At 56.8% G+C, this 56,709-nt stretch carries 56 protein-coding genes (1 of these 56 only partly in view); 26 read left to right on the top strand and 30 right to left on the bottom strand.

Features of this window, described 5'->3' with window-relative positions; genetic code table 11:
• Positions 1–290, top strand: partial view of a disulfide bond formation protein DsbB gene (gene dsbB / locus FJW00_RS01665; RefSeq protein WP_009089859.1) — the 3' portion only. Its footprint begins 241 nt before the window's first position; 290 of the gene's 531 nt are visible here — the last part of the coding sequence; its start codon lies beyond the left edge, outside the window; it ends in the stop codon at positions 288–290.
• Between the two features lie 57 nt (positions 291–347).
• Here dsbB and ycgN read toward each other — a convergent pair whose 3' ends face one another.
• The 3 genes from ycgN to FJW00_RS01650 form a co-directional block, all read right to left on the bottom strand.
• Positions 348–794, bottom strand: a complete 447-nt coding sequence (gene ycgN / locus FJW00_RS01660) for a cysteine cluster protein YcgN (RefSeq protein WP_009089856.1) — start codon at positions 792–794, stop codon at positions 348–350.
• Positions 795–858: 64 nt separating this feature from the next.
• Positions 859–1,518 (bottom strand): fumarylacetoacetate hydrolase family protein, encoded by a 660-nt coding sequence (locus FJW00_RS01655; protein ID WP_140922925.1) that lies wholly within the window; start codon positions 1,516–1,518, stop codon positions 859–861.
• A gap of 316 nt (positions 1,519–1,834) precedes the next feature.
• A complete protein-coding gene (locus tag FJW00_RS01650; protein WP_009089851.1) occupies positions 1,835–2,110 on the bottom strand; it encodes a YcgL domain-containing protein in 276 nt (91 codons plus the stop codon).
• A 155-nt stretch (positions 2,111–2,265) separates the two neighbouring features.
• Between FJW00_RS01650 and minC the strand changes: the two genes are divergently transcribed.
• Genes minC through minE form a run of 3 tightly spaced genes read left to right on the top strand, consistent with a single transcriptional unit; the run spans position 2,266 to position 4,099 of the window.
• Complete coding sequence (gene minC / locus FJW00_RS01645) at positions 2,266–2,979, top strand: septum site-determining protein MinC (RefSeq protein WP_009089848.1); 714 nt, start codon at positions 2,266–2,268, stop codon at positions 2,977–2,979.
• Between the two features lie 33 nt (positions 2,980–3,012).
• A complete protein-coding gene (gene minD, locus FJW00_RS01640; RefSeq protein WP_046101942.1) occupies positions 3,013–3,825 on the top strand; it encodes a septum site-determining protein MinD in 813 nt (270 codons plus the stop codon).
• A gap of 4 nt (positions 3,826–3,829) precedes the next feature.
• Positions 3,830–4,099 carry a cell division topological specificity factor MinE gene (minE, locus tag FJW00_RS01635; RefSeq protein WP_009089844.1) on the top strand — a complete coding sequence of 90 codons (270 nt, stop codon included), beginning with the start codon at positions 3,830–3,832 and terminating at the stop codon, positions 4,097–4,099.
• Positions 4,100–4,152: 53 nt separating this feature from the next.
• Here the strand turns inward: minE and rnd are convergent, their stop codons facing one another.
• From rnd to FJW00_RS22265, 6 genes are all read right to left on the bottom strand, one after another.
• Positions 4,153–5,274, bottom strand: coding sequence for a ribonuclease D (gene rnd, locus FJW00_RS01630; RefSeq protein ID WP_058957296.1), 1,122 nt, complete (start codon positions 5,272–5,274; stop codon positions 4,153–4,155).
• Between the two features lie 98 nt (positions 5,275–5,372).
• Positions 5,373–7,049, bottom strand: a complete 1,677-nt coding sequence (gene fadD, locus FJW00_RS01625) for a long-chain-fatty-acid--CoA ligase FadD (protein ID WP_140922924.1) — start codon at positions 7,047–7,049, stop codon at positions 5,373–5,375.
• 205 nt (positions 7,050–7,254) lie between these two features.
• Positions 7,255–7,851, bottom strand: a complete 597-nt coding sequence (locus tag FJW00_RS01620) for a Slp family lipoprotein (RefSeq protein ID WP_033736224.1) — start codon at positions 7,849–7,851, stop codon at positions 7,255–7,257.
• A 60-nt stretch (positions 7,852–7,911) separates the two neighbouring features.
• Positions 7,912–8,610 carry a tRNA (adenosine(37)-N6)-threonylcarbamoyltransferase complex dimerization subunit type 1 TsaB gene (gene tsaB, locus FJW00_RS01615; protein WP_140028621.1) on the bottom strand — a complete coding sequence of 233 codons (699 nt, stop codon included), beginning with the start codon at positions 8,608–8,610 and terminating at the stop codon, positions 7,912–7,914.
• 44 nt (positions 8,611–8,654) lie between these two features.
• Positions 8,655–10,571, bottom strand: coding sequence for a DNA repair helicase YoaA (gene yoaA, locus FJW00_RS01610; RefSeq protein ID WP_140922923.1), 1,917 nt, complete (start codon positions 10,569–10,571; stop codon positions 8,655–8,657).
• 651 nt (positions 10,572–11,222) lie between these two features.
• A complete protein-coding gene (locus FJW00_RS22265) occupies positions 11,223–11,390 on the bottom strand; it encodes a hypothetical protein (protein ID WP_009089835.1) in 168 nt (55 codons plus the stop codon).
• 737 nt (positions 11,391–12,127) lie between these two features.
• On the opposite strand from FJW00_RS22265, the gene FJW00_RS01600 reads away from it, so the two are divergent.
• The gene (locus tag FJW00_RS01600; protein ID WP_009089831.1) at positions 12,128–12,472 is read left to right on the top strand and encodes a RidA family protein; all 345 of its coding nucleotides are present in this window, start codon (positions 12,128–12,130) and stop codon (positions 12,470–12,472) included.
• A 12-nt stretch (positions 12,473–12,484) separates the two neighbouring features.
• Here the strand turns inward: FJW00_RS01600 and FJW00_RS01595 are convergent, their stop codons facing one another.
• Positions 12,485–12,679: a YoaH family protein gene (locus FJW00_RS01595; RefSeq protein WP_009089830.1), complete on the bottom strand. Its 195-nt coding sequence runs from the start codon at positions 12,677–12,679 to the stop codon at positions 12,485–12,487.
• A gap of 110 nt (positions 12,680–12,789) precedes the next feature.
• Here FJW00_RS01595 and pabB point away from each other — a divergent pair, with 110 nt between their 5' ends.
• The 4 genes from pabB to pdeD all read left to right on the top strand — a co-directional run bounded on the left by pabB (position 12,790) and on the right by pdeD (position 18,059).
• On the top strand, positions 12,790–14,169 hold the full coding sequence (pabB, locus tag FJW00_RS01590) for an aminodeoxychorismate synthase component 1 (RefSeq protein WP_140922922.1): 1,380 nt from the start codon (positions 12,790–12,792) through the stop codon (positions 14,167–14,169).
• Complete coding sequence (locus tag FJW00_RS01585) at positions 14,153–14,716, top strand: CoA pyrophosphatase (protein ID WP_140028624.1); 564 nt, start codon at positions 14,153–14,155, stop codon at positions 14,714–14,716. The genes pabB and FJW00_RS01585 overlap by 17 nt, the downstream gene beginning before the upstream one ends.
• A 185-nt stretch (positions 14,717–14,901) precedes the next feature.
• Positions 14,902–16,266, top strand: coding sequence for an L-serine ammonia-lyase (locus FJW00_RS01580; RefSeq protein ID WP_140922921.1), 1,365 nt, complete (start codon positions 14,902–14,904; stop codon positions 16,264–16,266).
• Positions 16,267–16,490: 224 nt separating this feature from the next.
• The gene (gene pdeD, locus FJW00_RS01575) at positions 16,491–18,059 is read left to right on the top strand and encodes a cyclic di-3',5'-guanosine monophosphate phosphodiesterase PdeD (RefSeq protein ID WP_140922920.1); all 1,569 of its coding nucleotides are present in this window, start codon (positions 16,491–16,493) and stop codon (positions 18,057–18,059) included.
• A 130-nt stretch (positions 18,060–18,189) separates the two neighbouring features.
• On the opposite strand, the gene FJW00_RS01570 is transcribed toward pdeD, so the two are convergent.
• On the bottom strand, positions 18,190–19,770 hold the full coding sequence (locus tag FJW00_RS01570) for a TerC family protein (protein ID WP_046101951.1): 1,581 nt from the start codon (positions 19,768–19,770) through the stop codon (positions 18,190–18,192).
• 504 nt (positions 19,771–20,274) lie between these two features.
• Between FJW00_RS01570 and manX the strand changes: the two genes are divergently transcribed.
• The 4 genes from manX to FJW00_RS01545 all read left to right on the top strand — a co-directional run bounded on the left by manX (position 20,275) and on the right by FJW00_RS01545 (position 23,516).
• The gene (gene manX / locus FJW00_RS01560) at positions 20,275–21,237 is read left to right on the top strand and encodes a PTS mannose transporter subunit IIAB (protein WP_140922919.1); all 963 of its coding nucleotides are present in this window, start codon (positions 20,275–20,277) and stop codon (positions 21,235–21,237) included.
• Positions 21,238–21,303: 66 nt separating this feature from the next.
• Positions 21,304–22,104, top strand: coding sequence for a PTS mannose/fructose/sorbose transporter subunit IIC (locus tag FJW00_RS01555; RefSeq protein ID WP_009089820.1), 801 nt, complete (start codon positions 21,304–21,306; stop codon positions 22,102–22,104).
• Positions 22,105–22,119: 15 nt separating this feature from the next.
• Positions 22,120–22,965 carry a PTS mannose transporter subunit IID gene (locus FJW00_RS01550; RefSeq protein WP_009089819.1) on the top strand — a complete coding sequence of 282 codons (846 nt, stop codon included), beginning with the start codon at positions 22,120–22,122 and terminating at the stop codon, positions 22,963–22,965.
• A gap of 92 nt (positions 22,966–23,057) precedes the next feature.
• Positions 23,058–23,516, top strand: a complete 459-nt coding sequence (locus tag FJW00_RS01545; protein WP_009089817.1) for a DUF986 family protein — start codon at positions 23,058–23,060, stop codon at positions 23,514–23,516.
• Here the strand turns inward: FJW00_RS01545 and rlmA are convergent.
• The 4 genes from rlmA to FJW00_RS01520 all read right to left on the bottom strand — a co-directional run bounded on the left by rlmA (position 23,513) and on the right by FJW00_RS01520 (position 26,612).
• Complete coding sequence (gene rlmA / locus FJW00_RS01540) at positions 23,513–24,322, bottom strand: 23S rRNA (guanine(745)-N(1))-methyltransferase (protein ID WP_140922918.1); 810 nt, start codon at positions 24,320–24,322, stop codon at positions 23,513–23,515. The two genes, FJW00_RS01545 and rlmA, sit on opposite strands and share 4 nt — an antisense overlap.
• A 137-nt stretch (positions 24,323–24,459) precedes the next feature.
• The gene (gene cspE / locus FJW00_RS01535; RefSeq protein ID WP_003852684.1) at positions 24,460–24,669 is read right to left on the bottom strand and encodes a transcription antiterminator/RNA stability regulator CspE; all 210 of its coding nucleotides are present in this window, start codon (positions 24,667–24,669) and stop codon (positions 24,460–24,462) included.
• Between the two features lie 647 nt (positions 24,670–25,316).
• Complete coding sequence (locus FJW00_RS01525) at positions 25,317–26,321, bottom strand: MBL fold metallo-hydrolase (RefSeq protein WP_140922917.1); 1,005 nt, start codon at positions 26,319–26,321, stop codon at positions 25,317–25,319.
• A gap of 18 nt (positions 26,322–26,339) precedes the next feature.
• Positions 26,340–26,612: a YebO family protein gene (locus tag FJW00_RS01520; RefSeq protein ID WP_009089811.1), complete on the bottom strand. Its 273-nt coding sequence runs from the start codon at positions 26,610–26,612 to the stop codon at positions 26,340–26,342.
• 212 nt (positions 26,613–26,824) lie between these two features.
• Here FJW00_RS01520 and FJW00_RS01515 point away from each other — a divergent pair, with 212 nt between their 5' ends.
• Complete coding sequence (locus FJW00_RS01515; RefSeq protein WP_009089809.1) at positions 26,825–27,061, top strand: YobH family protein; 237 nt, start codon at positions 26,825–26,827, stop codon at positions 27,059–27,061.
• 30 nt (positions 27,062–27,091) lie between these two features.
• On the opposite strand, the gene kdgR is transcribed toward FJW00_RS01515, so the two are convergent.
• Positions 27,092–27,883, bottom strand: a complete 792-nt coding sequence (gene kdgR / locus FJW00_RS01510) for a DNA-binding transcriptional regulator KdgR (protein WP_046101956.1) — start codon at positions 27,881–27,883, stop codon at positions 27,092–27,094.
• Between the two features lie 183 nt (positions 27,884–28,066).
• Here kdgR and FJW00_RS01505 point away from each other — a divergent pair, with 183 nt between their 5' ends.
• A complete protein-coding gene (locus FJW00_RS01505) occupies positions 28,067–29,437 on the top strand; it encodes an MFS transporter (RefSeq protein ID WP_140922916.1) in 1,371 nt (456 codons plus the stop codon).
• Positions 29,438–29,490: 53 nt separating this feature from the next.
• On the opposite strand, the gene htpX is transcribed toward FJW00_RS01505, so the two are convergent.
• The 4 genes from htpX to msrC form a co-directional block, all read right to left on the bottom strand.
• Positions 29,491–30,375, bottom strand: a complete 885-nt coding sequence (gene htpX / locus FJW00_RS01500) for a protease HtpX (RefSeq protein ID WP_009089804.1) — start codon at positions 30,373–30,375, stop codon at positions 29,491–29,493.
• 244 nt (positions 30,376–30,619) lie between these two features.
• Positions 30,620–32,659: a carboxy terminal-processing peptidase gene (gene prc, locus FJW00_RS01495; protein WP_140028631.1), complete on the bottom strand. Its 2,040-nt coding sequence runs from the start codon at positions 32,657–32,659 to the stop codon at positions 30,620–30,622.
• Positions 32,660–32,678: 19 nt separating this feature from the next.
• Positions 32,679–33,380, bottom strand: coding sequence for an RNA chaperone ProQ (gene proQ / locus FJW00_RS01490; RefSeq protein ID WP_009089801.1), 702 nt, complete (start codon positions 33,378–33,380; stop codon positions 32,679–32,681).
• Positions 33,381–33,476: 96 nt separating this feature from the next.
• Positions 33,477–33,977, bottom strand: coding sequence for a free L-methionine (R)-S-oxide reductase MsrC (gene msrC / locus FJW00_RS01485; protein ID WP_009089799.1), 501 nt, complete (start codon positions 33,975–33,977; stop codon positions 33,477–33,479).
• 214 nt (positions 33,978–34,191) lie between these two features.
• On the opposite strand from msrC, the gene yebS reads away from it, so the two are divergent.
• From yebS to rsmF, 3 genes are all read left to right on the top strand, one after another.
• The gene (yebS, locus tag FJW00_RS01480; RefSeq protein ID WP_140922915.1) at positions 34,192–35,436 is read left to right on the top strand and encodes a membrane integrity lipid transport subunit YebS; all 1,245 of its coding nucleotides are present in this window, start codon (positions 34,192–34,194) and stop codon (positions 35,434–35,436) included.
• Positions 35,405–38,038 (top strand): PqiB family protein, encoded by a 2,634-nt coding sequence (locus FJW00_RS01475; RefSeq protein WP_009089795.1) that lies wholly within the window; start codon positions 35,405–35,407, stop codon positions 38,036–38,038. Before yebS ends, FJW00_RS01475 begins: the two co-directional genes overlap by 32 nt.
• Positions 38,039–38,340: 302 nt before the next feature.
• Positions 38,341–39,774: a 16S rRNA (cytosine(1407)-C(5))-methyltransferase RsmF gene (rsmF, locus tag FJW00_RS01470; protein ID WP_140922914.1), complete on the top strand. Its 1,434-nt coding sequence runs from the start codon at positions 38,341–38,343 to the stop codon at positions 39,772–39,774.
• Positions 39,775–39,776: 2 nt separating this feature from the next.
• Here the strand turns inward: rsmF and FJW00_RS01465 are convergent, their stop codons facing one another.
• The 4 genes from FJW00_RS01465 to FJW00_RS01450 all read right to left on the bottom strand — a co-directional run bounded on the left by FJW00_RS01465 (position 39,777) and on the right by FJW00_RS01450 (position 44,388).
• Positions 39,777–40,424, bottom strand: a complete 648-nt coding sequence (locus FJW00_RS01465; protein ID WP_046101959.1) for a metallophosphoesterase — start codon at positions 40,422–40,424, stop codon at positions 39,777–39,779.
• Between the two features lie 109 nt (positions 40,425–40,533).
• A complete protein-coding gene (locus tag FJW00_RS01460; RefSeq protein ID WP_140922913.1) occupies positions 40,534–40,746 on the bottom strand; it encodes a DUF1272 domain-containing protein in 213 nt (70 codons plus the stop codon).
• Positions 40,747–40,872: 126 nt separating this feature from the next.
• Positions 40,873–42,222 (bottom strand): MFS transporter, encoded by a 1,350-nt coding sequence (locus FJW00_RS01455; RefSeq protein ID WP_046101961.1) that lies wholly within the window; start codon positions 42,220–42,222, stop codon positions 40,873–40,875.
• A gap of 135 nt (positions 42,223–42,357) precedes the next feature.
• The gene (locus tag FJW00_RS01450) at positions 42,358–44,388 is read right to left on the bottom strand and encodes a choline transporter (RefSeq protein ID WP_009089785.1); all 2,031 of its coding nucleotides are present in this window, start codon (positions 44,386–44,388) and stop codon (positions 42,358–42,360) included.
• A 261-nt stretch (positions 44,389–44,649) separates the two neighbouring features.
• On the opposite strand from FJW00_RS01450, the gene betI reads away from it, so the two are divergent.
• The 8 genes from betI (at position 44,650) to FJW00_RS01410 (ending at position 51,577) form a co-directional block, all read left to right on the top strand.
• On the top strand, positions 44,650–45,243 hold the full coding sequence (gene betI / locus FJW00_RS01445; protein WP_009089782.1) for a transcriptional regulator BetI: 594 nt from the start codon (positions 44,650–44,652) through the stop codon (positions 45,241–45,243).
• A 14-nt stretch (positions 45,244–45,257) separates the two neighbouring features.
• Entirely contained in the window at positions 45,258–46,730 is a 1,473-nt protein-coding gene (betB, locus tag FJW00_RS01440) for a betaine-aldehyde dehydrogenase (RefSeq protein ID WP_140922912.1), read from the top strand.
• Between the two features lie 25 nt (positions 46,731–46,755).
• Positions 46,756–48,438, top strand: coding sequence for a choline dehydrogenase (gene betA, locus FJW00_RS01435; RefSeq protein ID WP_009089779.1), 1,683 nt, complete (start codon positions 46,756–46,758; stop codon positions 48,436–48,438).
• A 427-nt stretch (positions 48,439–48,865) separates the two neighbouring features.
• Positions 48,866–49,216: a multidrug/spermidine efflux SMR transporter subunit MdtJ gene (mdtJ, locus tag FJW00_RS01430; protein WP_009089777.1), complete on the top strand. Its 351-nt coding sequence runs from the start codon at positions 48,866–48,868 to the stop codon at positions 49,214–49,216.
• On the top strand, positions 49,203–49,532 hold the full coding sequence (gene mdtI, locus FJW00_RS01425; RefSeq protein ID WP_140922911.1) for a multidrug/spermidine efflux SMR transporter subunit MdtI: 330 nt from the start codon (positions 49,203–49,205) through the stop codon (positions 49,530–49,532). The genes mdtJ and mdtI overlap by 14 nt, the downstream gene beginning before the upstream one ends.
• Before the next feature lie 199 nt (positions 49,533–49,731).
• Positions 49,732–50,874, top strand: coding sequence for an acyltransferase family protein (locus FJW00_RS01420; protein WP_140922910.1), 1,143 nt, complete (start codon positions 49,732–49,734; stop codon positions 50,872–50,874).
• 147 nt (positions 50,875–51,021) lie between these two features.
• Positions 51,022–51,282: a hypothetical protein gene (locus FJW00_RS01415; RefSeq protein ID WP_009089772.1), complete on the top strand. Its 261-nt coding sequence runs from the start codon at positions 51,022–51,024 to the stop codon at positions 51,280–51,282.
• Between the two features lie 109 nt (positions 51,283–51,391).
• On the top strand, positions 51,392–51,577 hold the full coding sequence (locus tag FJW00_RS01410) for a hypothetical protein (RefSeq protein ID WP_009089771.1): 186 nt from the start codon (positions 51,392–51,394) through the stop codon (positions 51,575–51,577).
• 79 nt (positions 51,578–51,656) lie between these two features.
• On the opposite strand, the gene FJW00_RS22260 is transcribed toward FJW00_RS01410, so the two are convergent.
• From FJW00_RS22260 to FJW00_RS01390, 6 genes are all read right to left on the bottom strand, one after another.
• Positions 51,657–51,794, bottom strand: a complete 138-nt coding sequence (locus FJW00_RS22260; RefSeq protein ID WP_009089769.1) for a hypothetical protein — start codon at positions 51,792–51,794, stop codon at positions 51,657–51,659.
• Between the two features lie 214 nt (positions 51,795–52,008).
• A complete protein-coding gene (gene adhP, locus FJW00_RS01405) occupies positions 52,009–53,028 on the bottom strand; it encodes an alcohol dehydrogenase AdhP (RefSeq protein WP_140922908.1) in 1,020 nt (339 codons plus the stop codon).
• 649 nt (positions 53,029–53,677) lie between these two features.
• Positions 53,678–53,851, bottom strand: a complete 174-nt coding sequence (locus FJW00_RS22255) for a hypothetical protein (protein WP_181405333.1) — start codon at positions 53,849–53,851, stop codon at positions 53,678–53,680.
• Between the two features lie 202 nt (positions 53,852–54,053).
• Complete coding sequence (gene iraP, locus FJW00_RS01400; RefSeq protein ID WP_033736214.1) at positions 54,054–54,416, bottom strand: anti-adapter protein IraP; 363 nt, start codon at positions 54,414–54,416, stop codon at positions 54,054–54,056.
• A 293-nt stretch (positions 54,417–54,709) separates the two neighbouring features.
• A complete protein-coding gene (locus FJW00_RS01395; RefSeq protein ID WP_140922906.1) occupies positions 54,710–55,150 on the bottom strand; it encodes a WapI family immunity protein in 441 nt (146 codons plus the stop codon).
• A gap of 17 nt (positions 55,151–55,167) precedes the next feature.
• The gene (locus FJW00_RS01390) at positions 55,168–55,938 is read right to left on the bottom strand and encodes a hypothetical protein (RefSeq protein WP_237712310.1); all 771 of its coding nucleotides are present in this window, start codon (positions 55,936–55,938) and stop codon (positions 55,168–55,170) included.
• Between the last annotated feature and the right edge of the window lie 771 nt (positions 55,939–56,709).

The raw sequence follows: 56,709 nt of genomic DNA, 5'->3' as shown, positions 1-56,709 counted from the left end.
CCTGGGAAGGTCTGCGTCTCTCCTGGGAACACACCATGATTCAGCTGCACCCTAACCCCTTTACCACCTGTGATTTTGCCGCCCGCTTCCCCAGCGGTCTGCCGCTGGATAAGTGGCTGCCGTCGGTGTTTCTCGCCAGCGGTGACTGCGCCGAGCGCAGCTGGACCTTTCTGACGCTCAGTATGCCGCAATGGATGATTGGGGTATTTGCCGCTTATCTGCTGGTGGCGGTGCTGGTGCTGATTGCCCAGCCTTTTAAAGCAAAACGGCGCGACCTGTTTGGTCGCTGAACAGAAAAAAGGCTGCCCGTGGCAGCCTTTTTTTCATCCTGTCCCGGACAGCGGCACTCAGCCGTTGCGATCGGGCCGATCGATGATGTGATCTTCCCAGTCCCGCACTTCACTCTCGCGAACCGCAATGTAGCGCACCGAAATACGCTGTGCGTGCATCTGCGCTTTCGAACCGGCGCGCAGCGGATGCCAGGCCGGTAAGCCCTTGCCCTCGCCCAGCAACCGGTAGGCGCAGGTACGCGGCAGCCAGTTGAAGGTGGTCAGGTTTTCACGGGTCAGCTTGATGCAATCCTCTTCTAACTCAAAGCGGCGCTCATAGTTGCGGCACTGGCAGGTTTTGATATTGAGCTGGTTGCAGGCGACGTTAGTGAAATAGATCTCATCCGTGTCGGCGTCCTGCAACTTGTTCAGGCAGCACTGGCCGCATCCATCACATAAGGATTCCCATTCCTCATCGCTCATTTGTGCCAGGCGTTTATGTTGCCAGAAAGGGGTGTCAGTCATGATGATTGTCCGCAGTGTGCCTAAACCGCACCTTATAAAGCCTATGCGGTGGTGATGCAAGTCTTTAGAGCACGCGCGTGCTGATCCCATGCCCCGCCAGAGAGACTTCGATCTGGTCGCCGGCGCGCATCGGACCCACCCCTTCCGGCGTACCGGTCAGAATCACATCGCCGGCGCGCAGCGTGAAGTAGCGACTCATGTGGGCAATCAGCGGCAGAATTTTATGAATCATATCTGCCGTGCTGCCCTGCTGACGCACTTCACCATTCACCAGCAGCTTAAGCTCCACATTCTGCGGATCGTCGCTGAACTCCGCGACCGGGATAAAACCGGAGATGGGGCAGGCATTGTCGAAGCCTTTCGATTTTTCCCACGGCTGGCCCGCTTTTTTCAGCCCGGCCTGCAGGTCACGCAGCGTCAGATCCAGCGCCACACCATAGCCTGCAATGGCCTTCGCCACATGCTCTTCGGTTGCTTGTTTCAGGGTTGCGCCAATCAGCACGGCCAGTTCAACTTCATGATGCACTTCGCCAAACGCATCCGGGATAGAGAGCGGCTGACGCAGATCACAGAGCGCCGTTTCCGGCTTGATGAAGATCACCGGTTCTGTTGGGGTGGCGCTCCCCATCTCTTTGATGTGTTTTGCGTAGTTACTGCCGACGCAAACCACTTTGCTGACCGGAAAATCTAACAGAGCGCCTTGCCAGTTACGATGCTGATACATGCTCATCCCCTGTTCAGGTTAGGTGTGATGCCAGCACTGCTGGCGGGTTGATGTTTGCTTTTGCGCTGGTCAATCTGCCAGCCTCATGGCGAGATAATAAGATCCTTTTAACGGTCCGGGGTGCGGAATTTGTCAAAAAGCGTAAACAGCGCCGCCGAAGTGCTGAATAATCGTACAAATAAGGGCAAAAAGCCGGGCAGGAAATTTAATGAGAGTGAAAACAGATAAGCTGCGCCGTTAATTCTGCGCAGCCTCAGAGCAATATTATCCTGACAAAATCGCGACGGCAGGATTTATATTTACAGAAGAATCCGAGTTAAACTTTTTTATCGGCCTCTAAATGAATTTTCAGCAGACTTTCGATCGGCGGTGGAATCTGCAAATAATAGCCCTGCTCGCTCAATCCCTGCTTAACTTTATTGATATCCGCATTTGCCAGCCTGTCGCGCCCCGCCAGCTTTAGCACCATCGCCAGCTGCGGCTTGCCAAACCCTTTCAGCAATTCCTCCGGCACGCGGGAGAAATCGTCCTTTTTTTCAACATAGAGATAAGTCTGGTCACGTAACGGGCTTCTGTAGATCACACAAAACATATTTTTTACTCGAATTAACCGGGGTTGAGGCTTGTCTGAATATAGCTGTAACTATAACATGCTTGCAGAACTTCGAATATTCACCGTTAGCGCTTCAGTGACGATTTTATCATCGCCTGGCTGACGGTAGTGAAAACAGGACTGAGTCGGGACAGATGTCGCAAACGCCAATCGAATTCAAAGGTAGCAGTTTCACCCTGTCTGTCGTCCATTTGCATCACCATGACCCGGCGGTGATTCGCAAGGCACTTCAGGACAAGATTGACCAGGCTCCGGACTTCCTGAAAAACGCCCCGGTGGTGCTTAACGTTGCCACCCTGAGTGCCGATGTTAACTGGAAGCAGTTGCAGCAGGCGATTCTTGCCACCGGCTTACGCATTGTTGGCGTAAGCGGCTGCAAGGATGAGGCGCTGAAACGCATGATCGCCCGTGCCGGTTTGCCGGTACTGGCAGAGGGTAAAGAGGCCAGGCCGCAGGTGCAAGCCCCTGCCCCTGCCGCTGTGCCTGAACCGCAGCCGGTGGCAGCGGAAGCGGTGGCCGCGAAAACCCGCATCGTGAACACCCCGGTGCGCTCAGGCCAGCAGATTTATGCACGTGATGCCGATTTGATCATCACCAGCAGCGTCAGCGCCGGTGCCGAACTGGTTGCTGATGGCAATATTCACATTTACGGCATGATGCGCGGTCGCGCCCTGGCGGGTGCCAGCGGTGACCGCAACTGCCAGATATTCTGTACTAACCTGGCCGCTGAGCTGGTTTCGATTGCCGGGGAGTACTGGATCATGGATCAGATCCCGCAAGAATTTTTTGGTAAAGCTGCGCGCCTGTGCCTGCAGGATGGCGCGCTGACTATCCAGACACTTAATTAGGCCCCTTTTCTTTTGTTAAGGAAATCAACATTTATGGCACGCATTATTGTAGTTACATCCGGTAAAGGGGGCGTTGGTAAGACCACGTCAAGCGCGGCCATCGCCACCGGTTTAGCGCAGAAAGGCAAGAAAACGGTCGTGATCGACTTCGATATCGGTCTGCGTAATCTGGATTTGATCATGGGCTGTGAGCGCCGTGTGGTCTACGATTTCGTCAACGTCATCCAGGGCGATGCCACCCTGAACCAGGCGCTGATCCGCGACAAACGCACCGAGCAGCTCTACATTCTGCCTGCGTCACAGACCCGCGACAAAGATGCGCTGACCCGTGAAGGCGTTGAAAAAGTCCTGAACGATCTGGCCGCGATGGAGTTCGATTTCATCGTCTGCGATTCACCGGCAGGGATTGAAACCGGCGCCCTGATGGCGCTCTACTTTGCCGATGAAGCCATCATCACCACCAACCCGGAAGTCTCTTCAGTCCGTGACTCCGACCGTATTCTCGGCATCATCTCCTCTAAATCCCGTCGCGCAGAAAACAGTCAGGAGCCGGTAAAAGAGCACCTGCTGCTGACCCGCTACAACCCGGGTCGCGTCAGCCGTGGCGATATGCTGAGCATGGAAGATGTGCTGGAAATCCTGCGCATTCCTCTGGTCGGCGTCATCCCGGAAGATCAGTCGGTATTACGTGCCTCCAACCAGGGCGAACCGGTGATCCTGGACGGTGAATCTGATGCTGGCAAAGCCTATGCCGATACCGTTGAACGGTTGCTCGGTGAAGTACGCCCCTTCCGCTTTATTGAAGAAGAGAAGAAGGGTTTCCTGAAACGACTGTTCGGGGGATAAAACCATGGCATTACTTGATTTCTTTTTATCCCGGAAGAAGAACACTGCCAACATAGCCAAGGAAAGGCTGCAGATTATCGTGGCAGAACGGAGAAGGGGCGACAGTGAGCCCCACTATCTTCCGCAACTTAAGCGTGACATTCTGGAAGTGATTTGCAAATATGTGAAGATCGATCCAGAGATGGTCACGGTACAGCTCGATCAGAAAGGTGATGATATCTCGATTCTGGAGCTGAACGTGACGCTTCCGGAGACGGAAGACGCGACTAAATGATTCTGACCGCCGCCTGAATTTCCCCTGCGCAGTGGCAGGGGAAATTTATCCGGTCAGCAACCCGCCAGGATCTCATCAATGCCGGGTTTCAGCAGTTCGCCCCGCCATCCGGTCAGTAACTCCGGTGGACGCCCCTGCGGCTTAATGCCCCAGTGCTGACTCAGCACCTGATTAATCTGACGGCGTGACGCCAGCAACTCCTGACTGAAGCCACTCTGCTCACTGACCTGCTGCACCAGCGCCTTCATCGCTTTGAAGACCGATTTGTAATTCGGATGGTCGATCAGATTTCCCAGCGGAGCCGGTAATTCACTCTCCTCCAGTGCCGCCGCTTCCGCCACCAGCGCGACCAGCGTTTTGCCGTGAAAACGAATTTCGTGTCCTGACAGCCCCAGATGATCGAGTTCACCCAGCGAGCCCGGCATAAAGCGCGCCACCTTCCACAGGTTTTCTTCGCGCACCACAAAGTTAACCGCCATATCCTTTTCACGCGCCAGCGTCAGACGCCAGGCCGCCAGGCGCTGCAGCGCCGCCAGCTGACGCGGACGCAGTTGCCAGGCGTTGGTGATATCGCGCCAGGCCTCTTCCGGGGCCAGACTGTCCAGACGGCGCTGACAGAGGTTATCGCACTCGCTGAGTGCGGCGGCCATGTTGCCCGCCTCTTCCGTATTGACCATCAGCTGACGGGCAATCGGCAGCAGGTAGTGAACGTCGGCTGCCGCATAGACACACTGGCGTTCCGTCAGGGGACGGGCTAACCAGTCGGTGCGTGATTCGCTTTTATCGAGTTCAACCTGGGTGAAGTGCGCCACCATCGCGGCGAAGCCCCAGGAGAGTGGCTGGCCGGAGAAGGCCGCCAGAATCTGGGTGTCGATCATCGGTGTCGGCAGCACGCCAAAACGGTGCAGGAACACCTCCAGATCTTCGCCGCCCGCATGCAGGAATTTGGTCACGGCGGTGTCGGTCAGCAGCGCCACAAAGGGTGACCAGTCGCGGATGTTGAGCGGGTCTATCAGCACCAGTTGTTCGTCGTCATACAGCTGGATCAGGCCAAGCTGAGGGTAATAAGTGCGGGTACGCACAAACTCGGTATCCAGTGCCACCGCCGCGTGCTGGCGCGCTTTCTGGCACACGTCTGCCAGTTGATCATCCTGGTCGATAAGGGAATAGTTCACGTCTGATTTCCACCGCAGCAGACTCCGCGCGGCGCTCCATGTTAAAAACAATAAAAACGCCGGACATGCCGGCGTTCAACCTCAATTCTTATCCGGATTCAGCGGGTGCCGGATTTCACCTCATCGCGCAGCTCACGCCGCAGGATCTTGCCAACGTTGGTCTTGGGGAGCTCATCACGAAACTCAATGATTTTGGGCACCTTGTAGCCGGTCAGCTGACGGCGACAGTGATCGAGCACCTCCTCCTTCGTCAGCGACGCCTCTTTTTTCACGATGCAGACTTTGACCGCCTCACCGGAGAGATCGCTGGGAACCCCGATGGCCGCGGCTTCACGCACTTTCGGGTGCTGCATCAGCACATCTTCGATTTCATTCGGATAGACATTAAAGCCTGACACCAGAATCATATCTTTTTTACGGTCGACGATGCGAATAAAGCCTTCCTGATCAACGGTAACAATATCACCGCTGTGGAGCCAGCCATTTTTCAGGACTTCCGCCGTCGCTTCCGGATGCTGCCAGTAACCCAGCATCACCTGCGGGCCGCTGATGCAGAGCTCGCCCGGCTCGCCCGGTGCCACTTCATTTCCCGCTTCATCCAGGATCAGGACATCGGTCGAGGGCACCGGCAGGCCGATGCTGCCGGTATGACAGCTAATGTCGTAGGGATTGACCGAAACCAGCGGCGAACACTCCGTCAGGCCGTAGCCCTCCAGCAGATAGTGCCCGGTCAGCTTTTCCCAGCGTTCAGCCACGACTTTTTGCACCGCCATCCCGCCGCCCGCGGAAAGCCGCAGCGTGGAGAAATCGAGTTTCGTAAACTGCTCATCGTTCAGCAATGCATTAAACAGCGTGTTGACCCCGGTGATGGCGGTAAACGGAAACCTGCTCAGCTCTTTAACGAAGCCAGGAATATCGCGCGGATTGGTGATCAGCAGGTTCTGGCCGCCCAGCTCAAGGAAAAGCAGCCCGTTCACCGTTAATGCAAAGATGTGATAGAGCGGCAGCGCGGTGACGACGCACTCTTTGCCGTCACGCAGCAGTTTGCCGTAGGTCGCTTTCGTCTGCTCAAGATTCGCCTGCATGTTGCGATGCGTCAGCATCGCCCCTTTAGCCACCCCGGTGGTGCCGCCGGTATATTGCAGGAAGGCGAGATCGTCATTCGACACGGTCGGACGGCGATAATTCAGCGTCGCCCCCACGTCCAGAACCTGACGGAATGAGATAGCGCCCGGCAGATGGTATTTCGGCACCAGCTTTTTGACATACTTGACGACGAAATTCACCAGCGTCGCTTTAATGGGGGCGAGCTGGTCACCCATCCGGGTCAGGATGACATGACGGACCGCGGTTTTTGCCACCACCTTTTCCAGCGTATGCGCGAAGTTGGAGACGATGACAATGGCGCTGGCGCCGCTGTCGTTAAGCTGATGCTTCAGCTCTCGCGGCGTGTAGAGCGGATTGACATTGACCACCACCATTCCCGCGCGCAGCACGCCAAACAGGGCCACCGGATACTGGAGCAGGTTAGGCATCATTAACGCCACCCGGTCACCCGCTTTCAGGCCCAGTTCATGCTGGAGATAGGCGGCAAAGGCGCGGCTCTTCTCCTCCAGCTGGCGATAACTCATTTTCTGACCCATGTTCAGGAACGCGGGTTGATCAGCGTAGCGTTTTGCGGCCTGCTCAAACAGATCCACCAGAGAGGTATAACGATCTGCACTTATTTCGGCAGGCACATCTGCCGGGTAGCGTTTCAGCCAAACCTTATTCAAGGATCCACCCCGATAATTATGTTGTATTTCCATCGCCGCCTCAGCCAATCTGGTTTGTTAACAATATTTTAACTGATTGTACCAGTTTGCCTGTTTCGGCATGTTGAGGTTGCGAAGTCCATCACTAAATTTCGTGCTGTGAAAACAGACAAATAAAAAGCCCGGCAGCGAGCACCGCGACCGGGCTGAATAGCAGGTCTTAATGTTACTCGGTCAGTATGGTCTGCACCTCGGTCGGGCCACTGTTAACCATGCCCCAGTAGGGATTGGGTCCCCAGTATCCCCCGCGATGGCGGGTCGGACCGTACCAGATCCAGGGATCCATGGGCTGTGGCGGTGCGGTTACCTGCTGGGCGAGACGCCAGCGCTGATAACCGCGCACATCGATGACGGCAAATTTGTAATCTGCCTCGCCAATTTTGCCCTGCTCCGTGCCTTTCAGCGTGCCCAGCACCGTGACGTACTGATTTCTGACATCCACCGGATCAACAAAACCGTGGATGTCAGCATAGATCCGGCCGACTGACGCCGCGCCCAGACGAGGTCTGGCGCTCTCATCCAGCGGCTGTGCCGCAATCTCCAGACGGGTTTTGCCGTTCAGGTTGGTGACGTTCACCACCTTACCGCCAAAGCGCGACTCCTGGCCGACATAGATAGCAGGGTCATTCATCACCCGCAGCAGATCCTGCTGAGGCTGAGGGGAACTGCCCTGCAGCGTGTCAGGAATAGAGACACAACCCGTTAACACCAGCACACAGGTCAGCAGCAGACCTGAAAGCCCTTTACCACACATTGACGACATAGACGCTCTCCCGTTAGGTAAAGTCTTAGACTGGACGCATAACAATAAGTTGCGTGCGACTTAGCGGCCAGGTAACTTTTTCCAGGCAACTTCATTGCGCAGGTAGGTCGGCTCCGCCGTTTCCGGCAGCAGGGTATCCCCGTCCGCCAGCGCCAGCGTCGCCAGCGGCAGCATATCCTGTGCGGCAGGCAGGGTCACCTCACTGGCGGTCAGCGTCAGTGCGTGCCCCTGCTGCAATGCCGGGAAGGCTTCCCAGCCGGTGCCGGCGGTCATCCACTCACCGGTAAGCGCCTGCATTCTGGCCACCGCCGCCTCGGGCGTCAGCACGCTTTCGCTGGCTTCACCCTGCCAGCGCCCCTGCTCATCCCGCTGATACTCTGCCCAGTAAACTTCACCCATTCGCGCATCAATGGCGGTCAGTACGCGACGGGCGCCGTGCAGACGCCACGCCCCTTCTGCCATCGTCGCCAGCGTCGAGACCGCAATCATCGGCAGGGCTGCGCCCAGTGCCAGGCCCTGCGCAATACCAATGCCGATACGGACGCCGGTAAAGCTGCCGGGGCCGCGCCCAAAGGCCAGCGCGTCCAGATCGGTCAGTTCCAGCTGACCGGCGAGCAGGAGCTCTTCGACCAGCGGCAAAATACGCTGGGTATGATCGCGCGGGGCGATTTCGAATCGGGCATCGATCTGTTGCTGATTCAGCAACGCGGCTGAACAGGCTTCTGTCGCCGTATCCAGCGCTAAAATTCGGGCTGACATGACTACCTCAGAAGAAAGAAAACGGCGCGCATCTTAGCACAGAATTATGCGTCTGGTTCGGGTTGCTGGCGGATAAAGGCGATGGCGCGACGGATGTCGCGGGTGCGCGGCGTCGGCGGCAGACTGTTCAGGAACAGCGCGCCGTAAGGGCGTGACACCAGCCGTTGATCGCAAATCACCAGCACGCCGCGATCGTCGGTGTCACGGATTAACCGTCCCACCCCCTGCTTCAGGGTGATCACCGCATCCGGCAACTGCACATCCGCAAAGGGATCGCCGCCGCGAATCCGGCAATCTTCCATCCGGGCTTTCAGCAGCGGATCTTCCGGTGAGGTAAAAGGCAGCTTGTCGATGATCACCAGCGACAGAGCATCCCCGCGCACATCCACCCCTTCCCAGAAACTGCTGGTCGCGACCAGCAGCGCATTCCCCTTCTCAATAAACTGCTGCAGCAACTGGCCTTTGCTGGTTTCACCCTGCACCAGCACCGGCAGCGTCATCGAGGCGCGAAATTCGGCCGCCAGCTCACGCATCATCAGGTGTGAAGTACAGAGGAAGAAGCAGCGACCTTTGTTGGCGTCAATCAGCGGCTTCATCATCGTGGCCAGCTGGCGGGCGCCCCCCGGACGGTTAGGCTCAGGCAGATTGCGCGGCACGCAGAGCAGCGCCTGCTTCGCAAAGTCGAACGGGCTGTTGAGGATCAGGCTTTTTGCCGCATTGACACCCAGCCGTTCCGAGAAGTGCGCCATCTTCTCATCCACTGCCAGGGTGGCTGAGGTAAAGATCCACGCGGCTTTACGGTTATCCATCACTTCACGAAAACGCTCCGCGACGGAGAGCGGCGTCAGCGCCAGGATAAAGTGACGTGAGGTACATTCATACCAGTAGCTGTAGCCCGGCTCGTTGATGGCCCGCAGCCGTTTCAGCCGGGTACGATAGAGCGCGGCGCGCTCAAAAGCGGCATCCAGCAGGGCTGAACGTCCCAGAGAGAGCTTGATGACGTCGTAACAGAGTTCGAGCGCATCATCCAGCAGCGTAAACATCCGCAGAATGGCGTTGTCGCTCAGCAGCTCACGCAGATTCCCGCGATAGCCGGGATCGCCCAGTGACAGGCGAAAGTCCTGCGCGCACTGCGCCAGACGGTCAGCGGATTTCTGCAGCTGCTGGGCATCGCGCACCTCGGTGCGGTAGGCGATGATGATATCTTTGGCGAGGTCGAGCAACTGACGGCTGGAGAGCTGCTGGCCAAAGTACTGGCTGGCGATGTCGGGCAGCTGATGGGCTTCGTCAAAGATCATCACATCCGCTTCAGGGATCAGTTCCCCAAAACCGCCCTCTTTAACCACCAGGTCGGCGAGGAAAAGATGGTGGTTCACCACCACCACATCCGCGTCCATGGCGCGCTTTCGCGCCTTCACCACAAAGCACTCTTTGTAACGCGGGCAGTCGGTGCCCAGGCAGTTATCGTTGGTGCTGGTGACCAGTGGCCAGACCGGGCTGTCTTCGGTCACGCCCGCGCAGCTGCTGATGTCGCCATCTTCGGTCTGTGATGACCAGCTGCGCAGCGTCACCAGATCGGTGAGCGCCTGCGCGGTGAGATCGCCACCCGCCATCGACTGCTGTTCCATGCGTTCCAGACAGAGGTAGTTAGAGCGGCCTTTCAGCAGCGCGGTTTTGCCTTTAAACTTCAGCGCCCTGACCATGGTGGGCAGATCGCGCCCATAGAGCTGATCCTGCAGCGCTTTGGATCCGGTCGAGACAATCACTTTTTTATTGGCCCGTAAGGCGGGTGCCAGGTAAGCGTAAGTTTTACCGGTACCGGTACCGGCTTCGACGACCAGTTCACCCTGCTCTTTTACGGCTTCAGAGACCGCCTGTGCCATCTCGCGTTGTGCTTCCCGCGGCTTAAAACCCGGGATACCCAGCGCCAGCGCGCCATCCACTGCAAAATCGTCTGCCACATACCCTCACTAAGAACGGCAAAAACACTGTAATTATGTCAGTATTGCACAGACAAAGCAAAACGGAGGCTTATCAATAAGTTATGCAGGAATGGTCAGTTCTCCGACAGCGTGCGTGTTCTCCTGAACGTGCTGTTAACGCTTCCCCTGCGGCATAAAGTCACATCCAGTGAACGTTTAATTCGCGGTGTCCGTGAATACGGGGAAGAAACGGAGAGGAAATAACCCAGTGCGACGAAAGAGAGACGGGTTTCATTAACGTTGTGCGTGCGCAGGATTATTTAAGCCGGGATTGAACGCTATTTTCATCGCACATGAATCTGCTGCGGAAATAAAGAACCGCAAAACGGCGCACAGGCGGTTTTGCGGTGTTAGCAGAGGGGCGACCGGTGTCAGACATCTCTTACGGTCGGATCGTCTTCCTCATCCTCTTCTTCATCTTCCGGGTAGATCTCAGCATCATCTGGCAATGGCTCATCGTAATCTGGACGTTCAGACATAATTACCTCCGGTGATAAATAGCAGCACTGCTATTTGATCTGATCATAGTTAACCGGCGCCGGAGGCCGCTGAGTTTCCTTGTGAACTGTGAGCCAGGCGTAAGATCGTTGTAACAGATTGAAAACGATCGCGAGGTGACGCCGCGCTGTGCTAGTGCCGGATATAAAACGCGCCCGCCAGCATGGCAATAAACAGCAGGGCAAAGGTAATAAAACCCTGCTTACTGCCTTTAGAGAGACCGACAAAGGCCGATATCACAATAAACAGCAGCGTCAGTGCGCCCGCCATCACCCAAAACAGATACTGCGTATTCGCCATGTGCTCATCCTCATCCTGTGGCGCGATATTTCGCTGATTTATACCATTTTTACGCCTGGCCTGTCCTGCATTCCCGCGCCTCGCCAGCCGGCCGCTGCCGCATTCCGTCCCCGCCTGTCCGCTAAAGCCTGTGACGCAGTCAGCAAATACAGAGGATAACAGCAGGAAATAACCACCCGGATTATAATGATTAAATCGGCCCACCGTTGGGATGTGGCAACCGTAAGCTGACGTGCTGAGACTGGCTTAACGATGTCTTCAGGCTGCGTTAAGCAGATGGCCTTAACCCGACTGCCTGACTCAGGCGGAGGATTGCTATGAATACTTTCCGCATCGGCTCTCTGACTGGCGTGCTGCTGCTCTGCAGCTGTCAGGCCCCCACCCCCGATCAGGCGCGTCTGCAGGAACCCCTCTTTCAGGGCCAGAGCACCCGCACCGTTCCTCAACTCAGCGACTGCATTTATCGCGGCTGGTCTACGACCAGCGTGGTTGCCCGCGATGACACACCCATACCCGGCCCAGCGGCAGTGCGATCAGCGTCTTTACCTGGGAGGATTCTATCTTTGCGGATGTCTCGCCTCACGGGCGAGGGGCAGAGGTCAAATATTTTACCACCTTCCGGATGGCACCTCAGGTGATGGCAGACAGGCAGGCGATTGTTAAGCGCTGCCTGTGAGGGGTGACAGCGATGCGGGGAATATGGCAGGCTACCTCCCACTTTATTCAGGGAGAAGCCGATGAGTATTACCCGTATTGACCCGGAACACCGTATGTCCGAAGCCGTGATCCACAATGACACGATCTACTACACCAGCGTGCCGGAAAACCTGGACGCCGACGCCGAAGCGCAGACGGCCAATGCGCTGGCAGTGATTGATGCGATGCTGACGCGTCTCGGCAGTGACAAGAGCAAAATTCTTGATGCCACGCTGTTTCTGGTGGATAAGGCTGATTTCCCTGCCATGAACCGCGCCTGGGACGCCTGGGTCTCTCCCGGTAATGCACCGGTGCGCTGTACGGTTCAGGCCGGGCTGTTAAATCCAAAGTACAAAATTGAGATAAAAATTATCGCTGCACGTTAAGCAGAGCGGGCGTTATTCTTCTTCGTTTTCGTCATCTTCGTCGTCGAAGAGCGCCCGGATCTGTTCGCCCGAGTGAGTCTGCCGGATCTCCTGCGCCACCTGGGCGATGGCCTGACCACTCGATAACCCCCCTGCCATCAATTCCTGAATACGCTCGACGGCCTGCTGCTGCTGCTCATGAGAGAGCGCCGGTAATCCTGTAAACATGTTCTGCTCCTGTGTTGGGTCAGACAGTATCCCACGCGGAACTAACAGGTGCCAGTCAGGAAAAAATATGTCAGTCTGACCGCCTCTTTGCTTGCTGATTTTTCTGCCCGATGATTGTTGAAACCCTCACGCTTGATTATACCCCGGATGCGCTGACCCGGCGTTTTGCCCCCATTGCCCATCTGCCCTGGGCGATGCTGCTCTCCTCCGCCCAGGCCAGCCACAGCGATAACCGCTTTGATATTCTGACGGCCAATCCCCGCGCCACCCTGGTGACCCGCGGGGCGATCACCTCGATCAGCGATCGCAGCGGCACCCGTGAATCGGCCGCCGACCCTCTGCTGCTGGTGCAGCAGCAGTGCGATGCGCTGGGCGTGACGCCTGCCGCCAGTGAGACGCTGCCGTTCCAGGGCGGCGCGCTGGGTCTGTTTGGCTACGACCTGGGCCGCCGGTTTGAAACGCTGCCCGCCAGAGCCGAGGCCGACCTCATCACGCCCGATATGGCCGTAGGGATCTATGACTGGGCGCTGATTGCCGATCACCATCAGCAGACCCTGACCCTGGTGGCGCTGGAGACGGCGCAGGCGCGGCTCGCCTGGCTGACACAGTGGCCCGCGCGTGAGGCGCTGCCCTTTTCACTGACCAGCGGCTGGCGTTCTAATCTGAGCTACGCCGACTATGCCGCCCGCTTCGCGGCGGTTCAGGACTATATCCAGGCCGGTGACTGCTACCAGGTTAATCTGGCGCAGCGTTTTCAGGCGGCTTATCAGGGAGATGAGTGGCAGGCGTTCTGTCAGCTGAATGATGCTAACCGTGCGCCGTTCAGCGCTTTTCTTCGCCTGCCGGAGAGTGCCATCCTCAGCCTGTCGCCGGAGCGTTTCCTCTCGCTGAATAACCGGCAGATCGAAACCCGCCCGATTAAGGGAACCCGGCCACGCTGCGCGGACCCGATAGCGGATGCCCAGCAGGCGGAGGCGCTGCGCCATGCGGAGAAAGATCGGGCCGAGAACCTGATGATCGTCGACTTACTGCGTAATGACATTGGCCGCGTGGCGCAGCCCGGCTCCGTTACCGTGCCGGCACTGTTTGAGGTGGAACCCTTCCCCGCCGTGCATCATCTGGTGAGTACGGTTCGTGCGCGACTGCCCGACCCTCTGCAGGCCACCGACCTGCTGCGGGCCTGTTTTCCGGGAGGCTCGATTACCGGCGCGCCCAAGATCCGGGCCATGGAGATCATCGATGAGCTGGAGCCCCAGCGGCGCAATGCCTGGTGCGGCAGCATTGGCTATCTCAGCCTCTGTGGGCGGATGGATAGCAGCATCACCATTCGCACCCTGATTGCCGAGGGCCAGCAGCTCTACTGTGCAGCCGGTGGCGGTCTGGTGGCAGACAGCGATCCGCACGCGGAATATCAGGAGACGCTGGACAAAGTGAGCCGGATCTTACCGGCACTGGAACAATCGGGAGGTTCAGTTGGCTCTGACGCTTGAGACTTTTCGCTGCCGCTTTCTGTTGCAGCAGCCGGCGCGCACGACGCAGCGCCTCTCTGGCCGGCACGCGGCAGTCCTCGTGCCCATCGTGGCGCGGCCTGAGCCGGGCCTGTTGCTGACGCAGCGCTCGCACGCCCTGCGCAAACATGCCGGACAGGTCGCCTTTCCCGGCGGAATGCAGGATGACGACGACGCTTCGCTGATCGCCACAGCACTCCGCGAGGCCCATGAAGAAGTGGGCATCGAACCGCAGCAGGTCGAGATACTGGGTTCGCTGCCTGCGGTGACCAGCAGTACCGGTTTTCAGGTGACGCCGGTGCTGGGGATCATTCCGGCCAGTCTGCGTTTAACCCTCAACCCGGATGAGGTGCACAGCGCCTTTGAGATGCCGCTGGCTGAGGCGTTACAGCTCAGCCGCTACAGTTCGCTGGAGGTTCACCGGGCCGGTGTCCGGCACCCGGTCTGGCTGTCACGCTATCAGGATTATCTGGTGTGGGGGATGACCGCCGGAATTATCCGCGCACTGAGCACGCAGATCGCTTTCTGACCCCTTTTCCCGCATGAGCCTCCCGGAAGCCCGTCAACTCCCTGCCGGGCCCCGCTATAATATTTTCTATCGGTTTTGATAAGTTTATTTCATGCGAAAAGCTGCTCTTTTCCGGTGCATGACCATTACTATTAGCGCCATAAACTGCCCCGGCAGAGTGAGAATAATTGTGAGGAGTGTCACCTGTGATTAGTGTTTTCGACATGTTCAAAGTGGGCATCGGCCCCTCGAGTTCGCATACTGTCGGCCCGATGAAAGCGGGTAAACAGTTTGTGGACTTGCTGTGCGAACAGGGAAAGCTGCAGGAGGTCACCCGGATCGCTGTGGATGTCTACGGTTCCCTGTCGCTGACCGGCAAGGGTCACCACACCGACATCGCCATCATTATGGGTCTGGCGGGCGAATCGCCGGACACCGTCGATATTGATGCGATCCCCGCCTTTATCAAAGACGTTGAGCAGCGTGAGCGACTGCTGGTGGCGAAAGGTGCACACGAAGTCGACTTCCCGCGCGAAGGCGGCATGGTGTTTCGCAGTGAGAATCTCTCGCTGCATGAAAATGGCCTGCGCCTGCTGGCCTTTGCCGGCGACCTGCTGATCCTGTCAAAAACCTACTATTCCGTGGGTGGCGGGTTCATTGTTGATGAAGAGCATTTCGGCCAGTCGGCGCTGGATGAGGTCTCGGTTCCGTGGCCGTTCCACTCTGCCAAAGATCTGCTGGCGCACTGCCGTGAAACCGGCCTGTCACTCTCCGGCCTGGTGATGAAGAATGAGCTGGCGCTGCACAGCCGCGACGAGATCCATGCCTACTTCGCCACGATCTGGCAGACAATGCAGGCCTGTATCGATCGCGGTCTGAATACCGAGGGCGTCCTGCCCGGTCCTCTGCGTGTGCCACGCCGCGCCGCGTCGCTGCGTCGCCTGCTCACCTCCTCAACCAAACACTCCAGCGACCCGATGATTGTGATCGACTGGATCAATATGTTTGCGCTGGCCGTCAATGAAGAGAACGCGGCGGGCGGCCGGGTGGTGACCGCCCCGACGAACGGTGCCTGCGGTATCGTGCCTGCGGTGCTCGCCTACTACGATCACTTTATCGAACCCGTAGCGCCCGATATCTTCCTGCGTTACTTCCTCGCCTCGGGGGCGATTGGCGTGCTCTATAAGATGAACGCCTCCATCTCGGGCGCAGAAGTGGGCTGCCAGGGTGAAGTCGGCGTTGCCTGCTCCATGGCGGCGGCCGGGCTGGCTGAGCTGCTGGGCGGCAGCCCGGAGCAGGTCTGCGTGGCGGCTGAGATCGGCATGGAGCATAACCTGGGTCTGACCTGTGACCCGGTCGCCGGACAGGTGCAGGTGCCCTGCATTGAGCGTAATGCTATCGCCTCTGTCAAAGCGATTAACGCCGCGCGTATGGCCCTGCGCCGCACCAGTGAGCCGCGCGTCTCTCTGGATAAGGTTATCGAGACGATGTATGAAACCGGCAAAGACATGAATGCCAAGTATCGTGAAACCTCCCGCGGCGGTCTGGCCATTAAAGTACAGTGTGATTAAGCGAAACGTTTAAACGTTCAAATAACGTGCAAACGTAATCAAATCCGCATCCTGCGCTATCTCAGCGCAGGTTTACACGGTAGAGTATTTTCCGCGCAGCCGTCCGGCCTGCGCAGCTATCCAGACCCGCTTTTCTGCATTCCGGCCTCAATTTTAATGGGGCCGTGCCGATATTAACCCCGATATTTTTTGCTTTTTTCTGGCTTTAGGGAAGGTGGATACTGATGTATATGGCCCAGCAATTTGTTGGACAATTCAGACGAAAGCGTTTGCTTATTGCACTGTCAATCGCCACCGTAGTGCTGATACTCACGCTGGCCTTTCGCTATATCGAAGAGAAGTCACGTATTGAGCAGCAGGCAATGGATTTTGCCGACAAAGCGATTATGCGCTTTGACCGGATGTTCTCGCCGCTGGAGGTATCCGCCAATAACACGCTGGGTCTGGTCGGCGTCCCCTGTCAGGACGTTCGCTTTCCGCTGATTGAAAAAATCTCTTCCCTGCAGACCGTCCGGGCGATTCTGCTGGTGGATAACGACAGCATCTACTGCTCCAGTATTTACGGGCCTCGCGCCATCCCCTTCAGCCAGACCTACCCCGATTTAGCTTTTAATAACCAGCGCATGACCCTGTCCACCGACCAATACCTGCTGAAAGGCTCGCCGGTTCTGCTGCTGTGGACCCCCAGAAGCCTCGATAACCGCGCCGGGATTCTGCAGGTAATTAACATCGAGATGATGAGCAACTATGTGCTCGAACCGCAGCTGCCCTGGGTGGAACGTGCCGTGTTCAACGTCAACGGCCAGAGTCTGGAGTATGGTAATCCCCTTATTGAGCCGACCGTACCCTCGGAAGAGGAGGTGAGCTATGAGCAGGGCTCGCTGCGTTACCCCTTTACTCTGACGCTCTATGGTCCCTCACCGACCCGACTGGCGCTGGCAACCCTGCCCTCACAACTGCCGCTGGCGCTGCTGCTCAGTCTGCTGATGGGCTACATTGTCTGGCTGGCGACAGCAAACCGGATGAGCCTGAGCTGGCAAATCAGTTATGGCATCACGGCTAATGAGTTTATGGTCTACTGTCAGCCGCTGATCAACAGCAGCAGCGGCGAGTGCGACGGCATCGAGCTGCTGCTGCGCTGGCATAACCCCCGCCAGGGCTGGATTGCACCGGATGTGTTCATCCCGCTGGCCGAACGTCAGAACCTGATTAAGCCGCTGACCCGCTTTGTGCTGAATGAGGTGGTCAGGCAGTTACCCCAGTTACCGGATGACCAAGACTTTCATATCGCTATCAACGTCGCTGCCAGCCATTTCCGGGACCGTGCCATCCTGCAGGATCTTCAGAATCTCTGGTGGCCTGCCAATCCGGTGCCGAAGCTGGTGGTCGAGCTGACCGAGCGGGATGCCCTGCCGGTGGTCGATCAGTCGGTGATTGCGCAACTGCACGAGATCGGCGTGCGACTGGCAATTGATGACTTTGGCACCGGTCACAGCTCGCTCTCCTATCTGAAGGATTTGCAGCCTGACGTGCTGAAGATCGACAAGATATTCACGGCGGCCATCGGCACGGACGCGATCAACGCGACGGTAACGGATATGGTGATTTCCCTGGCGCAGCGCCTGAACATCAGCCTGGTGGCCGAGGGAGTAGAAACGGCTGAGCAGGCCGCCTACCTGTGCGAACGCGGTGTGGATCATCTGCAGGGCTACTATTTCGCCCGCCCGATGCCGCTGGAGGACTTTCCGGCCTGGCTGACGCAGCACCGGCTGGAGGTGCGGCAGCCCTCATAACCGGACGCGTCGGAAGCGATGTGTCCTGGCGCTTTGCCGCCACCGATAAAAAAAACAGCCGTGGCGGTCAGGCAGCGGCTGTCGGAGAGAGTCAGCGCGGCCTCAGTAACAGACCGCGCATCGAAAAACGTTACGCCTCTTCATCCTCATCGTGTGGCTTATCTTTAGTGACGCGCACCAGATCGATACGGTAGTCGGTCGCTTCGATAATCTGAAAGTGCAGCGGACTGATATCGATCACGTCGCCCGGAAGCGGCAACTGCCCTTTCTGCGCAATCAGCAGACCCGCCAGCGAGGCGTGATCTTCGGTCGGATCGACCAGTTCATGGAAGTCGAGCAGCTGCTGCAGCGAGTGCAGATCGGTGCCGCCCTTCACTAACCAGCCATCCCCATCAGCCACGATCTCCGGCGTTTCATCTTCATCCGGAAATTCACCCGCAATCGCTTCCAGCACGTCCAGCGGCGTAATCAGCCCCTGCACGACGCCAAACTCATTGGTGACGATGACGAAGCTGCCACGTGCACGACGCAGCACGCCAAGCAGGTTAATCGGGTCCAGCGTTTCAGGCACCACGATGGTGGGCGTATTCGCTGCAAACGTCGCCACATCCACGCCATGCTCCAGCGCCACCAGCAGCTCTTTCGCCCGCACCACACCGATAATTTCATCCAGCTCGCCCCGGCAGACCGGGAAGAGGCTGTGAGGCGTATCCAGCAGCTGATCGCGAATCTCATCCAGCGGACGGTTTGCATCGACCCAGGAGATCTCGCCGCGCGGCGTCATGATGCTGCGGATGGAGCGGGACGCCAGCGTCAGTACGCCATTAATCATGAAGCGCTCTTCATCTTTAAAGGCTTCCTGCGGCATCGCCTCGGCCAGCGCAGACTCTTCGCTGCTGCCTGCATTGCTGCTGCTCGCCGTCTGCGCGCGGTTGCGACCGCCCATCAGGCGCAGAATCGCCTCTGCGGTGCGCTCACGCATCGGCCGGTTTGACTGATGGCGGATAAAGTTCCGGCGTGCAATCTGGTTGAACAGCTCAATCAGGATTGAGAAGCCAATCGCCGCATAGAGGTAACCTTTCGGAATATGGAAACCAAAGCCTTCTGCCACCAGCGACAGGCCGATCATCAGCAGGAAGCTCAGGCAGAGCACCACCACCGTCGGATGCGCGTTAACGAAGTTGGTTAAGGGTTTGGACGCCAGCAGCATCACACCCATCGCAATCACCACGGCGGTCATCATCACCGGCAGGTGGTTCACCATACCCACGGCGGTGATAACGGCATCCAGTGAGAACACCGCGTCCAGTACCACAATCTGTGTCACCACGGCCCAGAAACTGGCATAACCGCGGTTCCCGCCGCCCTCGAGCTGACGGTTCTCCAGCCTTTCGTGCAGCTCCATGGTCGCTTTGAACAGCAGGAACAGGCCCCCGGCCAGCAGGATTAAATCACGACCGGCAAAGCTGAAACCGCCGACGCTGAAGAGCGGCGTGGTGAGCGTAACCATCCAGGAGATCAGCGAGAGCAGACCCAGACGCATCACCAGCGCCAGCGACAGGCCGATCAGGCGCGCTTTATCACGCTGCTTCGGCGGCAGTTTGTCGGCCAGAATGGCAATAAACACCAGGTTGTCGATGCCCAGGACGATTTCCAGTACGACAAGCGTCAGTAAACCCGCCCAGATTGAGGGGTCGAATAAAAATTCCATTATTTATGACTCCTGAACAGGGAAAAGAGTAAGCCGGTGTCTGTCGGCGCAGCGAGGCGTGACATCCGGGTCGTCGGGAAAACAGAGAAAACGCCGTCAGGCGAAAGGTGACGCGCCAGCAGGCGCAAAGAACAGATTAAGCGACGTCGGTGACGATCCATAAAGGTGGGCTGAAGCCCGACACTCCTGAGTAATAAACAGAAGGCTAATGTATCAGGTCGGTAAATGGCGTCAAAAAATTTTCTTATTTTTACAATCTGCAATGAGGTTGATCGTATGCATAAAACGATTCACTCGTTCTGCCGTGGGGTAAATAACTGACCAATGTCACAAAATTTATTTTTTCGATCACTAAAATAAATCGCGACCTAACCGCCTTAACGGTGTTAACCGATGATTTCTGGCGCTCAGCCAGTCATCGCCAGCACCCTGTTAAAAATAACCGAAACGATTCTGACAGGGCTATTTACTCAGATGAGCTTCTTTAGTGAACGGAGGTAGCACGTGACCATTGCGATTGTAATTGGTACTCACGGCTGGGCAGCGGAACAACTGCTTAAAACGGCAGAAATGCTGTTAGGTGAGCAGGAGAACGTCGGCTGGATAGACTTTGTGCCGGGTGAAAATGCAGAAACACTGATCGAAAAATATGAAACGCAGCTGGCAAAACTGGATACGACGCAGGGGGTACTCTTTTTAGTCGATACCTGGGGTGGCAGTCCATTTAATGCGGCCAGCCGTATCGTGGTGGATAAACCGCAGTATGAGGTCATCGCCGGGGTCAATATCCCGATGCTGGTCGAAACGCTGATGGCGCGCGATGACAACCCGACGCTCGGCGAGCTGGTGGCAGTGGCGGTTGAGACCGGCCGTGAAGGCGTTAAAGCGCTGAAAGCCAAAGAGGAGGCACCCGCGCCCGCCGCCGCAAAACCGGCTGCGCCCGCGCAACCGGCTAAGCCGATGGCCCCCGGCGACCATATGAAGATCGGGCTGGCGCGTATCGATGATCGCCTGATCCACGGCCAGGTCGCGACGCGCTGGACCAAAGAGACAAACGTTCAGCGCATTATTGTGGTCAGCGATGAGGTGGCAAAGGATCACGTCCGCAAAACCCTGCTGACGCAGGTCGCGCCGCCCGGCGTGACGGCGCATGTGGTCGATGTCGATAAGATGGTTCGGGTGTGGAATAACCCAAAGTATGGTCAGGATCGGGTGATGCTGCTGTTTACCAACCCCACCGACGTTCTGCGCGTGGTGGAACAGGGTGTCGATATCAGGACCGTCAACATCGGCGGGATGGCGTTCCGTCAGGGAAAAACCCAGGTCAACAATGCGGTTTCGGTGGATGAAAAAGATATCGCCGCCTTCCGCAAACTGAATGAACGCAATATTGAACTGGAAGTGCGTAAGGTTTCCAGCGATCAGAAACTGAAAATGATGGATCTGATTGCGAAAGTAAACGCGTAACAGAAGAGCTGCTGCGCCCGCGTTTCCGGGCTCATTTTCGCTATCCTGCTGAGGACAAGAAGTATGATGGAAATAACCTCGCTACAAATTATTCTGATTTTTATCGTTGCCTGTATTGCCGGCATGGGGTCGATTCTGGATGAGTTCCAGTTTCACCGTCCGCTGGTGGCCTGTACCCTGATTGGTATCGTGCTGGGAGATATGAAAACCGGCATTATCATCGGCGGGACGCTGGAGATGATTGCGCTGGGCTGGATGAACATCGGTGCCGCCGTGGCCCCCGATGCCGCTCTCGCCTCCATCATCTCCACCATTCTGGTGATCGCGGGCGGTCAGAGTGTGGGAGCCGGTATTGCGCTGGCCATCCCGCTGGCCGCCGCCGGACAGGTGCTGACTATCATCGTGCGAACCCTGACCGTCGCCTTCCAGCATGCCGCGGACAAAGCCGCAGAGAAAGGCAACCTCACCGCTATCTCCTGGATCCATGTCTCTGCCCTGCTGCTGCAGGCGATGCGTATCGCTATCCCGGCTCTGATCGTGGCGATCTCCGTCGGCACCAGTGCGGTTCACGCCCTGCTCAGTTCGATCCCTGAGGTGGTCACCAATGGTCTGAATATCGCGGGCGGCATGATTGTGGTGGTCGGTTACGCGATGGTCATCAACATGATGCGCGCGGGCTACCTGATGCCCTTCTTCTATCTCGGCTTTGTCACCGCGGCCTTTACCAACTTTAACCTGGTGGCGCTGGGGGTCATTGGCGTGGTGATGGCGGTGCTCTACATTCAGCTCAGCCCGAAATACAACCGTGTAGCGGGGGCCCCTTCCGGCCCGGCGACCGCGAACGATCTTGATAACGAACTCGATTAAGGAACAGGTGATCACATGGTTGATATTACGAAAGTCGAAAAGAAACTGACACCCGGTGACGTCCGCGCCGTCTTTATGCGCTCGAACCTGTTTCAGGGATCGTGGAACTTTGAACGTATGCAGGCGCTGGGCTTCTGCTTCTCAATGGTGCCGGTGATCCGCCGTCTCTATCCGGAGAATAATGATGAGCGCAGGCAGGCAATCAAGCGCCATCTGGAGTTCTTCAACACCCACCCTTATGTGGCCGCGCCGGTGCTCGGCGTTACCATGGCGATGGAGGAGCAGCGTGCCAACGGCGCGCCTATCGACGACGGTGCCATCAACGGCCTGAAAGTCGGTCTGATGGGCCCGCTCGCCGGTGTCGGCGACCCGATCTTCTGGGGCACCGTGCGTCCGGTGTTTGCCGCACTGGGTGCCGGCATCGCAATGAGCGGCAGCCTGCTGGGCCCCTTGCTGTTCTTTGTGCTGTTTAACCTGGCGCGCCTGCTGACCCGCTACTACGGCGTGGCGTATGGCTATCGCAAAGGGATCGATATCGTCAGCGATATGGGCGGCGGATTCCTGCAGAAGCTCACGGAGGGCGCCTCGATTCTCGGCCTGTTTGTGATGGGCGCGCTGGTGAACAAGTGGACGCACGTCAACATCCCGCTGGTGGTGTCGCGTATCACCGACTCCACCGGTAAGACCACCGTCACCACGGTGCAGTCGATCCTCGACCAGCTGATGCCTGGCATCGTGCCGCTGCTGCTGACCTTCGGCTGTATGTGGCTGTTGCGCCGTAAGGTCAACGCGCTGTGGATTATCGTTGGCTTCTTTGCCATCGGTATTTTTGGTTACTGGATCGGCCTGCTCGGTCTGTAATCACACCCGGCCGGGCGCGCTGGCGCCCGGCTTTTAAGCGAAGTGAGCTGAGCCACAACCGGCTGAGCTCACCCCGTTTGAGGTCAGATGTTATGTCATTAACTGATGCGCTGATCGCGCTCTGCATTGCCGCCCTGCTGCTGTTCGCCCTTTATGACGAGGTGATTCTGCCGCGTCGACGCGGGCCTGTCCGCTTGCGGGTCGCCCTGCAGCGACGGCACAAAATCGACAGCCTGATTTTCATCGGGCTGCTGCTGATTCTGCTGGGAAACAACATCAGCCATCACGGCCCGCAGCTCACCACCACCCTGCTGATGGTGCTGAGCTTTCTGGCGTTCTGGCTTTTCTGGCTGCGCAGGCCCACGCTACTGATGAAGGCCGAAGGGTTATTTTATGCCGGTGTCTGGATTGATTACCGGCGGATTCAGGGCATGAATCTCTCTGAGGATGGCATTCTGGTCATTCAGCTGGAGCAGCGCCGGCTGCTGATTGCGGTGCAGCAGCTCGACGACCTGGAGCGCATCTATAATACGCTGGTTGAGGCGCGCTAATCGCGCTGCCACTGCGTCAGGGTAAAGTCGGCATCACAACTGAATGAGTCGCTCTGCTGCAGCGTCTCCCAGACCGCCTCCCGTGCCCGCCACGCAAAAGGCGTCATCTGCAGCAGGGTCGTTGCGGCCCCGCCCGTCAGCGCCATCGGATAACGCAGCGTATGCTGCGCCATCTGCCGGAAGCCCGGGTAGGTTTTCTGCTCTGGCGCATGCAGCTGCACGTCGCGATAGATCAGGGCTTTAAACTGCTGCAGATGATGCGGTCCCGGCGTTACCGTCAGTACCGTGCCGCCGGGCCTCAGGACGCGGGCCAGTTCCGCTTCATTGCAGGGCGCGTAAATCCGCACCACGGCATCCAGCGAGCCTTCGGCAAACGGCAGACGCTGGCTGGAGGCCACGCAGAACCGCACCGCGGGATAACGCTTAGCGGCGAGGCGGATAGCCATTCTGGCCACATCCAGTCCATACACCTGTCCGCCTTCCCCTGCCGCCTCTGCCAGCGCAGCGGTGTAGTAGCCTTCGCCACAGCCGATATCCAGAATCTGGCTCTCCGGCAGGTTCAGCACCGGTTGCAGCAGCGCGACGACCTGCTCACGCAGCGGCTGATAATAGCCCGCCTGCAGAAATTCCCGTCGAGCCTGCATCATCTCTGCACTGTCACCTGGCTCACGCGACCGTTTATGCTGAACGGGCAGCAGATTGACATACCCCTCTTTCGCCTGATCAAACTGATGGCGATTCTCGCAGGACCAGCTGCGGGCATGGAAAGTCAGAGGAGAGTGGCAAAGCGGGCAAATCAACGACATAGGGGACTCCGGCATCAGATAACGCGGCGCAGTGTAACCTTATCGTTTACGCATCGGAAGCATAAAGAAAGCCCCGGCCGACCGGCCAGGGCTTTGAGAATCCATATCAGGGTGCGATGCACCGAGGCGGAGTCGAATCAGATAGCAGTGACGTTAACAGCTGCCGGGCCTTTCTGGCCATCCTGAATTTCGAACTCAACGCTCTGGCCTTCAGCCAGGGTTTTGAAACCATTGCCCTGGATGGCAGAGAAGTGTACGAACACATCTTTGCTGCCGTCTGCAGGGGTGATAAAACCAAAACCTTTAGACTCGTTGAACCACTTAACCTGACCTTTAATCTTTGCCATTTTGCAAATTCCTTTAGATGTTTATTTAGCCCGAAGGCTGTCTTACAGAAAAACCAGAGACGTTACTGCATGAGGCACTAATTAAGGTTCGGCAAGGAAGCGGTATTCAACGTCAACGTCTTTACTCGTACTTCTTCACTGAAGATGCCATGCATAAACAGAACTGTACCTCGTTTAACCCACGAATTGTTATCACATATCCTAAAAACAATGGCAAGCCATTTTTAAAGTCTCAGAGAGGCAGCACGCACAATTGCCAGAAGGCTCACACAGCCTGTTCTGTCGCGGCGCTAAAACCCGGCATAAATATAATGAACCCGCAGGTTCATTTCCTCCGGATGCCTTCTCGTCCGGGCTAACTCAATGGATACCATAAGAAATTAATATTTCACAAATATGGCAGTAAGCGAATTGATAAGCGAAGCGACAGGAAAGCGAAGCAGCAATAACCTGACGTTAATCCTGTACGACACTTTTTATTTGGTACAGGTATCTTCTCTACTGCACCAAAAACAGGAAACTGCTCTGAGCTCTGCTCCAATAAAAGCAGCCGCGCGACTCCGGCTTATTAAAAATTTAACCATTAATGTGATAAAAAAAGATTTCTGTTAAAAAAGCCGGTGTAACCGGCTCCCCCGGCTCCAGGATTATTCCTGGGGTGGATTATTCAGGCTGCGGCTTTCGCCTATTCGCCATGGCGTGAAGCTGCCCTGCTCCTCCTCTGCCCGCCGCAGTGCCGCAGCCAGTTCCTGCGGAGGCGCATCCAGTGGCTCATCAGCCAGTTCAAATACGCCCCAGTGAATAGGCAGCGTCAGCGGTCTGCCCGCCGCCTGCCAGAGTGCCACGGCCTGATCGGGGTCCATATGCTGGCCTGCCATGAACCATTTCGGTGCATAGGCACCAATCGGTAAGGCTGTCACGCTGAAGGGGCCAAGCCGGGCGGGGATCGCCAGCAGGCTGTCGCTGTAGCCACTGTCACCGGAGAACCAGAAGCGCACGGAGGATGAACGTACGACCCAGCCGCACCAGAGCGAACGGTTGCGATCGCGGGGCGACCGCATACTCCAGTGACGCGCCGGAACCGCATCAAAACAGAGATCGCCCACCCTGACCTGCTGCCACCAGTCAGCCTGATGTACCTGCTGCACTCCCCGGGCGCGGCACCACGCCGCCAGGCCCAGCGGCACAACAAAGGTGGCCTGCGGAAAACGCCGGACAATCGCTTTGACCGTCGGCCGATCCAGATGGTCGTAATGATTGTGAGAAATCAGCACGACATCCAGATGCGGCAGGTCAGCAATGCTGAGCGGCGCAGGGGTTTTGCGCTGCGGTCCGGCAAAAGAGAACGGCGAGGCGCGGGATGAGAGGGCGGGATCGATCAGAATGTAACGCTGATTGAGCCGCAACAGCACGGCGGCATGGCCCAGCCACCAGAGGCGATCGTCACTGCCGCTGAGATCGGCGGGTTGCCACCACTCTTCAACAAAAGCGTCATAGCCCTGTTGCGGTGGCATCGGAAGACCCTGCGCTTTTCGCTCCCGACGCCAGCGCCGGAGATCGCCAGGCTGACGCTCTTCCGACTCAGGGTTACGGAAGCCCTCTGGCGTATGGTGCGCTTTACTACTGTCATACCACGGATTCTTCCCGCTCATCCCGCCTCTCTGTTCTGATTAACGTTCCGGGATTAACCGGATAAAGTCGCGCTTCTCCCGCTCATCCTCGGGTTTTTTACTCTCCGCGCCGGGCTGCAGCTCAATCAGACGACGCAGCAGCTGATTCTGTTTTTTCTGCTCTTCCAGCAGCGATTCCAGCAAACGAATCTGCTCACCGGCTCGAACGCTGGCACGATTAACGAAGAACCAGGCGATAAACGCCACAATCAAAATGATGACCAGCAGGCCATAGCTGACCAGGGGGCCCGGATTTGCGGCTAACTCATTCATAACTGCCTCATAAAACAAAGTGAAAACGCCAGAACACGACAACCGCGTATTCTACCTGTCGCCATCACAAAAGATAATGGGGTTAACGGCAAAGCAGAATTTGCCGTTTCAGTTATCTCTGATCGATTCCCGCCGAAAAGCCAGGCATGCTGCTATCATTCTGACCGGCAGCACCAGGTGGAGCGCTGAGTTACCTTTCACAAGGAGATACAATGAAACTGTTTATTCGCATGGTAGGCTTGCTGGCGGTGATCTGGCTGGCGATGCTCTTTACCGGTTATGGCGTGTTAACCGGCAGCACTAAGAATGCAGCGGGACTGGGCCTGCAGTGCAGCTATCTTACCGCGCGCGGTGTGATTAACGCCCAGTATCTGCACACGGACAGCGGCGTGGTCGGCGTAACCGATTGTCCGCTGCTGAAGAAAAGCGGAGAAGTGATCGATAACTGATGAAAGCGCGGGCCGCATGGCCCGCGCTGTTCAGAAAGGATAGGCGTGAAAGCCCATTTCCGAGGAAATCGTTCGCGCCGCCCGCTGCAGCATCTCCACATAATCCTGACGCGCCTCTTCTGAAAAACGGATCGTGGGGAAAGAGAGGCTGAGGCCGGCAATCACCACCCCGAAGCGATCAAAGACCGGCACCGCGAGGCAGCGTAACCCCTCCTCCTGCTCTTCATTATCTTCGCCATAACCCTGCGCCTTCACCTCGTCCAGCGCCGCCAGCAGGGCGTCCGCGCTCATCAGCGTATTCGGCGTGCTGCGTCTGAACTCCACCTGCCGCAGAATCTCTTCCGTTTCCTCGCGGTCGCGCCAGGCGAGCAGCACCTTGCCAATCGCGGTGGAATAGAGCGGATTGCGGCGACCAATGCGCGAATACATGCGCAGGTTATAGAGCGAGTCGATTTTATGGATGTAGACAATGCTCTCCTCTTCCAGCGCGCCCAGATGCACGGTCTCACGGGTCAGACGCGACAGCTCCCGCATCTGCAGATCCGCGCTGCGGATCAAATCGACATTCTGCAGCGCCTTCGCCCCCAGCTCGAACAGTTTGAGCGTCAGGGAGTACTTTTCGCTCTCACCTTCCTGGGTGACATAGCCCAGCGTTTTCATGGTTTGCAGAAAACGGTAGACCGTGCTTTTTGACATCATCACGCGCTGCGCCAGCTCAGTGATGCTGTGGTCGCGCTCTTCACCCAGCGCCTGCAAAATGCCAAACACTTTCAGCACGGAGGAGACAGAATCGGGCTGTTTGCCATTTTCAGCAGAGGACATCGCGCACCTTGTTCAATCAGTTACAGAAATAAGACAGAACGCCAGTATAGAGTGACGCAGCGGAAAGCGGCAATGGTTTCACCCCGGTGTCGCCGGTCACGCGATCTTTTTCACCTCCGGACGCTGCAATTTCGCGTCAATTTCATTAGCATGATGATATTCACCCTCTTTAGTAATTAACCTATGACACTCTCCCCTCCTCAGGATGGTTTACCCGGCGCTCAGCGCTATATGGCGATTATCACCATCGCGCTCGGACTCACGATGGCGGTATTAGATGGCGCGATCGCCAACGTGGCGCTGCCCACCATCTCACGTGAACTGAACGCCAGCCCGGCGCAGTCCATCTGGATAGTGAACGCCTATCAGATTGCGATTATCGTCTCGCTGCTGTCGCTCTCCTTCCTCGGTGACATGCTGGGCTATCGTCGCGTGTATCAGACAGGACTGGCGCTGTTTATTGTGACGTCGGTCTTCTGCGCCTTCTCCACCTCACTCACCATGCTGACCTGCGCCCGCGTTCTGCAGGGTCTGGGCGGCGCGGCGCTGATGAGCGTCAATACCGCCCTGATACGCATTATCTATCCGCAGCGCTATCTGGGCCGCGGTATGGCCATCAACTCGCTGGTGGTGGCGGTTTCGACGGCGGCGGGCCCGACGGTGGCGGCCGCCATTCTGTCGGTGGCGAGCTGGAAATGGCTGTTTCTGATTAACGTCCCGCTGGGTGCCGTGGCACTCTGGCTGGCGCTGCGGACGCTGCCCGATAATCCGCAGAAAGCCACTACGCAGAAATTTGATGTGCCCAGCGCCATCATGAACGCCCTGTTCTTTGGGCTGATCATCTCCGCATTGAGCGGTTTTGCTCAGGGTCAGAGTCACCTGCTGGTGCTGTCAGAAGTGATCGGACTGCTGGTTGTCGGGTGGTTCTTCATCCGTCGCCAGCTCGCGATGACGGTGCCGCTGTTACCGGTTGACCTGCTGCGTATCCCGATTTTCAGCCTGTCGATGGGGACGTCGGTCTGTTCGTTCTGCGCGCAGATGCTCGCCATGGTGTCGCTGCCCTTCTTTCTGCAAAACGTCCTGCAGCGTGATGAGGTGGCCACCGGTTTACTCCTGACGCCCTGGCCGCTGGCCACCATGGTGTTTGCGCCGATTGCCGGCCGGCTGATTGGGCGGGTGCACGCCGGGCTGCTGGGGGGCATCGGTCTGGCGATGTTCGCGCTGGGGCTGTTTCTGCTTGCCTGGCTGCCGGCGAATCCCGGCGATGGCGATATCATCTGGCGCATGATGCTGTGCGGTGCCGGTTTCGGGCTGTTTCAGTCGCCCAACAACCATACCATTGTCACCTCAGCGCCCCGCCATCGCAGCGGCGGTGCCAGCGGCATGCTGGGTACCGCGCGTCTGCTGGGTCAGAGTGCGGGTGCCGCGCTGGTTGCGCTGATGTTTAATCTGTTTGATGCGCAAGGCACGCACGCCTCGCTGCTGCTGGCGGGCAGTTTTGCCGCCGTAGCGGCGCTGGTCAGCGTGTCACGGATGACGCAGAACCGCGCCTGAGGGCCGAAAAAGAAAAGGCGACCCGGGGGTCGCCTTTTTTATGCCGCTCAGGGCTATTTCAGATACTGGCCGCTGCGCAGGGCTTCAATACGCTTGTCCAGCGGGGGATGCGACATAAACAGCTCGCTGAACGACTTGCCTTTGCCGTTGATGCAGAACGCCATCATGCTGCTCGGCTCCTGCGGTTCATAGCTGGTTTTCAGACGCTGCAGCGCGGCAATCATCTTCTCACGGCCGACCAGCTTCGCTGAACCGGCATCGGCGTGGAACTCGCGGTGACGGGAGAACCACATGGTGATGATGCTGGCAAGAATACCGAATACCAGCTCCAGCACCATCGACACCGCAAAATAGACCAGCGGGTTGCCGTTGCTGCTCTCTTCGCCATCGTCACGGTTGCCGGACATGAAGCCCGCCGCGATCTGCGCCAGAATGCGGGACACGAAAATCACGAAGGTGTTCACCACACCCTGAATCAGGGTCATAGTGATCATGTCGCCGTTCGCGATATGCGACACTTCGTGCGCCAGGACCGCTTCAGCCTCATCGCGGCTCATGTTCTGCAGCAGACCGGTTGAAACCGCCACCAGCGAGGCGTTACGACGTGCACCCGTGGCAAAGGCGTTGATGTCAGGCGCGTGATAGATCGCGACCTGTGGCATCGCAATGCCCGCCTGTTGAGCCTGACGGCCGATCGTCTCCATCAGCCAGCGCTCCGTTTCATTGCGCGGCTGTTCAATCACTTCACCACCCACCGATCGCAGTGCCATCCACTTCGACATCAGCAGTGAAACAAACGCACCGCCGAAGCCAAACAGGCCTGCCATGATCATCAGGCCCTGGACACTGCTTGACTGGATCCCTGTCAGGCTGAGAATCAGCCCGAATACCAACATCACAGCCAGGTTGGTCATCAGGAAAAGAGCAATACGCATCATAATCGTTAATCTTCCTCAGTAGTTCACGCGCCTATACGCGGATAGATATCCTATGTGCATTGGGGCGCTTTTCAAGCGACCTTAACGTTTAAGTGCCTAAAAAGACATAACTTTACATTTTGTCACGCCTGCTGCGCCGACCTTCACGCTGGCACGATTACAGCGGCTAATGATTACGGCGGAATGGCCCTCCCGCAGGCAAAAAAAAGCACCGCCAGGCGGTGCTTTTTCTCATAGCCGCGGGTTATTTCGCCGCGGGCGCTTCCGGCTGGGATTTCTCCAGTTGCGCCAGATCGTTCGCAATCTTCACCGTCTCATCGAGGTAAGGATCGGGCTCTTTATAATCTTTCGGCAGCTCGTCCAGGTTTTTCAGCGGTTTTTTGCCTTCGGCCTGATAACGCGCGTTGATACGCTCCAGACGTAACGCATCATCTTCGTGATTCTCTTTCTCGCGCTGAGCGAGGTTGAGCGACACAATGTTGCGTTTATCTTTCAGGGCATTGAAACGCGCAATGTCCTTCATGATGTACTGGAACTCACGATCCCGGGCAATACGTTCAGCGTGCTGCTTCGTCAGCTGCGCCACCAGCGGTTTGACGTCGCCGGTTTTGACGTAGGTCGCCGCTTTGATGCTGTCCCACGGCAGTGCGTTATCTTCGAACTTCTCACCGGTTTCAGCCGCTTCCACCCCGGTTGGCATCAGCAGATCGGGCGTGACGCCTTTACGCTGAGTACTGCCACCGTTAATCCGGTAGAACTTCTGAATGGTATAGGAAACGGAGCCTAACGCCGGCCACTCCGGACGCAGCATCTGATCGTAGATGCGGTTCAGAGAGCGATACTGCTGCACGGTGCCCTTCCCGAAGGTCGGCTCGCCGACGATCACTGCACGACCGTAATCCTGCATCGCCGCAGCGAAGATCTCAGAGGCGGAGGCACTGAAGCGGTCAACCAGCACCACCAGCGGTCCTTTGTAATAGACTACGCCGTCGTTGTCGCTGTCTTCACGCACCCGACCATTGTTGTCGCGCACCTGAACAACCGGACCACTCGGAATAAACAGACCGGAGAGCGATACCGCTTCGGTCAGCGCACCGCCGCCGTTGGTCCGCAGATCGATCACGACGCTGTCAACGTTCTGCTTCTGCAGCTTCTGCAGCTGAACCTTCACGTCATCGGTGAGACCGACATAGAAACCAGGAATGTCGAGCACGCCCACTTTCTGTTTACCGACATTCTTGATGCTCATTTTGACGGCGCGATCTTCCAGACGGATTTTCTCACGCGTCAGCGTCACGGTACGGGTTTTGGTGCCCTTACCGGCTGGCAGGATCTCAAGGCGCACTTTGCTGCCTTTCGGTCCTTTGATTTTCGCCACCACGTCATCCAGACGCCAGCCAATCACATCTTCCATCGGCTTGCCGGGCTGACCGACGCCGACGATGCGATCGCCCACCGTGATGGATTTACTTTTCGCTGCCGGTCCACCCGCAACCATCGAGTTGATGACGGTGTAGTCGTCATCCATCTGCAGCACGGCACCGATCCCTTCCAGAGACAGGCTCATCTCGGTGTTGAACTGCTCGGTGTTACGTGGCGACAGGTAGCTGGTGTGCGGATCGATTTCGCGGGCAAAGGCGTTCATCACCAGCTGGAAAACATCCTCACCGTTGCTCTGGGCGAGACGGCGAATCGCGAAGTTATAACGCTTGGTCAGAACATCGCGAATCTCCTGGTCGGTTTTACCCGCCAGCTTCAGGCTCAGCTGGTCATATTTGACCTTGGCATCCCACAGAGCATTCAGCTCGGCTTCATCTTTCGGCCAGGGAGCCTTGCCGCGGTCAATGTCGATGGTGTCATTGCCGCTGAAGTTCATCGGACGCGCCAGCACCGTCAGCGCATACTGATAGCGCTCAAAACGGCGTTTCTGCGCCAGATTATAAAGGTCGTAAAAGAGGTCCAGCTTGCCACTGCGCAGCTCATCGCCGACGGTGGTTTTTTTGCTGGCAAACTGCGCCACATCCGACGCCAGCAGCACGTTGTGGCTGTAGTCGAGCATGTTCAGATAGCGATCGAAAATCTTCGCTGAAAAGTTCTGATCCAGGTCGAACTGGCGGTAGTGGGAACGGGTGAAGCGTGAGGTGACACGCTCACTGACCGTCGGGTCCTGCGGGTCTTCGTGAAGCTGGGGGATCTGATCGGCGCGGGTGATATTCTCCGCGCCGAACGTTGGGCCTGCTAACAGCAGGCCCGCAATAAGTCCAACTTTAAAAAGGGTGTTCATGCCGGGGTTAGCCTCCGTTTCAGAACTGCAAGTGTTCTGCGCGCACAATCATTGCCATGCCGGAAGCGAGCTGGACCCGAACGCCGTCTTTTGATACTTCAAGAACGGTAGCGTCCATCGCACTTTTGCCTGCTTTAACTTTAATACTCTGGCCGGGTTGCAAAGTTGAGGTATCAGTGATGGGTCGGGCTTCCTGCTCCGGACGTGGGGCTGGTTTGCGATGCTGTGAGGCGGTCGCACGCGGTGCAGCAGTCTGCGGACGCGGTTTGCGTGCGGCGTCGCCCTCGGCAGGCTTACGTGCAGCAGGCTTGCGCGCGCGACGCGGTGCCGCGCCCTCTTCGCTTTCACCCGCTTCACGACGGGCGGCACGCTGCTGATCGCGCTGTGCCTGCACACGCGCTTTCGCTTCTTCAAGCTGCTTACGCGCATGCTCGACATGCTGCTCATCCAGCACGCCACAGGCGTTACCGTCGAGATCGACACGGATAGCACCGGCTTTGATGCCGTAGAGATAACGCCAGCTCGACGTATAAAGACGCAGCGCGGAACGCAGCTGTGTTTTGCTCAGGCTCATTTCGCCCTGAACACGCTCGACCAGATCCTGAAAGATACCGATTTTGAGCGGACGCGCTTCACCTTCAGCGCTAAAGCAGTGCGGAAAGCGCTCCGCCAGAAAAGTGATGACTTCTTTACTGCTATTCAACTTAGGTTGATTTTCCATGAAATTTCCTGATTACAACGGGTTTGCCGACCAGCGCAGGCATGAACAGGCGACATTATAATGACAACATCGCTAAATGCCATGTGATCCAGTCGATTAGCTGCGCGTCAGCTGCAGATATTTTTCTAAGTCGCTGTTCGCAAGCACTTCACAAAGCCCATCAGTCAGTGTGACCAGCCCTGATTCGTCATCGCTGTCAAAACGATTGTAATCCACGCTGTCGATGTCCAGCACCCCAACCACAGTGCCATTCACTTTCAGAGGAATCACAATCTCAGCGTTGCTGGCAGCGTCGCAGGCGATGTGGCCCGGGAAGGCATGCACATCATCCACGCGTTGCACTTTCTCTTCTGCCAGCGCCGTGCCACACACACCTTTACCGACCGGAATGCGCACACAGGCGATTTTGCCCTGGAACGGGCCCAGCACCAGCGTATCGGCTTCCGTCAGCAGGTAGAAACCTGCCCAGTTCACGCCATCGAGACGTTCATACAGCAGCGCGCTAAAGTTTCCCATCGCGGCGAGAAACGCCGTTTCGCCCGCCAGCAGGGCTCGCATATCGCGATTTAGATCGGCGTAAAAGGCAGTTTTGTTCATTATTCAACCGTTACCAATGACATCTGAACGGGTTTATTGAGACCGTTCGTTAAAAATAAGTTTTAATTATCCAGAGCGACAAGGTGAATCATAGCGTTAGTTACTATAACCTTAGCATTCTGTGGATCGAAGCGTGATGCCCGAGACAGGCACACAGACAATGTCTTAATGACCGATATCTGTTACTTCTGACGAGCGAAAATTGCACCACCCTATGAAAATTCACGCTATCAGCCAGACATTGCCTCACGCACGTTATCAGCGTTGCCCGCAATGCGATACCCTTTTTTCCTTACCGGATGTGAAATCGCATCAGGCGGCCTACTGTCCGCGCTGCAACGCCCGGATAGTCAGCGGTCACGACTGGTCGATGACACGTCTGATGGCCATGGCCGCCACCATGATGGTGCTGATGCCGTTTGCGTTTTCCCTGCCGCTGGTAGATATCCGTCTGCTGGGTATGCGCATCAATGCCAGCGTGCTCGAAGGCGTGATTCAGATGACGCAGCAGGGGGATGTCCTGACGGCGTCAATGGTGGCCTTCTGCACCCTGGGCGCGCCGATCACCCTGGTGGCCGGCATCTGCTATCTCGGTATCGGTCACCGGCTGGGCATGAACCTGCGGCCCGTGCTGCTGATGCTGGAGAAGCTGAAAGAGTGGGTGATGCTCGATGTCTACCTGATCGGTATTGCCGTGGCGTCGATTAAGGTGCAGGACTATGCTTCGCTGGAGATTGGGTATGGGCTGGCGGCTTACATCGCCCTGACGGTGCTGAGCGTGCTGACGCTGATCCATCTCAATATGGAGCAGCTGTGGGAGCATTTCTACCCGCAGCAGCCCGGCAATATGGTGCGTGACGAGATGCAGGTCTGCCTGAACTGTCACCATACCGGCCTGCCGGACGAGCGGGGGCGCTGCCCGCGCTGTCACACGCCGCTCGACTTCCGTCGCCGCCACAGCCTGCAAAAATCCTGGGCGGCGCTGATTGCCTCAATTGTGCTGCTGATCCCGGCGAACCTGCTGCCTATTTCCGTGGTGTACCTCAACGGTTCACGGCGTGAAGACACCATCTTCTCGGGCATTCTGTCGCTGGGTGAAGGCAATGTGCCGGTCGCCGCGATTGTGTTTATCGCCAGTATTCTGGTGCCCTTTACCAAAGTGCTGGTGATGCTGACTCTGCTGCTCAGCATCCATTTCCGCTGTGAACAGGGGCTGCGCACCCGCATCCGGTTACTGCGGTTTGTCACCTGGGTTGGCCGCTGGTCAATGCTGGATCTGTTTGTCATTTCGTTAACCATGTCGCTGGTCAATCGCGATCAGCTGCTGGCTTTTACCATGGGACCGGCGGCGCTCTTTTTTGGCGCCGCCGTTATCCTGACCATTATGTCTGTTGAGTGGCTGGACAGCCGCCTGCTCTGGGATGCACATGCAACAGGAAACGCCGACTACACCGACTAACGCCACGCTGCGCAATAAGCGTAAAGTTTCGCCCTTCTGGCTGCTGCCGATTATTGCGATGCTGATCGCCTGCTGGCTGCTCTGGACCAACTACCAGGAGCGCGGCACTACCATCACTATCAATTTCCAGACGGCGGATGGGATTGTGCCGGGCCGTACCCCGATCCGTTATCAGGGTGTGGAAGTGGGCACCGTGCAGGGCATTAATCTCAGCGACGACTATCGCCGCATTCAGATCAAAGCCAGCATCAAGAGCGATATGCGCGACGCGCTGCGCGAAGACACCCAGTTCTGGCTGGTGACGCCGAAAGCCTCACTGGCTGGCGTGTCGGGACTGGATGCGCTGGTCGGCGGTAACTATATCGGGATGATGCCCGGCAAAGGGAAACCCAGCGAGGCCTTTACCGCGCTCGATACCCAGCCGAAATATCGGGTGAACACCGGCGAACTGCTGATCCATCTGCATGCCCCCGATCTCGGTTCGCTTAACACCGGTTCGCTGGTCTACTACCGCAAGATTCCGGTTGGCCGGGTCTATGACTACAACATCAACAGCAAATCCGACGGGGTGGCGATTGATGTGCTGATTGACCGTCGCTTCACCCATCTGGTGAAAACCAACAGTCGCTTCTGGAACGTCTCCGGCGTCAATGCTGATGTCAGCCTGAGCGGTGCTAAAGTGCAGCTGGAGAGCCTGGCGGCGCTGGTGAATGGCGCGATTGCCTTTGACTCCCCGGAAAATGCCGGAGAGGCCAAAGCGGAGCAGAACTACCGGCTCTATCCTGACCTGGCACACAGTCAGCGCGGCGTGCTGATTACCCTGGATCTGCCCAACGGCAATAACCTTAAAGCGGGCAGCACGCCGCTGATCTATCAGGGACTGGAGGTCGGCACGCTGACTAAGCTCAACCTGCAGGATGGCGGCAAGGTGACCGGCGAGCTGACGATTGATCCGTCGGTGGTCGGTCTGATGCGCAGCGGCACCCGCATTGAGATGCACAGCCCGAAAATCAGCCTGACCGATACCAGCCTCAGTGCGCTGCTGACCGGTAACACCCTGGAACTGGTTCCCGGCGAAGGTGAGCCGCAGCAGCACTACACCGTGCTGGCGTCAAATGAGACGCTGCTGCAGAAACCCAACGTGCTGACGGTCAGACTGAGTGCGCCGGAGAGCTACGGTATCGATCAGGGGCAGCCGCTGATGCTGCACGGCATGCAGATTGGTCAGGTGATGTCGCGCTCTCTGGATGAGAATGGCGTCAATTTTGTGGTCGCGGTGAATCCTGAGAATCGCAGCCTGGTGCACGGGGACAGCAAATTTATCGTCAACAGCCGGCTCGATGTGAAATTTGGTCTCGACGGAATGCAGGTGTTAGGTGCCAGCGCCCGTGAATGGGTCGATGGCGGCATCCGGCTGGAGCCGGGCAGGAAAGGCGAGCCGAAAACCGCCTATCCGCTGTTTGCCGATGCGGAAAAAGCGGAAGAAGGCATTACCGGTGATGGCCCCTCCACCACCCTGACGCTGACCGCCAACAGTCTGCCTGACGTGCAGGCGGGGTCGGTGGTGCTGTACCGTAAGTTTCAGGTCGGTGAGATTGTGAAAGTCACGCCGCGCGCTGACGCCTTTGATATCGCGGTGCACATCCAGCCGGAGTATCGCAAGCTGCTGACCAGCGAAAGCGTCTTCTGGGCCGAGGGTGGCGCCCGCGTCAGTCTTAACGGCAGCGGCCTGACAGTTCAGGCATCGCCGCTTAACCGGGCGCTGAAAGGTGCAATCAGCTTCGACAACATGACCGGTGCGAAGTCGGCCAAAGGGGTCAAGCGTGTGCTCTACCCGTCTGAAACCGCCGCCCGCGCGGTGGGCAGTCAGATTACCCTGCACACCTATGACGCCAGCAAGCTCTCAGCCGGGATGCCGATTCGTTACCTGGGCATCAATGTCGGCCAGGTGGAGTCGCTTTCGCTCAGTAAAGATAACAATCAGGTCGTCGCCAAAGCGGTGCTCTATCCCGAATATGTGGATGATTTTGCCCGCCTCGGCAGCCGTTTCTCGGTGGTCTCTCCAGAGATTTCCGCAACGGGGGTGAATCATCTGGAAACGCTGTTGCAGCCTTACGTAAACGTGGACCCGGGCAAAGGGGGTGCCGTGCGCACCTTTGAGCTGCAGGAGAGCACCATTACCGATTCGCGCTACCTGAATGGCCTGAATATTTACGTTGATGCCACCGAAGCCGGTTCGCTGTCGCTGGGCACCCCGGTGCTGTTCCGCGGCGTGGAAGTGGGCACCGTGACCGGCACGTCGCTGGGCAATATGGCGGATCGCGTGCAGATTGCTCTGCGTATCAGCAAGAAGTATCAGCATCTGGTGCGGAATAACTCGGTATTCTGGCTGGCGTCCGGCTACAACCTCGACTTCGGTCTGATTGGCGGCGTGGTGAAAACCGGCACCTTCCAGCAGTTTATCCGTGGTGGCATCCAGTTTGCCACCCCGCCAACGGTGCCGCTGGCTCCACAGGCGACGCCGGATAAACACTTCCTGCTGCAGGATGAAGCGCCGAAGGATTGGCGCAACTGGGGAACGGCGATTCCGTCTCCGCGCTAAGTCATGTTATGCGGGCAGTCTGTGCTGCCCGCATAGCTGCTTTGTACCGCAGGCTCAGGGAGCAAACGCCCTCCGCAAAGACGCAAAAACCGCCATCCCTGGCGGGCTCAGCGCGGACCATCCCTGGCCCGCTATGCTTTACTCCGGGCGTATGCTCCCATCGCTTCATCTTTCCGCGGGCTGTATGCCTGAGCAATCTCATCTACGCAAAACCGCGCCAGACTTATTCCTCCTGAGACGGGCAGCCTGGCTGCCCGTTTCCTTTCTGCATGGTACACTGCCGCCTTTGCCTTAACTGGAATGTGCCCGTGTCAGATGCTGCTTCGCTTTTCCCCGCCGATTTTCTCTCTTTAATGCGTCAGAGCCTGCCCGATGAGGCCAGCTTCGCGCAGTTCCTCGCCATCAGTCAGCAGCCGCTGCGCCGCACGCTGCGGGTGAATACCCTGAAGATCAGCGTGACTGACTTCCTGCGTCTCACCGCAGACTATGAGTGGCAGCTTACACCGGTGCCGTGGTGCGAAGAGGGATTCTGGATCAGCCGGGAAGATGAGAGCCTGCCGCTGGGCAGCGTCGCGGAACACCTCAGCGGCCTGTTCTATATTCAGGAAGCCAGCTCCATGCTGCCGGTCACTGCCCTGTTTGACGCGCAGACCGCGGTCAGCGCGGTGATGGATATGGCGGCGGCACCGGGTTCAAAAACCACCCAGATTGCGGCCCGGATGGGCAATCAGGGGATCATTCTGGCCAATGAGTTCTCCTCCAGCCGGGTGAAAGTCCTGCACGCCAACATTACCCGCTGCGGCGTCACCAACAGTGCGCTGACACATTTCGACGCCCGGGTTTTTGGTCCTGCGCTGCCGGAACAGTTTGACGCCATCCTTCTTGACGCCCCTTGCTCAGGCGAAGGGGTGATGCGGAAAGATCCCGATGCCCTGAGAAACTGGTCGCTGGCCAGTACAGAAGAGATTGCCGCCACCCAGCGTGACCTGCTCGACAGCGCCTTCCATGCCCTTAAAGCGGGCGGCACGCTGGTCTACTCGACCTGCACCCTGAATCAGATCGAGAATCAACAGGTCATCGCCTGGCTGCTGCAGCGTTACCCCGACGCCGTGGAGATCCTGCCGCTCAACGAACTGTTTGCAGGGGCGGAGCTGGCCGCTACACCAGAAGGCTATCTGCACGTTTTCCCGCAGATGTTCGACAGCGAAGGCTTTTTTGTGGCCCGGTTGCGCAAAACCGCGTCGGTCGATCCGCTGCCTGCACCGGGCTATAAAGTCGGCAAGCTGCCCTTCTCGCACGTCAGCCGCAAGCTGGAGAGCGACATCATTCAGGCCGCCGCTGCCGTCTCACTCCGCTGGGACGATTCGCTGGTGCTGTGGCAGCGTGATAAAGAGATCTGGCTGTTCCCGGCGGCTGTCACCCCGCTGCTGGGCAGAGTGCGTTTCTCAAGAATTGGCCTGAAGCTGGCTGAAACCTTCGCGAAAGGCTATCGCTGGCAGCATGAGGCGGTCATCGCGCTGGCGCAACCGGATGCGAAGCACGCCTTCGAACTGACGGCAGCAGAGGCAGAAGAGTGGTATCGCGGGCGGGATATCTATCCGGAAAGCGAACCCGCCGGTAATGAGATGATTGTCACTTATCAGCAGCAGCCGCTGGGGCTGGCAAAGAAAGTCGGCAGCCGTATCAAGAACAGCTACCCCCGCGAGCTGGTGCGGGACGGGCGTCTGTTCCGCTGAAGTCACTGCAGCTGAACCATCGTCAGATGATGGCCAAACACCGCACCGGTGTCGATGTAGTGCAGGTTGGCCACCGTCAGCGGCTCCTTCAGCGGCGTATGACCAAAATAAAAGGCATCTGCCCCGCGGATGCCGCTTTCTGCGCCGGCCTGAAGCGCCTCCAGCCGCTGACGGCTCCAGACCACCTGCTCCCAGTCCAGCGGTTTATCCAGGGCGTACTCCGCAGCGGGGTAATCCGCATGGGCAATCACCACGGTGCGCGCTCCCAGCTGTAAATGCACGATCAGCGGCAGATCGCGACAGCGCAGCAGCGCGTGACGCGCCGAAATGATGGCACTGCCGCGCAGCCGCCAGAACCAGCCGCCGCCGTTCATCTGCCAGCGCTGCTTTTCGTGACCCTGTAACGCTGAAAGGGCCATCTCCTCATGGTTGCCCTTCACGCTGCGAAACCAGGGCTGCTTCAGCAGCGCCAGGCACCCCAGGCTGTCGGGCCCACGATCGATGAGGTCACCCACGGCAATCAGCAGGTCCTGCTGCGGATCAAACTGATGCTGCTGTAACCGCGCATCCAGTTCAGCGCGGCAGCCGTGCAGATCGCCCACGACCCAGATATGCCGCCACGCTGCCCCCTCCAGAAACTGGTAAGACATTGATCCTCCGCCTGCGTCGCAAAGCCTCTGCACAGTATAGTCAGATCCGCCTTTGCACCAACACAGACAAAGGCAGCGCGGTGGGAAAGCGGACAGGCCCCGCGGCAGATCAGGGGCGCGTTTTCGCCGGATACTTCTCCAGCTTCTCCGCCGGACGCACCGGGCGGCGCACCATCTCTCCGCCGCAGTTGGGGCAACGATGCTGCAGGTGTTCGGCACACTCCGCGCAGAAGGTGCATTCAAATGAGCAGATCCGTGCCGCCAGGGAAGATGGCGGCAGGTCACAGTCACAGCGTTCACAGCTGGGGCGAAGTTCAAGCATGGCGGCACTCCTGTCAGGATGATGCGTCAGCTTCGCGCGTGGCGTCCCGGCTGTCGAGTCAGCGGAGAGACAAAGTCGGGTCAGATCGGGACATTCTGCCTCAAGGGTGCAGACCGTGGCCCGGCGCTAGGGCTGCGTCTTATCCGTGGCGCGATGGTCCGGCTCTTTCCCGGCTTCTGGCTGCTCTTCAGATTCATCGCTCTCCTCTTCCGGCTCCTGACCGCCCATTGACGCCTGGATCACCTCCTCTTCCAGCGTCGGGTTCAGGGCCGCACCCAGCGGTGAGGTTGCCAGGCTATCAGGCATCACCACATGCGGCAGCGGCACTTCGGTTGTCGGCAGCGGACGTGGCGTTCGCACATAGCTCAGCCCGCCCGTCACCAGCGCGCAGACGGCGAAGAAGAGATAGAGCATATTGCTGCCCAGCGGCTGCATCAGCGCGCCCACCACCAGCGGCCCGATGCTGGCACCAATCCCAAACGCCATCAGCAGACAGGCGGTTAACGACACCCGTCGCTCGGCGGCAACCTGATCGTTCGCCAGCGCAACCTGCAGCGGATAGAGCGCGAACTGCATCATACTGGCCACAAAGGCGATGCCTATCATCCAGTGGAAGGTAAGATGCGGCAGCATAATCAGCGGCACGCAGGAGACGGCAAACAGCAGCGCGATGATAAATAACAGCCGCTGACGGTCGTAGCGGTCGGAAAGCCAGCTCAGCGGGAACTGTGAAACCAGACCGGCAAAAATCGTCAGGCTCATAAAGTAGCCGGTCTGACTGGTGGTGAAGCCTTTGCTGCTGCCGTAAACCGGCGCCAGCCCGTAAAACGCCCCGATCACCATGCCGGTTACCAGCGTGGTGCCGAGCAGTTTGGGAATGGTGCGGATAAAGTAGCCCAGCTCCATCGGCGCGGGGGTCATAGGCCTGACATGGGTACGGGTAGTCAGCGCAATCGGCACCAGACAGAGCGCGAAGCAGAGTGCCACGATCAGCAGCGTGCTCACGCCAAAGCCACTCTGCAGGCTCAGCACCACCTGACCGCCGCTCAGCCCCAGATAGGTCGCGACCATATACAAGCCGAAGATCATGCCGCGCTGAGAGGATTCCGCCTGGTCGTTGAGCCAGCTCTCCAGCACCATGTACTGGCACATCATGCAGAGCCCGATGATCAGACGCAGAAACACCCATAGCGGAATAAAGTCGGTCAGCCCGTGGCCAATCACCGAGGCGGTAATGATCCCGGCACAGGCGACATAGGCGCGGATATGGCCGACGCGGGCGATCAGGTTGTGCCCGACTTTGCCTCCAATCACCAGACCAATATAGTTTGCCGCGATGATGGCACCGATAAGTGCCCCGTTCACCTGCTCGCTCGCCAGCCGGAGTGAAACATAGGTGGTCAGCAGACCGGAGCCCAGCAGCATCAGCAGCGTAGTGGTGTAGAGCGGCAGAAACGTACTGAATATTTTTCCCATATGACTCCCTGTCTACACCTTCAGGCATCAGGCCAGTTAAGCCCTAAAGATAGTCGATATCCGTGTCCGGCGCGGCATTGCCTGCCGCTGACGGCAAAAAAAAAGCCCGCCCGCAGTGTGCGGACGGGCCTGGCGTCAGGCGCTCGGGAAACTGATATTGCTGCCCGGTGCCTCACGGTTGAGATGGATGAAGTTCAGGTGCCGCTCGTACTGATCCAGAATGTCGATGATCACCTGCTCTTTGCTGTAGTCCATCAGGTCGTTACCCTGGCTGCCCTCCATCAGGAAGGTTTCCAGCCGGTAGTAAGTCGATTTACCGCTGCGGGCGCGATAGGTAAAGCCCGGAATCGAGTACTGCTGCGGCCAGACCTGATAGATGAAGTCCTGCTCCTCGCCCAGATGCACGCGCAGATCCAGATAGCCGATCGGGTTGGCCGCATCCGGCGCGACGCTCTCCAGCGACACCCGGCCACCCCGCAGCTCCAGCTCTTTCGCAACCTCTTCCATCGCCGGATAGATGGTTTTTTCCATCATCTGCTGGGTATAACGCGACCCCGGATAGTTCATCAGCCGCGACAGGCGCTTTTTCCAGGTGCGGCGATCCGTAGCGTGGGCCAGATAGGGCGCGGTGTCACGCGTGGCGCTGGCGCGACGGTGATCTTCAATCTTCAGCGATTTATAGAGCCCCGCCATCACAAAGAAGATCACAAAGCTGAACGGCAGACCCATGATCACGGTGGTGTTCTGCAGGGCCGAGATGCCGTTCGCCATCAGCATACTCAGGGTCAGGACCCCGATCGCTACCGACCAGAAGATACGCAGCCAGTTGGGCGCATCGCTGTTGATGTCTTTGAGACGTGAGGTGAAGTTCCCCAGCACCAGCGAACCGGAGTCCGCAGAGGTGACGTAGAAGAGCATACCGGTGATCGTCGCGACAGAAGCGCTGAGTTTAAAGGCCGGATACTGCGCCAGCAGGCTGTAGAAGCCACGCTCCGCATGATTCATCACCTCCTGAGCGAAGCCCGCATTGCCATGAATAATCTGATAGAGCGCGGCGTTACCAAACACCGACAGCCACAGCAGCGTAAAGGTGAAGGGAATGATCAGGGTGCCGAGCACGAACTCGCGGATGGTACGACCGCGTGAAATACGCGCCAGGAAGAGGCCGACAAAAGGCGACCAGGCCACCCACCATGCCCAGAAGAAGAGCGTCCAGCTGTTCATCCATTGCGTCGGACGATCAAAGGCAAAGGTGTTGAGCGTCATGCCCATAAAGCGGTTGATGTAGTCCCCCACGTTCAGCACCAGCGCATTCAGCAGAAATTCGGTGTTGCCGAAGAAGAGCACGAAGAGGATCAGCCCCAGCGCCATCACCACGTTGAGCTCGGAGAGGATACGGATACCTTTATCCACGCCGGATGTCACCGAAATGGTGGCGATCACCACCGAGAGGATGATCAGCGCGGTCTGCGCGGTCAGTCCTTCCGGGATATCAAACAGCACCTTCAGGCCATAGTTAAGCTGCACCACCCCGATGCCGAGCGTGGTCGCAATACCGAAGATCGTGCCCACTACCGCGGCGATATCGACGGTGTGACCAATCGGGCCATTGATGCGTTTGCCGAAGATGGGATAGAGCGCGGAACGGATGGTCAGCGGCAGGTTATAGCGATAGCTGAAGTAGCCCAGCGCTATCCCCATCAGCGCATACATTGACCAGCCGGTCAGGCCATAGTGAAACAGCGTCCAGACCATCGCCTGACGGGCCGCCTCCAGCGTCTGCCCCGCCCCTTCCGGCGGCTGCATATATTGCGTCACCGGTTCAGCCACCGAGAAGAACATCAGGTCGATCCCGATCCCGGCGGCAAACAGCATGGCGGACCAGCTGAGGATGCTGAATTCCGGTTTGGCGTGCTCCGGCCCCAGCTTGATTGAGCCAAAGCGCGAACAGGCCATGTAGAGCACAAAGACAATGTAGAGCGTGGCAGCCAGCATGTAGTACCAGCCGAAGGTGGCGGAGACCCAGTTAACCGCCTTGAGGATCCAGCTCGCGGCCAGTTCACTGTAGAGAATCGTCACAAGTGAAAACGTCAGAATCAATCCGGCAGAGGTATAAAATACAACGGGATTGAGTCTGTCTTTTTCACCGGCAGGTGGATTATTCATCGATTACCTCTGGTTAATATCCTGAAAATACGCAATGGATAACATTTGCCGCTCACGGGGTGTTCAGGCCGTGCGGCCTCCTATCGTTCTGTCACTTCCTGTTTAAGCGTAACGGCTGACAGTGAGCTTAGCACTCATTGCCGTTTCGCTTACGCTACATTTAAAGAACACTACACTAACAAAGTTTCTTTTTATATTGAACGTGCAATCAAAAAAAGTTTAAATAGGGGTTCAATTTGAGGGCGGAGCCGGAGCGGAGCTATGCCAAAAGTAGGGATGCAGCCGATACGACGTCGGCAACTGATTGATGCGACCCTGAGTACGATTAACGAAGTTGGAATTAATGATGCCACTATCGCCCAGATCGCCCGGCGGGCGGGGGTCTCGACCGGCATCATCAGTCACTACTTCAAAGATAAGAACGGCCTGCTGGAAGCCACAATGCGTGATGTGACGCGGCAGCTGCGCGAAGCGGTTCTGACGCGGTTACGGCCGCTGGCCGATGCCCCGGCTGAACAGCGACTGTGTGCCATCGTTGACGGGAATTTTGATGAAACCCAGGTGCACAGCGCCGCGATGAAAGCCTGGCTCGACTTCTGGTCAAGCAGCATGCATCAGCCCCAGCTCAACCGCCTGGAGCGGGTCAGCAGCCGGCGGCTCTACTCCACCCTGGCGGTGGAGTTCCGGCGTCAGCTGCCGCTGGAAAAAGCGCGTCTGGCCGCGCATGGCCTGGCCGCCCTGATAGATGGTCTGTGGCTGCGCGCAGCGCTGAGCGGTAAGCCTTTTGACCCGGTCATCGCCCGCACACTGACCACCCAGTTCATCCGTCAGCAACTGGCTGGCGAGCACGAATAACGGAAGGAGAAAACATGTCCCGATTCAACGAGCAGAAACTCTACATTGATGGCGCTTATGTGGCCGCAGCGTCTGGCGAAACGTTCCAGACGATCAATCCGGTCAACGGCGACGTACTGGCAGAGGTTCATGCCGCCGGCCAGGAAGATGTCGATCGCGCCGTTGCTGCCGCCAGAAAAGGCCAGAAGGTCTGGGCCGCGATGACCGCGATGGAGCGTTCGCGCATTCTGCGCCGCGCCGTCGATATTCTGCGTCAGCGTAACGATGAGCTGGCAGAGCTGGAGATGCTCGACACCGGTAAACCTTACAGCGAAACCTCCGCTGTCGATATCGTCACCGGTGCAGACGTACTGGAATATTACGCCGGGCTGATCCCCGCCATCGAAGGCCAGCAGATCCCCCTGCGCGACACCTCTTTTGTCTACACCCGCCGCGAACCACTGGGCGTGGTGGCCGGGATTGGCGCCTGGAACTACCCGATTCAGATCGCCCTGTGGAAATCTGCGCCTGCGCTGGCCGCGGGTAACGCGATGATTTTTAAACCGAGTGAAGTGACCCCGCTCACCGCCCTGAAACTGGCGGAAATCTACAGCGAAGCGGGCCTGCCGGATGGGGTCTTCAACGTGCTGCCAGGCCTCGGCGCAGTCACCGGTCAGCTGCTGACCGAACATCCGGGTATCGACAAAGTCTCCTTCACCGGTGGCGTCGTCAGCGGCAAAAAGGTGATGGCCAATGCCGCAGGATCAACCCTGAAAGAGGTCACCATGGAGCTGGGCGGTAAATCTCCGCTGATCGTCTTTGATGATGCCGACCTCGATCTGGCCGCCGACATCGCCATGATGGCGAATTTCTACAGCTCCGGTCAGGTCTGCACCAACGGCACCCGCGTCTTTGTCCCGGCGTCGCTGAAGGCAGCTTTCGAGGCAAAAATCAGCGAGCGCGTTGCCCGCATCAGGGCTGGCGATCTGCGCGACCCGGCCACCAATTTTGGTCCGCTGGTCAGCTTCACTCATCGCGACAACGTGATGCGTTACATCGAATCGGGCATCGCTGAAGGCGCACGCGTGCTGTGCGGCGGCAAACGCCTGACCGGCGGCGACTTCGATCAGGGGGCCTGGGTAGCTCCCACCGTCTTCACCGACTGCCGTGATGAGATGAAGATTGTGCGTGAAGAGATCTTCGGACCGGTGATGTCGATCCTGAGCTATGACAGCGAAGAGGAAGTGATCCGCCGCGCCAATGACACCGAATATGGCCTGGCTGCCGGAGTGGTGACGCAGGATCTCAACCGTGCGCACCGCGTCATCCACCAGATTGAAGCCGGCATCTGCTGGATCAATACCTGGGGTGAATCGGCCGCAGAGATGCCGGTCGGAGGCTACAAGCACTCCGGTATTGGCCGTGAGAATGGCCTGATGACCCTACAGAGTTACACCCAGGTGAAGTCAGTGCAGGTTGAGCTGACGCGTTTTCAGTCAGTCTTTTAATCACCCTTAACCTGAGGAACGATGAATGGAATTTGATTACATTATTATCGGCGCTGGATCCGCAGGAAACGTTCTGGCTACCCGTCTGACCGAAGAGAGCAACGTCAGCGTCCTGCTGCTGGAAGCGGGCGGCCCGGATTATCGTTTTGATTTCCGCACCCAGATGCCTGCGGCCCTCGCCTATCCGTTGCAGGGCAAACGCTACAACTGGGCCTATGAAACAGAACCTGAGCCTTACATGAACAACCGTCGCATGGAGTGTGGCCGTGGTAAAGGCCTGGGCGGCTCGTCGCTGATTAACGGGATGTGTTACATCCGTGGTAACGCCATGGACCTCGATAACTGGGCCAGCGCGCCGGGGTTAGAGGACTGGAGTTATCTGGACTGCCTGCCCTACTACCGCAAAGCGGAGACCCGCGATATCGGTCCGAACGACTTCCACGGCGGTGACGGCCCGGTCTGCGTCGCAACGCCAAAAGCGGGCAACAACGTGCTGTTTGAAGCGATGATTGAGGCGGGCGTGCAGGCGGGCTATCCGCGCACGGATGACCTCAATGGCTATCAGCAGGAAGGATTTGGCCCGATGGACCGCACCGTGACGCCGCAGGGACGCCGCTCCAGCACCGCGCGCGGCTATCTCGATCAGGCTAAAGGCCGCGCCAACCTGAAGATCATTACGCATGCCACCACCGACCGTATCCTGTTTGACGGTAAGCGTGCGGTGGGCGTGGAGTTTCTGCAGGGCGACAGCAACACCCTGAACAAAGCGACCGCACGCCGTGAAGTACTGCTCTGTGCCGGGGCTATCGCCTCGCCGCAGATCCTGCAACGCTCTGGCGTCGGTTCGCCCGAACTGCTGAAGCAGTTTGATATTCCGCTGGTTCACGACCTGCCAGGCGTGGGTGAAAACCTGCAGGACCATCTGGAGATGTATCTGCAGTATGAGTGTAAAGAACCGGTCTCCCTCTATCCGGCGCTGAAGTGGTGGAATCAGCCTAAAATCGGCGCAGAATGGATGTTCAATGGCACCGGTGTCGGCGCCAGTAACCAGTTTGAAGCCGGTGGCTTTATCCGCAGCCGTGAAGAGTTCAGCTGGCCGAACATTCAGTATCACTTCCTGCCGGTGGCGATTAACTACAACGGTTCCAATGCCGTTGATGCCCACGGCTTCCAGTGTCACGTCGGCTCGATGCGTTCGCCCAGCCGTGGTCATGTGCGCCTGAAATCACGCGATCCGCGCCGCCATCCGGCGATTCTGTTTAACTACATGTCGCATGAGCAGGACTGGCATGAATTCCGCGATGCGATTCGCATCACCCGCGAGATCATCAACCAGCCCGCGCTGGATAAGTATCGCGGCCGTGAAATCAGCCCGGGCATTGAATGTCAGACGGATGAGGAGCTGGACGAGTTCGTGCGTAACCACGGCGAAACCGCTTATCACCCGTGCGGCACCTGTAAAATGGGCAACGACCCGATGGCGGTCGTCGATGGTGAAGGTCGGGTGCATGGCCTGCAGGGATTACGCGTTGTGGATGCGTCCATCATGCCGCTGATCATCACCGGTAACCTGAATGCCACCACCATCATGATCGGTGAGAAGATTGCCGATAAGATCCGTGGACGCGAACCGCTGCCGCGCAGCACTGCGGCCTACTACGTGGCCGGAGAGGCGCCTGTGCGCACCACCCCACAGCGCAGCGACTAAATAGTTACAGTGTCACTCTAAATCTCGCCGGGCATCTTATTGCCCGGCTTTTTTTTATCCCCCATCCCATGCCACACATTGTTTTCCGTTAACCTGCATCTGCAAATCATCAAACCTTAATCAAAATCAAACAAAGCAGCATCTGCTGTTGATTTCACGATATGCCGGATGCTATAAATCCTGCGTGTAGATAACCGGAGGCACTTTCCGTCCACTGATGAGAAGCAACAATGTGGATGCGTTGTAAACTTTATGCGCAAACTTTTTGTGTTTTATTCCCTGATTTCCCCTGCTTTCCTTTCCGCCCGGAACGTCGCTGATAAGCACTGGCGTAACGCCCTGTAGTCCCCTTCCGCTTCGATATGGTTCTGAGTCTGCACGCAATCACGCGTGGCAGGTCGTCATTAATTCGTTGCTGGAGATCCCCATGTACGCCTGGGTTTTATTATCACTTGCTATCGTGACTGAAATAATCGGTACGCTGTTTATGAAATGGTCCAGCCTCAGCGGCAGCCAGTATGGCTACCTGATGATGCTGGCTATGATTGCCTGTTCTTATATTCTGCTGAGTTTCGCCATCAAACATATCGCCCTGGGCGTGGCTTATGCCCTGTGGGAAGGTATCGGCATCCTGCTGATTACGCTGTTCAGCGTGCAGCTGTTTGGCGAGTCGCTGTCACCGCTGAAAATTGGCGGCCTGATGACACTAATTGCTGGAATCGTCCTGATCAAAACCGGCACCGAATCATCAGCGGAGGTTAACCATGGTCATCACTGATTTTGTCCATGCGGCCTGGCTGGCACTCGCCATCCTGCTGGAGATTGCCGCCAATATATTCCTTAAATATTCTGATGGATTCAAAAAACGTCTATTCGGGCTGCTTTCGCTCTACTGTGTGCTACTCGCGTTCAGCGCGCTTGCTCAGGCGGTGAAAGGGATCGACCTGTCGATAGCCTATGCGGTCTGGGGTGGCTTTGGCATTATCGCCACCGTCGCGGCGGGCTGGGTACTGTTTGGTCAGCGACTGAACCGCAAAGGCTGGGCTGGCCTGAGCCTGCTGCTGGCCGGTATGCTCCTGTTAAAACTGGCCTGACAGAGGTCCCGGGCTGTAATAATGGTTAAGGGTGTGCGGCTGCGCGCCCTTAACTTTCTGTGCGTTTTTACCCTTTTCAAGTTGATTTTTTCAGCATTCTCTTCTTCAGATTCCTCTTACTTTTGTAAAGGGCCGTTTACATATCTGTTGCCTTGAGGCTTAGTGAGCGCCGAAGGTCGGATAAAAACGAGGAAGAGTTATGTCTGCAACACGAGGTTGGTCAACTGAGCTTGAGGGATTACGCGGCATCGCCTCTCTCTGGGTACTGGTAGGTCATATCAGCCTGCTGATTCACTGCCATATCACACTGATTTCATCCCCTGGCATCGGTGTCGATCTGTTTATTCTGCTTTCGGGCTACCTGATGGCGAAAAACTATGTCGAGCGACAGCAGAAAGAGCCATGGCAAAGCGCCGCAACGATCAAAAAGTTCTGGATCCGTCGCTTTTTCCGCATCGCGCCGCTCTACTATCTGCTGTTAATCATCGCCCTGATTTACGGGCCGTGGTTTGGCGAGATGCGTGACACCATCGCGCATTTCTACTCCGGCACGGCAACCGAGTCGTCACGTTACACCGACCAGTCGCTCGCAAATGTGCTGACCCACTTCAGTTTCCTGTTCGGCATGCTGCCCGAGTACGGGTTTAACACCGTACTGCCTGACTGGAGCATCGGGCTGGAGATGCAGTTCTATCTGCTGTTCCCGTTCATCATGCTGGTGACGATGCGGTTTGGCTATGCCGCCTCCCTGATCGGTATCATGGTGCTCTGCTGCGCCGGACGCTATCTGCTGGCCGATTATTATGAGGCGTTTGAGATGCCTTCGATGATCCTGATTAAGCTGAACATGTTCCTGTCGGGCATGCTGCTGGCAGAAGCCATTCGCCGCAAATCGCTGCTTTACGTCGCCTTTGCGCTGCTGGGACCGGTTGCCAGCGTGGCAATGGGTCTGGGGTTCATCAAGCTGCAGGTGATTATGGAAGCGCTGATGATCGTCGGTATGACAGCCATTCTCTGGCAGTATCCACAGGGCAGTCGGATGGCGCAGCTGATTGCTCTGCCGCGTAAGCTGCTGAACAACCGTCTCAGCACCTGGCTGGGCGACGTCTCGTTCTCGGTCTACCTGCTGCACCTGCTGATTGTCATTCCATTGATCGCGCTGCTGCTGAATCACACCGATATCGAATTCAAAAGCGATCTGACGCGTTTTCTGATTGTCTGCGTCTCCGCCATCCCGGTGACCTATGCGCTGGCGTCGCTGCTCTACAAATATGTTGAGAAGCCCGGCATCCGTATGGGTAAACGCGTTCTGGCCCCGAAGCTGGCTGACCAGACCAGCTGAGTGACAGATGGATCCAGAAGCCCCGTTCGCGGGGCTTTTTTATGGCCTGCGATGGCGTGACCAGGAGGGAACCACGTCTTACGTCCTGCACACCTGCCGGAGTGAACTACACTTTCCCGGTCAGCAATCCGACGGAGAGGAAAATCTATGCGCATTCAGCATCTGCTGTTGTCCAGCGACGGTGGCGCGTTAATCATTGAAGCCGATCAACTTGAAAGTGAGCTGGTGATCCCGCCCCATCTGCAGACCGCCACCGGCGGCGAAGCGGACAGCGATACCGGCCATCGCGTCGCGGTGACCCGGCATTACTGCAAAGGACGCTACTACGCTGTCGCCCTCGATCGTCATGCGGCCAGTAACGAGATCGATGATGTGATCGACCTGCTCCATCCCGCACCGCTGGATTAAACCCTGTCATCAGCCCTGACAAGCGCGGCAGCACGCTGTTCGCCATGCCGGACAGCACGCGACCGATTGCCCGCTCTCAACGCGTTATAGCATCAGAAGGAGAAGCATCATGCAGAAGAAAAAGTGGTTTGTGTCTTACGTCATTAAGCCGGAAGGTGAACATCACGTCACCACCCACGCCTTTATCGAAGGGGATGATGTGGAAGAGGCGCTGGAACAGTTTATGTTCGAAACGAAAAAAAGTCTGTCACTGGACACGGAAGAGCTCACGCTGCTTTCGGTCAGTCTGGTGTAACCCGGTATTCCGCCTCACAGGTGTGGGCTGGGGGTTATCTGTTTATAATATTGATGATTTTCCCTGGTGCCGCATTCAGTTACTTAGTGGGGTAAGGCCAGGCGTGGTCCATACCTGTTGAGGACAAAATCCCGGTGATCGCCAGATACGCCAGTATCAGGACAAACAGCACAATGGCTGCAATTTCAATGGATTTAAGCAGATGATGTTTCGCCATAAATAACCCTCCTTCAGTTGTGTGTAATCCGACATCACCTCTTAAACTATAATGTTACCGGTAAAGTGCAAGCCAAAAAAACATCATGAAACATAAAGCAGTGCTTATTAATGTTTTAACCCAGGCGGTAACTGCACAACCCGTGGCATTTAACACTTCAGTCACAAAAAAGCCCGCTCAGGGCGGGCTTCAGCATCAGGTCAGGTGCGTCTGATCAGGCAGAGTGACCGGTGAAGTCGATCACCATCCTGCCGCGAATTTTGCCGTGGATCATCTCATCAAAGATGTCGTTCACCTCGCCAATCTTTCTTTTGGTGACTTTAGGCACCACTTTTCCTTCTGCCGCAAACTGGAAGGCTTCCGCCAGATCGTTACGGGTGCCGACCAGCGATCCCACCACCTGAATGCCATCGAGTACCAGACGCGGGATGTTCAGGCTCATCGCTTCCGGCGGAAGTCCGACTGCCACCACCCGTCCCCCGGCTCTGACCGCATCTACCGCCGAGTTAAAGGCCGCTTTGGCCACGGCGGTCACGACGGCCGCGTGCGCCCCGCCGGTTTTTTCCTGAATAAAGCGCGCCGCGTCTTCATTGGCGGAGTTCACCACCAGGTCGGCACCCATCTCTTTCGCCAGCGCCAGCTGGCCGTCGCTCACATCAATGGCGATCACTTTGGCGTTAAAGACATTTTTAGCATACTGCAGGGCGAGATTGCCTAACCCGCCGAGACCATAAATCGCCAGCCACTGGCCCGGTTTGACCTCAGAGACCTTCACCGCTTTATAGGTGGTGACGCCGGCGCAGGTTACGCTGCTGGCGGCAAAAGGGTCCAGCCCCTCGGGAACCTTGACCGAGTAGTCTGCAACCACGATACACTCTTCAGCCATACCACCATCGGCGGTATAACCCGCATTAACCACCTCCCGGCAGAGCGTTTCATTACCGGAGTTACAGTATTCACAGTGACCGCAGCCCTTGAAGAACCAGGCCACGCTGGCGCGATCGCCCGGCTTGAGAGAGGTCACATCCGGCGCAACCTCCTCAACAATCCCGATACCTTCGTGACCCAGCGTGACACCGGTTTTATCACCGAAGTCGCCGTTCTTCACATGCAAATCGGTATGGCATACACCACAGCATTCCATCCTGAGCCGTGCTTCGCCGGTTTTGAGAGGACGCAGTGTCTTCTCAACAACTTCAACCTGGTGTTCACTATTTGCTATTGCCGCTTTCATAAACGTTCCTCCATTTGATTGAACGTTCAGAATAAGCCAAACGGCCGTGATAACAAGCTAACCGTTGAGCTTTGGGTGCGAGCCAGTGAGGTTGTGTTGCATTCTGTGAAGGCGGTGCCACATGCGTGGCGCTTATGCATGCCAGCGATGGATGCCGCTGTCAGAGGACGCTGCCGGCGGCGGGCCCATATGCTGAGAGGGGTTCCGGACAGGCGGGGGGCCCATATGCCGGGATGCCGCAGGCGCAGGCGGCGGCCCCATGTGCTGCGACGCATCTGGCATAGCCGGTCGGCCATGATGATGCCAGTCAGAAGCGTGACCATAATGATGACGACCACCTTCCGCCATCACACAGCCGGACATAGCTGAACTTGCCAGCGCTAAAAGCAGACAGGGTATAACTTTTTTCAAAAACATAACGCATCCTGGTTGAATATCACCGCCTCAGGGTACGTCTGCTTTTTTATACGCGGGATAAACGCCTTTACGCGTTTGCGGAGGCTCGCAGAGTACATTGACTATGGTCAACGTGAAGCGATTACGGATGCGGTTTTGCGGTGCTTCTGACCCTGTTACGTTACGACAATGTGTCCTCTCCGGGTGGTTCCCGGCCTAAGAATCAGGGCGGATTACGCGCAGGACGTTATCACTATCCGCGACTGTATCGGATATAGAGATAAGAAATGGTGACAACCCATGCAACAATGAGCAGCGTTGCATGCTGCGGCACAAAGCTAATGAAGAGATAGATGCCCGCCACAATAACGGCAATAGCAATCCAATCTGAAAAAGAGTGAAGCAGCCACAATAATGCACGTTTCATGGGTGTCTCTGATTGCGCTGAATAGCGTTCCTTTGATAATGACAGAGCCTTTTTTGCCCTGTCGCTTCATTTAACGCCCTGCCCTGCCCTGCCCTGGAAATATCTCACCCTGGGGAAAGGCCTGTCTGAAAGGGATCTGAGAGCGTTGCTCAAAGAGAAATGGAACTGAAAAGCCCGCGCGCGGCGGGCCAGAGGCAACGAATCAGTTATCTTCCTGAAGAAGCTGTGCGGGTGAGGTCACACCGGCCAGCTCATTGAGTGCCTCATGATTGATTTCTTCATCTGCGCCATCAACCGCGCGGGAGATAATCAGTAAATCCTGAAGTTCGCTTAAAAGAAGCGCCGCATCAGACTTGAGCATTTCATCTGAGTCTGCGGAGTCAATTACCGTGTTGATCGCCTTGTTCGCGCCCTCGATCATCTCCGTTACGCCGCCCTGCTTACTTACCGCGAGCACCAGCGCACTGATCAACAGAGACTGCGCCTCAACGCGCGCGGTGAGTTGTTTGGTGCTTGCATCTATTTGTGAAATCTTGGCAAGCATACTTAACACAACATTCTTCATGGTATATCTCCCTGTTAAACCAGCATTTTATGATTCCGCGGGCAGGCTGAAAATATCATTATTCTGAAAAGGGGGGGATTAATGACCTGCGCAATAAAATCAGCAAAAAGCGGAAAATGAGCGAACGGGTCATCGTGAACCAGGCAGATTAAGAATGCAGTGACTCCTGCTGGCGAGCACCCGTAGCCGAGGAAGGACGCCGGGCCTGTGCATCACCCATCAGCCCGTCACCTGCAGTATTCAGGGTGACAGTTCTCTCGCATGAGAGGAAACAGATGTAATGAATAACCAGCCTAAGTCTGCCATTCAATCATTTCATCAAGTCGCTTCAAAATATCGGGAAAATAGGTTTCATCAAGGCCAAAACTGCCTTTAACCTGAACACTATCGGCATGGGGCTCCGGGCGAAGAGTAAATTCAATCGTGACACTATCAATACTGTTTTCATTTGTCACTATCATATCAAGCTGATGAATATCACTCTGATATGTGAACGATTTAAGCTTTTGCTGATTAATTATCGCCTGCTGGAAAGCTGAAAATTCTTTTTTCAATAGTTTCAATTCTCCAACGGTAAATTCCGTTTTAAACGCTACGTTAAGGCCGCTTACCGAGAATTCTACCCAGGACTTTATCCAGTCCCAGTTATGGTTAACAGGATCGACTTCATTCACCACCACGCGTTCATAAGGCGCGATTACGAAAGTAAATTCTTCACTCCTGAGATCAAACATGGAAATGTTCCTGTTAGTTAATAAAAATATTTAAAATGAGATATTGTCCAGTCAGATTCTCTGACAATCACCTCAAATCTGTACTTCTGATAAACATACTCCCGACGGTGCTTATCGAAGCGCAATTTATAGATATCTGTTTCGTAACGGAACATTCCTTCTCCTTCACGAGGATCTGGCATGCGCTTGCCATAACGAATAGTTTTTTCCTGAATTTGCAAAGGAACATATCGAGCAGGATCGTACATATGCTTTGCGGCTGCTTCCGTCATTTTGAGACTGCGCGCATGCAGACCGAATTTTAGCCGCCCTCGCAAAAGAGATACCGTACCCTGACTAATTTTTGCTGAAAGTGCCGCACGTGCCCCTGATTCAAACAGAACTCGTCCCGTTCGAAGAATACGGAAAACCCCTAATCCAAAAAGGGCAATATCAGTTGGATCAAATAATGGTGTTTCAAGTGGTGCTTCTTCCAGCCTGACAAAATGCCCCTGGACATCATAAACCTGCCATAATCCCGGGGCCTGTGCGACCGTGTATCCGATGCACATACCACTGGTTTCATCGGTTACAGGCTTTGCGTTTCGGGGCAAATGGCTGGGGCGAAACTCAAAAAAAACGCCCTCAGGCAATCTCGACTCAAAAGTATAGTAACGTCCGGGTTCCTGCCTCGCTGCTGTTCCTGAAGTCATACTCAATCCCTCGTTTATGACAATGGCTGTTTTATAGTGCCACAGGAAGATAAAACGATCATTACCTGATAGCTTATCACCAAACTTTGATCGCAAGCCTTCCTTTCCCCCTGAACACCTTTAAAACTAAGTGCATCTTCAGTCTGATTAGACCTATGTCCTTATCTTTAAAGATGCCTGACTGATGATTTCGTTGTCGGCTGCAAATCGTTCGGGCCGTGCAGCGTCTAAGGGTGAAACGGCTTGAGCCAGCGCCGATAAATGTCAGCCGAGATGCTCTGGAGCTATCTTCACCTGAAGTGAGACGAGAGCGTTAGTCGCCTGAACAATTTCTGTCAATGCGACAGATTGCAGAAAGCCAGGCCCGGTTTTGCCATATGCGTTAAACATTTCACGAAATACTAAAGTCAGTCAGGCGATGGTATGAGCTAAAAATGGAAGTATTTCGCGCAAAAAGCCTTCGTTAAAAATAACTTATTATAACGAAAAAGTTTCTCAATATATTGGGTAAGAAATAAGTGATGGGAATAGTTTGAACAGGACAGGTTCGGGATATTTTTCGCACCGATGAAGAATTCAATATAGATCAGCAAAATAAAGACCGCATATTTTAGCAAACCCTGTATAATAGTAGGTTATCTACGAATGTGGCGATAAAATGGCGGAAGCCTTTAGCATGACTCCCGCCGAAGCCTTGAGCAGGAGTTAAACTTATTTTTTATATTCACAAGTATGAGTTATGAAGCTCATATCCTCACCTTGTTTGTGAGCAATCAGAACATTATCATCATTTATAAATGCAACTTTACCTGAGGGCAGTCCAACGCAAGGTGATTTACCATACATTTCAAAAGTGTAAATAAATGA

Source organism: Pantoea anthophila, from assembly GCF_006494375.1.
Taxonomy (GTDB): Bacteria; Pseudomonadota; Gammaproteobacteria; order Enterobacterales; family Enterobacteriaceae; genus Pantoea; species Pantoea anthophila.
Note: the sequence above shows the minus strand (reverse complement) of the source record. Positions and strands in the feature narration are given on the sequence as shown.

Excerpts from the sequence above, each read along its gene's own strand:
- betI (WP_009089782.1), top strand. The coding sequence starts at position 44,650 with ATGCCAAAAGTAGGGATGCAGCCGATACGACGTCGGCAACTGATTGAT.
- htpX (WP_009089804.1), bottom strand. The coding sequence starts at position 30,375 with ATGATGCGTATTGCTCTTTTCCTGATGACCAACCTGGCTGTGATGTTG.
- proQ (WP_009089801.1), bottom strand. The coding sequence starts at position 33,380 with ATGGAAAATCAACCTAAGTTGAATAGCAGTAAAGAAGTCATCACTTTT.
- FJW00_RS01420 (WP_140922910.1), top strand. The coding sequence starts at position 49,732 with ATGTCTGCAACACGAGGTTGGTCAACTGAGCTTGAGGGATTACGCGGC.
- ycgN (WP_009089856.1), bottom strand. The coding sequence starts at position 794 with ATGACTGACACCCCTTTCTGGCAACATAAACGCCTGGCACAAATGAGC.
- FJW00_RS01620 (WP_033736224.1), bottom strand. The coding sequence starts at position 7,851 with ATGTCGTCAATGTGTGGTAAAGGGCTTTCAGGTCTGCTGCTGACCTGT.
- FJW00_RS22260 (WP_009089769.1), bottom strand. The coding sequence starts at position 51,794 with ATGGCGAAACATCATCTGCTTAAATCCATTGAAATTGCAGCCATTGTG.
- prc (WP_140028631.1), bottom strand. The coding sequence starts at position 32,659 with ATGAACACCCTTTTTAAAGTTGGACTTATTGCGGGCCTGCTGTTAGCA.
- yebS (WP_140922915.1), top strand. The coding sequence starts at position 34,192 with ATGAAAATTCACGCTATCAGCCAGACATTGCCTCACGCACGTTATCAG.
- FJW00_RS01595 (WP_009089830.1), bottom strand. The coding sequence starts at position 12,679 with ATGTTTACAGGATTACCGGCGCTCTCTCATGAGCAGCAGCAGCAGGCC.
- FJW00_RS01460 (WP_140922913.1), bottom strand. The coding sequence starts at position 40,746 with ATGCTTGAACTTCGCCCCAGCTGTGAACGCTGTGACTGTGACCTGCCG.
- iraP (WP_033736214.1), bottom strand. The coding sequence starts at position 54,416 with ATGAAGAATGTTGTGTTAAGTATGCTTGCCAAGATTTCACAAATAGAT.
- mdtJ (WP_009089777.1), top strand. The coding sequence starts at position 48,866 with ATGTACGCCTGGGTTTTATTATCACTTGCTATCGTGACTGAAATAATC.
- betA (WP_009089779.1), top strand. The coding sequence starts at position 46,756 with ATGGAATTTGATTACATTATTATCGGCGCTGGATCCGCAGGAAACGTT.
- FJW00_RS22265 (WP_009089835.1), bottom strand. The coding sequence starts at position 11,390 with ATGGCGAATACGCAGTATCTGTTTTGGGTGATGGCGGGCGCACTGACG.
- kdgR (WP_046101956.1), bottom strand. The coding sequence starts at position 27,883 with ATGTCCTCTGCTGAAAATGGCAAACAGCCCGATTCTGTCTCCTCCGTG.
- FJW00_RS01545 (WP_009089817.1), top strand. The coding sequence starts at position 23,058 with ATGTCATTAACTGATGCGCTGATCGCGCTCTGCATTGCCGCCCTGCTG.
- FJW00_RS22255 (WP_181405333.1), bottom strand. The coding sequence starts at position 53,851 with ATGAAACGTGCATTATTGTGGCTGCTTCACTCTTTTTCAGATTGGATT.
- betB (WP_140922912.1), top strand. The coding sequence starts at position 45,258 with ATGTCCCGATTCAACGAGCAGAAACTCTACATTGATGGCGCTTATGTG.
- FJW00_RS01415 (WP_009089772.1), top strand. The coding sequence starts at position 51,022 with ATGCGCATTCAGCATCTGCTGTTGTCCAGCGACGGTGGCGCGTTAATC.
- minE (WP_009089844.1), top strand. The coding sequence starts at position 3,830 with ATGGCATTACTTGATTTCTTTTTATCCCGGAAGAAGAACACTGCCAAC.
- pdeD (WP_140922920.1), top strand. The coding sequence starts at position 16,491 with ATGTATATGGCCCAGCAATTTGTTGGACAATTCAGACGAAAGCGTTTG.
- FJW00_RS01455 (WP_046101961.1), bottom strand. The coding sequence starts at position 42,222 with ATGGGAAAAATATTCAGTACGTTTCTGCCGCTCTACACCACTACGCTG.
- FJW00_RS01450 (WP_009089785.1), bottom strand. The coding sequence starts at position 44,388 with ATGAATAATCCACCTGCCGGTGAAAAAGACAGACTCAATCCCGTTGTA.
- mdtI (WP_140922911.1), top strand. The coding sequence starts at position 49,203 with ATGGTCATCACTGATTTTGTCCATGCGGCCTGGCTGGCACTCGCCATC.
- FJW00_RS01505 (WP_140922916.1), top strand. The coding sequence starts at position 28,067 with ATGACACTCTCCCCTCCTCAGGATGGTTTACCCGGCGCTCAGCGCTAT.
- adhP (WP_140922908.1), bottom strand. The coding sequence starts at position 53,028 with ATGAAAGCGGCAATAGCAAATAGTGAACACCAGGTTGAAGTTGTTGAG.
- rlmA (WP_140922918.1), bottom strand. The coding sequence starts at position 24,322 with ATGTCGTTGATTTGCCCGCTTTGCCACTCTCCTCTGACTTTCCATGCC.
- msrC (WP_009089799.1), bottom strand. The coding sequence starts at position 33,977 with ATGAACAAAACTGCCTTTTACGCCGATCTAAATCGCGATATGCGAGCC.
- cspE (WP_003852684.1), bottom strand. The coding sequence starts at position 24,669 with ATGGCAAAGATTAAAGGTCAGGTTAAGTGGTTCAACGAGTCTAAAGGT.
- FJW00_RS01555 (WP_009089820.1), top strand. The coding sequence starts at position 21,304 with ATGGAAATAACCTCGCTACAAATTATTCTGATTTTTATCGTTGCCTGT.
- tsaB (WP_140028621.1), bottom strand. The coding sequence starts at position 8,610 with ATGTCAGCCCGAATTTTAGCGCTGGATACGGCGACAGAAGCCTGTTCA.
- FJW00_RS01515 (WP_009089809.1), top strand. The coding sequence starts at position 26,825 with ATGAAACTGTTTATTCGCATGGTAGGCTTGCTGGCGGTGATCTGGCTG.
- FJW00_RS01655 (WP_140922925.1), bottom strand. The coding sequence starts at position 1,518 with ATGTATCAGCATCGTAACTGGCAAGGCGCTCTGTTAGATTTTCCGGTC.
- FJW00_RS01570 (WP_046101951.1), bottom strand. The coding sequence starts at position 19,770 with ATGGAATTTTTATTCGACCCCTCAATCTGGGCGGGTTTACTGACGCTT.
- FJW00_RS01395 (WP_140922906.1), bottom strand. The coding sequence starts at position 55,150 with ATGTTTGATCTCAGGAGTGAAGAATTTACTTTCGTAATCGCGCCTTAT.
- FJW00_RS01600 (WP_009089831.1), top strand. The coding sequence starts at position 12,128 with ATGAGTATTACCCGTATTGACCCGGAACACCGTATGTCCGAAGCCGTG.
- FJW00_RS01520 (WP_009089811.1), bottom strand. The coding sequence starts at position 26,612 with ATGAATGAGTTAGCCGCAAATCCGGGCCCCCTGGTCAGCTATGGCCTG.
- FJW00_RS01410 (WP_009089771.1), top strand. The coding sequence starts at position 51,392 with ATGCAGAAGAAAAAGTGGTTTGTGTCTTACGTCATTAAGCCGGAAGGT.
- minC (WP_009089848.1), top strand. The coding sequence starts at position 2,266 with ATGTCGCAAACGCCAATCGAATTCAAAGGTAGCAGTTTCACCCTGTCT.
- FJW00_RS01465 (WP_046101959.1), bottom strand. The coding sequence starts at position 40,424 with ATGTCTTACCAGTTTCTGGAGGGGGCAGCGTGGCGGCATATCTGGGTC.
- minD (WP_046101942.1), top strand. The coding sequence starts at position 3,013 with ATGGCACGCATTATTGTAGTTACATCCGGTAAAGGGGGCGTTGGTAAG.
- pabB (WP_140922922.1), top strand. The coding sequence starts at position 12,790 with ATGATTGTTGAAACCCTCACGCTTGATTATACCCCGGATGCGCTGACC.
- FJW00_RS01650 (WP_009089851.1), bottom strand. The coding sequence starts at position 2,110 with ATGTTTTGTGTGATCTACAGAAGCCCGTTACGTGACCAGACTTATCTC.
- FJW00_RS01475 (WP_009089795.1), top strand. The coding sequence starts at position 35,405 with ATGCAACAGGAAACGCCGACTACACCGACTAACGCCACGCTGCGCAAT.
- FJW00_RS01525 (WP_140922917.1), bottom strand. The coding sequence starts at position 26,321 with ATGAGCGGGAAGAATCCGTGGTATGACAGTAGTAAAGCGCACCATACG.
- FJW00_RS01550 (WP_009089819.1), top strand. The coding sequence starts at position 22,120 with ATGGTTGATATTACGAAAGTCGAAAAGAAACTGACACCCGGTGACGTC.